General features: G+C 47.4%; 50 protein-coding genes, 2 tRNA genes and 2 pseudogenes (1 of these 54 running past the window's edge). 32 read left to right on the top strand and 22 right to left on the bottom strand.

From position 1 onward, the window contains the following. Positions 1-1,002: the 5' portion of a CpaE/TadZ family protein gene (locus ACIDITHRIX25_RS76120; RefSeq protein WP_052606363.1), read on the bottom strand. The gene continues 582 nt to the left of window position 1, outside the view; the window shows 1,002 of its 1,584 coding nt (coding positions 1-1,002); the start codon lies at positions 1,000-1,002; its stop codon lies off the left edge, out of view. Between the two features lie 50 nt (positions 1,003-1,052). Further along, positions 1,053-1,778 (bottom strand): CpaB family protein, encoded by a 726-nt coding sequence (locus ACIDITHRIX25_RS76115; RefSeq protein ID WP_052606364.1) that lies wholly within the window; start codon positions 1,776-1,778, stop codon positions 1,053-1,055. Between the two features lie 306 nt (positions 1,779-2,084). Here ACIDITHRIX25_RS76115 and ACIDITHRIX25_RS76110 point away from each other — a divergent pair, with 306 nt between their 5' ends. Beyond that, entirely contained in the window at positions 2,085-2,318 is a 234-nt protein-coding gene (locus tag ACIDITHRIX25_RS76110) for a helix-turn-helix domain-containing protein (protein WP_052606365.1), read from the top strand. Positions 2,319-2,640: 322 nt separating this feature from the next. Here ACIDITHRIX25_RS76110 and ACIDITHRIX25_RS76105 read toward each other — a convergent pair whose 3' ends face one another. Beyond that, positions 2,641-3,222, bottom strand: a complete 582-nt coding sequence (locus tag ACIDITHRIX25_RS76105) for a hypothetical protein (protein ID WP_052606366.1) — start codon at positions 3,220-3,222, stop codon at positions 2,641-2,643. Between the two features lie 408 nt (positions 3,223-3,630). Here ACIDITHRIX25_RS76105 and ACIDITHRIX25_RS76100 point away from each other — a divergent pair, with 408 nt between their 5' ends. The 9 genes from ACIDITHRIX25_RS76100 to ppdK all read left to right on the top strand — a co-directional run bounded on the left by ACIDITHRIX25_RS76100 (position 3,631) and on the right by ppdK (position 14,295). Further along, the gene (locus ACIDITHRIX25_RS76100) at positions 3,631-4,587 is read left to right on the top strand and encodes a PhoH family protein (protein WP_052606367.1); all 957 of its coding nucleotides are present in this window, start codon (positions 3,631-3,633) and stop codon (positions 4,585-4,587) included. Between the two features lie 199 nt (positions 4,588-4,786). Then, positions 4,787-5,266, top strand: coding sequence for an rRNA maturation RNase YbeY (gene ybeY, locus ACIDITHRIX25_RS76095; RefSeq protein WP_052606368.1), 480 nt, complete (start codon positions 4,787-4,789; stop codon positions 5,264-5,266). 107 nt (positions 5,267-5,373) lie between these two features. Next, complete coding sequence (locus ACIDITHRIX25_RS76090; RefSeq protein WP_052606369.1) at positions 5,374-6,675, top strand: hemolysin family protein; 1,302 nt, start codon at positions 5,374-5,376, stop codon at positions 6,673-6,675. A 2-nt stretch (positions 6,676-6,677) separates the two neighbouring features. Then, complete coding sequence (gene era / locus ACIDITHRIX25_RS76085; protein WP_201733000.1) at positions 6,678-7,529, top strand: GTPase Era; 852 nt, start codon at positions 6,678-6,680, stop codon at positions 7,527-7,529. A 270-nt stretch (positions 7,530-7,799) separates the two neighbouring features. Beyond that, on the top strand, positions 7,800-8,279 hold the full coding sequence (locus ACIDITHRIX25_RS76080) for a heme-binding beta-barrel domain-containing protein (protein ID WP_201732999.1): 480 nt from the start codon (positions 7,800-7,802) through the stop codon (positions 8,277-8,279). Next, a complete protein-coding gene (gene uppS, locus ACIDITHRIX25_RS76075; RefSeq protein ID WP_249685715.1) occupies positions 8,276-9,028 on the top strand; it encodes a polyprenyl diphosphate synthase in 753 nt (250 codons plus the stop codon). Before ACIDITHRIX25_RS76080 ends, uppS begins: the two co-directional genes overlap by 4 nt. Positions 9,029-9,189: 161 nt before the next feature. Beyond that, complete coding sequence (gene recO, locus ACIDITHRIX25_RS76070) at positions 9,190-9,906, top strand: DNA repair protein RecO (RefSeq protein ID WP_052606372.1); 717 nt, start codon at positions 9,190-9,192, stop codon at positions 9,904-9,906. A gap of 38 nt (positions 9,907-9,944) precedes the next feature. Further along, a complete protein-coding gene (locus tag ACIDITHRIX25_RS76065) occupies positions 9,945-11,258 on the top strand; it encodes a glycine--tRNA ligase (RefSeq protein WP_152626083.1) in 1,314 nt (437 codons plus the stop codon). A gap of 403 nt (positions 11,259-11,661) precedes the next feature. Next, positions 11,662-14,295, top strand: coding sequence for a pyruvate, phosphate dikinase (ppdK, locus tag ACIDITHRIX25_RS76060; protein WP_052606373.1), 2,634 nt, complete (start codon positions 11,662-11,664; stop codon positions 14,293-14,295). Positions 14,296-14,586: 291 nt separating this feature from the next. Here the strand turns inward: ppdK and ACIDITHRIX25_RS76055 are convergent, their stop codons facing one another. Continuing rightward, positions 14,587-15,384 (bottom strand): helix-turn-helix domain-containing protein, encoded by a 798-nt coding sequence (locus tag ACIDITHRIX25_RS76055; protein WP_052606374.1) that lies wholly within the window; start codon positions 15,382-15,384, stop codon positions 14,587-14,589. A 755-nt stretch (positions 15,385-16,139) separates the two neighbouring features. Between ACIDITHRIX25_RS76055 and dnaG the strand changes: the two genes are divergently transcribed. The 4 genes from dnaG to ACIDITHRIX25_RS76035 all read left to right on the top strand — a co-directional run bounded on the left by dnaG (position 16,140) and on the right by ACIDITHRIX25_RS76035 (position 20,275). After that, complete coding sequence (dnaG, locus tag ACIDITHRIX25_RS76050) at positions 16,140-18,083, top strand: DNA primase (protein ID WP_052606375.1); 1,944 nt, start codon at positions 16,140-16,142, stop codon at positions 18,081-18,083. Between the two features lie 55 nt (positions 18,084-18,138). Then, the gene (locus tag ACIDITHRIX25_RS76045) at positions 18,139-19,080 is read left to right on the top strand and encodes a sigma-70 family RNA polymerase sigma factor (RefSeq protein ID WP_160291857.1); all 942 of its coding nucleotides are present in this window, start codon (positions 18,139-18,141) and stop codon (positions 19,078-19,080) included. A gap of 126 nt (positions 19,081-19,206) precedes the next feature. Next, positions 19,207-19,279, top strand: a tRNA-Asn gene (locus tag ACIDITHRIX25_RS76040). 270 nt (positions 19,280-19,549) lie between these two features. Continuing rightward, positions 19,550-20,275 carry a low molecular weight protein-tyrosine-phosphatase gene (locus ACIDITHRIX25_RS76035; protein ID WP_201732998.1) on the top strand — a complete coding sequence of 242 codons (726 nt, stop codon included), beginning with the start codon at positions 19,550-19,552 and terminating at the stop codon, positions 20,273-20,275. A 115-nt stretch (positions 20,276-20,390) separates the two neighbouring features. On the opposite strand, the gene ACIDITHRIX25_RS76030 is transcribed toward ACIDITHRIX25_RS76035, so the two are convergent. Next, positions 20,391-20,750: a hypothetical protein gene (locus tag ACIDITHRIX25_RS76030; RefSeq protein ID WP_201732997.1), complete on the bottom strand. Its 360-nt coding sequence runs from the start codon at positions 20,748-20,750 to the stop codon at positions 20,391-20,393. Between the two features lie 234 nt (positions 20,751-20,984). After that, positions 20,985-21,887 carry a transposase gene (locus tag ACIDITHRIX25_RS76025; protein WP_201732996.1) on the bottom strand — a complete coding sequence of 301 codons (903 nt, stop codon included), beginning with the start codon at positions 21,885-21,887 and terminating at the stop codon, positions 20,985-20,987. 454 nt (positions 21,888-22,341) lie between these two features. On the opposite strand from ACIDITHRIX25_RS76025, the gene ACIDITHRIX25_RS76020 reads away from it, so the two are divergent. Then, positions 22,342-23,367 carry an LLM class F420-dependent oxidoreductase gene (locus ACIDITHRIX25_RS76020; protein WP_201732995.1) on the top strand — a complete coding sequence of 342 codons (1,026 nt, stop codon included), beginning with the start codon at positions 22,342-22,344 and terminating at the stop codon, positions 23,365-23,367. A 190-nt stretch (positions 23,368-23,557) separates the two neighbouring features. Here ACIDITHRIX25_RS76020 and ACIDITHRIX25_RS76015 read toward each other — a convergent pair whose 3' ends face one another. The 4 genes and pseudogenes from ACIDITHRIX25_RS76015 to ACIDITHRIX25_RS76000 form a co-directional block, all read right to left on the bottom strand. Beyond that, complete coding sequence (locus ACIDITHRIX25_RS76015; protein WP_201732994.1) at positions 23,558-25,219, bottom strand: 5-oxoprolinase subunit B/C family protein; 1,662 nt, start codon at positions 25,217-25,219, stop codon at positions 23,558-23,560. Then, positions 25,213-25,962, bottom strand: coding sequence for a 5-oxoprolinase subunit PxpA (gene pxpA, locus ACIDITHRIX25_RS76010; protein WP_052605324.1), 750 nt, complete (start codon positions 25,960-25,962; stop codon positions 25,213-25,215). The genes ACIDITHRIX25_RS76015 and pxpA overlap by 7 nt, the downstream gene beginning before the upstream one ends. A 123-nt stretch (positions 25,963-26,085) precedes the next feature. After that, positions 26,086-27,099 carry a HAMP domain-containing sensor histidine kinase gene (locus ACIDITHRIX25_RS76005; protein WP_052605323.1) on the bottom strand — a complete coding sequence of 338 codons (1,014 nt, stop codon included), beginning with the start codon at positions 27,097-27,099 and terminating at the stop codon, positions 26,086-26,088. Between the two features lie 420 nt (positions 27,100-27,519). Next, a pseudogene (locus ACIDITHRIX25_RS76000) lies at positions 27,520-28,198 on the bottom strand (response regulator transcription factor). A gap of 586 nt (positions 28,199-28,784) precedes the next feature. Here ACIDITHRIX25_RS76000 and ACIDITHRIX25_RS75995 point away from each other — a divergent pair. Then, a tRNA-Ile gene (locus ACIDITHRIX25_RS75995) sits at positions 28,785-28,861 on the top strand. A gap of 238 nt (positions 28,862-29,099) precedes the next feature. On the opposite strand, the gene ACIDITHRIX25_RS75990 is transcribed toward ACIDITHRIX25_RS75995, so the two are convergent. Then, positions 29,100-29,330, bottom strand: a complete 231-nt coding sequence (locus ACIDITHRIX25_RS75990) for a hypothetical protein (RefSeq protein ID WP_201732993.1) — start codon at positions 29,328-29,330, stop codon at positions 29,100-29,102. Between the two features lie 886 nt (positions 29,331-30,216). Between ACIDITHRIX25_RS75990 and ACIDITHRIX25_RS75985 the strand changes: the two genes are divergently transcribed. The 5 genes from ACIDITHRIX25_RS75985 to ACIDITHRIX25_RS75965 all read left to right on the top strand — a co-directional run bounded on the left by ACIDITHRIX25_RS75985 (position 30,217) and on the right by ACIDITHRIX25_RS75965 (position 34,351). Further along, on the top strand, positions 30,217-30,474 hold the full coding sequence (locus ACIDITHRIX25_RS75985) for a helix-turn-helix domain-containing protein (RefSeq protein ID WP_052605321.1): 258 nt from the start codon (positions 30,217-30,219) through the stop codon (positions 30,472-30,474). Further along, positions 30,464-31,720, top strand: coding sequence for a HipA domain-containing protein (locus tag ACIDITHRIX25_RS75980; RefSeq protein ID WP_201732992.1), 1,257 nt, complete (start codon positions 30,464-30,466; stop codon positions 31,718-31,720). Before ACIDITHRIX25_RS75985 ends, ACIDITHRIX25_RS75980 begins: the two co-directional genes overlap by 11 nt. Positions 31,721-32,078: 358 nt before the next feature. Next, positions 32,079-32,273, top strand: a complete 195-nt coding sequence (locus ACIDITHRIX25_RS75975; protein ID WP_201732991.1) for a hypothetical protein — start codon at positions 32,079-32,081, stop codon at positions 32,271-32,273. Between the two features lie 721 nt (positions 32,274-32,994). Next, positions 32,995-33,618 carry a type IV toxin-antitoxin system AbiEi family antitoxin domain-containing protein gene (locus tag ACIDITHRIX25_RS75970; protein ID WP_052605318.1) on the top strand — a complete coding sequence of 208 codons (624 nt, stop codon included), beginning with the start codon at positions 32,995-32,997 and terminating at the stop codon, positions 33,616-33,618. Then, on the top strand, positions 33,605-34,351 hold the full coding sequence (locus tag ACIDITHRIX25_RS75965) for a nucleotidyl transferase AbiEii/AbiGii toxin family protein (protein WP_201732990.1): 747 nt from the start codon (positions 33,605-33,607) through the stop codon (positions 34,349-34,351). The genes ACIDITHRIX25_RS75970 and ACIDITHRIX25_RS75965 overlap by 14 nt, the downstream gene beginning before the upstream one ends. Positions 34,352-34,916: 565 nt before the next feature. On the opposite strand, the gene ACIDITHRIX25_RS000000104380 is transcribed toward ACIDITHRIX25_RS75965, so the two are convergent. The 4 genes from ACIDITHRIX25_RS000000104380 to ACIDITHRIX25_RS75950 all read right to left on the bottom strand — a co-directional run bounded on the left by ACIDITHRIX25_RS000000104380 (position 34,917) and on the right by ACIDITHRIX25_RS75950 (position 38,055). Next, positions 34,917-35,129: an exonuclease domain-containing protein gene (locus ACIDITHRIX25_RS000000104380; RefSeq protein WP_160291774.1), complete on the bottom strand. Its 213-nt coding sequence runs from the start codon at positions 35,127-35,129 to the stop codon at positions 34,917-34,919. 253 nt (positions 35,130-35,382) lie between these two features. Next, positions 35,383-35,664, bottom strand: coding sequence for a transposase (locus tag ACIDITHRIX25_RS75960; protein ID WP_082058568.1), 282 nt, complete (start codon positions 35,662-35,664; stop codon positions 35,383-35,385). 814 nt (positions 35,665-36,478) lie between these two features. Beyond that, positions 36,479-37,753: a type II toxin-antitoxin system HipA family toxin gene (locus ACIDITHRIX25_RS75955; protein ID WP_201732988.1), complete on the bottom strand. Its 1,275-nt coding sequence runs from the start codon at positions 37,751-37,753 to the stop codon at positions 36,479-36,481. Continuing rightward, positions 37,750-38,055, bottom strand: a complete 306-nt coding sequence (locus ACIDITHRIX25_RS75950) for a helix-turn-helix domain-containing protein (RefSeq protein WP_052605315.1) — start codon at positions 38,053-38,055, stop codon at positions 37,750-37,752. The genes ACIDITHRIX25_RS75955 and ACIDITHRIX25_RS75950 overlap by 4 nt, the downstream gene beginning before the upstream one ends. A gap of 981 nt (positions 38,056-39,036) precedes the next feature. Between ACIDITHRIX25_RS75950 and ACIDITHRIX25_RS75945 the strand changes: the two genes are divergently transcribed. The 5 genes and pseudogenes from ACIDITHRIX25_RS75945 (at position 39,037) to ACIDITHRIX25_RS75925 (ending at position 44,747) form a co-directional block, all read left to right on the top strand. Then, positions 39,037-40,476, top strand: a complete 1,440-nt coding sequence (locus ACIDITHRIX25_RS75945) for an ATP-binding protein (RefSeq protein ID WP_201732987.1) — start codon at positions 39,037-39,039, stop codon at positions 40,474-40,476. Positions 40,477-40,981: 505 nt separating this feature from the next. Next, a complete protein-coding gene (locus ACIDITHRIX25_RS75940) occupies positions 40,982-41,488 on the top strand; it encodes an AAA family ATPase (protein ID WP_213333434.1) in 507 nt (168 codons plus the stop codon). Positions 41,489-41,517: 29 nt separating this feature from the next. Continuing rightward, positions 41,518-42,228 (top strand): ATP-binding protein, encoded by a 711-nt coding sequence (locus ACIDITHRIX25_RS75935; protein ID WP_201732985.1) that lies wholly within the window; start codon positions 41,518-41,520, stop codon positions 42,226-42,228. Positions 42,229-42,470: 242 nt separating this feature from the next. Further along, positions 42,471-43,485 (top strand): annotated as a pseudogene (locus tag ACIDITHRIX25_RS75930) (IS1595 family transposase). 524 nt (positions 43,486-44,009) lie between these two features. Next, positions 44,010-44,747 carry a nuclease-related domain-containing protein gene (locus ACIDITHRIX25_RS75925; RefSeq protein WP_201732984.1) on the top strand — a complete coding sequence of 246 codons (738 nt, stop codon included), beginning with the start codon at positions 44,010-44,012 and terminating at the stop codon, positions 44,745-44,747. Here the strand turns inward: ACIDITHRIX25_RS75925 and ACIDITHRIX25_RS75920 are convergent. Both ACIDITHRIX25_RS75920 and ACIDITHRIX25_RS75915 read right to left on the bottom strand, forming a co-directional pair. After that, positions 44,721-44,993: a hypothetical protein gene (locus ACIDITHRIX25_RS75920; RefSeq protein ID WP_201732983.1), complete on the bottom strand. Its 273-nt coding sequence runs from the start codon at positions 44,991-44,993 to the stop codon at positions 44,721-44,723. The genes ACIDITHRIX25_RS75925 and ACIDITHRIX25_RS75920 overlap by 27 nt on opposite strands. Before the next feature lie 6 nt (positions 44,994-44,999). Beyond that, positions 45,000-45,128 (bottom strand): hypothetical protein, encoded by a 129-nt coding sequence (locus ACIDITHRIX25_RS75915; RefSeq protein WP_283770420.1) that lies wholly within the window; start codon positions 45,126-45,128, stop codon positions 45,000-45,002. Positions 45,129-45,150: 22 nt separating this feature from the next. On the opposite strand from ACIDITHRIX25_RS75915, the gene ACIDITHRIX25_RS75910 reads away from it, so the two are divergent. Further along, complete coding sequence (locus ACIDITHRIX25_RS75910; RefSeq protein ID WP_201732982.1) at positions 45,151-45,882, top strand: IS1634 family transposase; 732 nt, start codon at positions 45,151-45,153, stop codon at positions 45,880-45,882. 112 nt (positions 45,883-45,994) lie between these two features. Next, positions 45,995-46,216 carry a hypothetical protein gene (locus ACIDITHRIX25_RS75905; protein WP_152626202.1) on the top strand — a complete coding sequence of 74 codons (222 nt, stop codon included), beginning with the start codon at positions 45,995-45,997 and terminating at the stop codon, positions 46,214-46,216. Between the two features lie 829 nt (positions 46,217-47,045). On the opposite strand, the gene ACIDITHRIX25_RS75900 is transcribed toward ACIDITHRIX25_RS75905, so the two are convergent. From ACIDITHRIX25_RS75900 to ACIDITHRIX25_RS75885, 4 genes are all read right to left on the bottom strand, one after another. After that, positions 47,046-47,477, bottom strand: a complete 432-nt coding sequence (locus tag ACIDITHRIX25_RS75900; protein WP_201732981.1) for a hypothetical protein — start codon at positions 47,475-47,477, stop codon at positions 47,046-47,048. Positions 47,478-47,947: 470 nt separating this feature from the next. Continuing rightward, positions 47,948-48,646, bottom strand: a complete 699-nt coding sequence (locus tag ACIDITHRIX25_RS75895) for a class F sortase (RefSeq protein WP_201732980.1) — start codon at positions 48,644-48,646, stop codon at positions 47,948-47,950. Next, positions 48,615-49,706 carry an ice-binding family protein gene (locus ACIDITHRIX25_RS75890; protein ID WP_201732979.1) on the bottom strand — a complete coding sequence of 364 codons (1,092 nt, stop codon included), beginning with the start codon at positions 49,704-49,706 and terminating at the stop codon, positions 48,615-48,617. Before ACIDITHRIX25_RS75890 ends, ACIDITHRIX25_RS75895 begins: the two co-directional genes overlap by 32 nt. A 689-nt stretch (positions 49,707-50,395) precedes the next feature. Further along, positions 50,396-50,956 (bottom strand): hypothetical protein, encoded by a 561-nt coding sequence (locus ACIDITHRIX25_RS75885; RefSeq protein ID WP_201732978.1) that lies wholly within the window; start codon positions 50,954-50,956, stop codon positions 50,396-50,398. 1,220 nt (positions 50,957-52,176) lie between these two features. Here ACIDITHRIX25_RS75885 and ACIDITHRIX25_RS75880 point away from each other — a divergent pair. The 3 genes from ACIDITHRIX25_RS75880 to ACIDITHRIX25_RS75870 all read left to right on the top strand — a co-directional run bounded on the left by ACIDITHRIX25_RS75880 (position 52,177) and on the right by ACIDITHRIX25_RS75870 (position 55,789). Then, on the top strand, positions 52,177-52,347 hold the full coding sequence (locus ACIDITHRIX25_RS75880) for a hypothetical protein (RefSeq protein ID WP_201732015.1): 171 nt from the start codon (positions 52,177-52,179) through the stop codon (positions 52,345-52,347). Between the two features lie 947 nt (positions 52,348-53,294). Beyond that, complete coding sequence (locus ACIDITHRIX25_RS75875) at positions 53,295-53,480, top strand: hypothetical protein (protein WP_201732977.1); 186 nt, start codon at positions 53,295-53,297, stop codon at positions 53,478-53,480. Between the two features lie 749 nt (positions 53,481-54,229). Beyond that, the gene (locus ACIDITHRIX25_RS75870; protein WP_201732976.1) at positions 54,230-55,789 is read left to right on the top strand and encodes an LCP family protein; all 1,560 of its coding nucleotides are present in this window, start codon (positions 54,230-54,232) and stop codon (positions 55,787-55,789) included. 383 nt (positions 55,790-56,172) lie between these two features. Here ACIDITHRIX25_RS75870 and ACIDITHRIX25_RS75865 read toward each other — a convergent pair whose 3' ends face one another. Then, a complete protein-coding gene (locus ACIDITHRIX25_RS75865; RefSeq protein WP_201732975.1) occupies positions 56,173-56,895 on the bottom strand; it encodes a hypothetical protein in 723 nt (240 codons plus the stop codon). 473 nt (positions 56,896-57,368) lie between these two features. On the opposite strand from ACIDITHRIX25_RS75865, the gene ACIDITHRIX25_RS75860 reads away from it, so the two are divergent. Next, positions 57,369-57,671, top strand: a 303-nt coding sequence (locus ACIDITHRIX25_RS75860; protein WP_213333432.1) for an alpha/beta hydrolase, incomplete at its 3' end; no start/stop codon positions are given.

The following is a 57,671-nucleotide window of genomic DNA, read 5'->3' as shown; positions in this document are numbered from 1 at the left end:
CTCTGTAACTTTATCGATCAAACTCCTTAGGTCGTTCTCTCGTGCTGCCAAGGTATCTTCTTGCCGCTTGGTTCCAACGATCATTACATAGCGCCGTTCTAGACACTGGATATAAAAGTTTCGCAGATAGGTAGCAGTGAGCTCAGACTTTCGCGCGCCAACCATTAGTTCGCCGAGGCCAGGGTGGGCGCGATCGACGTCGTGGTACATTCCGATGTCACCATCGGCTTTCATATCGATCAAGAGCGTCGAATCCATTTGGGCTAACGCTTGAGCGATCGCCATTGAAGTCGTAGATGCCCCAGACCCGCCTACGCCAAGGACCGCAAACGTTCTTGATTGGGGTTGTGGCTTTTGCTCTATTGGATTTGTGGTATTTGCGAAGTTGTATAGCTCTCCTTCGTAGTCAAAGCTATCTATTTCTGTTGGATTGAAGTTGGATTCATGTAAGATCGGATTGAATTGTTCCTGGTTGATTGTTTGACTCTCCAGCCCCTCTAAGAAGCTCTGCTCGTCAAATCCTAGGTGAAGATCGCTCAAGTCAATAAAAGGATCGCTATCTGGGGTCTCGGGTGGTTCTGGAGTTTTTGGCGCTTCTGTTTTTGGCGAGTTTTTTTTAGAGATAGGTTCTATCGCGCCATTGAACTCCTCGACACTAAAGGGGTAGCAAAGGTAGTTACTAGATCCTTCGATCACTTTTTGGGGATTTGGGGTCGTTCCGATCTTGATTGCCTTGATATTGTGTGCCTTGGCAATTTCGTAGATTGAGATCAATTGTTCGCTGGCATTTGAATCGACCAGGATTGCCACGACCAAGGCTTTGGCTTGAAGGTACTCTATGACCTCCTGCGTTGACATTGCTACCGCAAGGTCAACGTCTACGACCGATCCATTACACCATCGACTTAACTCTCTTAGCCAAGCGTGGGTTCCACTTAAGATAGCGATTACTGTTGGTCGGTTGTTAGGGGACGTTATGGATGGTGAATGTCCGTCTTCCATTATTCCTTCTTTGGGGTATAAGCGTCTTTGTTCTTTTGATTGCTAAAGTCTTATCCTGCGAAGTTGACCGCATAGGTTCCTGGGTCATTTGGAGGATTGACTTGGTTCGCGAGATCAATTGAAACTGTCTGAGATGCGGTTCCATTTGCAATTGCTAATGCCGTCATTGAATCTGGGACAGCAACGGTGATGGTAATAGGTGCGTTGGTTGGGGCAGATACGCCTGTTTGAATGGCTGAAAGCGCTTCTACCACGAGGTTTCGCCCCAACACGGTCGTCACCGCAGAGGTGCCTTGCCCAGCGGTGCCATAGATGTCTATGCGATCGCCAGTAACGATTTCGCCATTTAATGCTCTCGATATGGGGATGGCAAATGAGATTAGCCTCTTTTGATTCCCCGACTTGGAGGCGACTACTTCGCCCGGTGACACTGTTTGGCCCGATTCTATAGAATAAAGAGTCCGTCGGCCAATAATTCCGGCTTCGGCAAGGGTTGGTGTCGGCGCACCAACAGTATTTGCTGATGTCACCCGAGCAACAGAAAGGTCACCAGCTGATACGATCTGGCCAGGTAGGATTTGGCGATTAGCAATTGTGATATATCCAACGGTGGTACCAGCTGTTGAGGTGGAGGTAATGGCTTTCAGCGCGAGGCCGACGCCTAGGATCGAGAGAAGAATGCCAACATTTCGATAGATATTGCGAGGTTTCCAACTGGCCTTGTTTGGGCTGGAGCTCAGACCGAGTCTTATATTTCGCTTCGGAAGTGTTTTCAAAGGGGTTTTTCCTTGAGTAAGCGCTCGATTTGAGCGTACGTCTCAATGAGGCCTAGTAGGCAATTTGAAAAATGAAGCAAAATCGTTATATTGACGTCAATATTTACGATATCATAAAATTAGCATAGTTGTTTGATATCTTTCAAAATAACATGATAAATTGTAAGAGCAGAGAAATTGATGTTTCCGCCCGATTTGTTACGAATTGCTTAGCGCCACCCACAAAACTTGCGTAGATCAAAGTGGAACCGAATTCTCCAATAACGAGTTGGTAACTAGATCACCACTTACGAGGAGGTAATTATAATGGCAGTTCACCGAAAAGCTTATGAGGCTATCGACTGGATGTCCTCAAAGGAGGCCTCTGAGTATTTAGGGGTCAGTCTTCAAACTTTGTATAGATTTATTGATTCGGGGTCGCTCACCGCCTACTTTATGGGTCGTGTCATTCGACTTAAATACAAGGACGTTGTGGAGTTCTTGGAGGGCCAAAGAATTGGCAGGGGTACGCTACATTCCATCCTCGAGGAGTCTCAGTAGTTAGTCTCAGTAGTCAGTAGTCAAGAGTCTCGGTAACGAAGAGTCTCGGTAATATCGCCCAAGTCACAGCCTTAGCTCCCTAGAAAATTTTCTTATGGTCAATGTGATCGCTAAGTTTATTTTGCCAATTTTGTGGTAGTCGAAGCGCCAATCAAACTCTCACTCTGATTCGAGCAACAAGTATTGCTGTCTATTAGGGAAATATTTATCTTTGGCTATTTTCTTTTCGAAAGATCTGTTCGCTTAAAATTGAGTTCAAAGTGCTGGGTAAACTCCAATTTGTCCCAGCAATCTTCTCCAAGCAGACATAGCCTCATTTTGACTATGGCCTTCTTATTGAGATCGTTCCAAGTGCTGCCAATGGGAAGATCGTCCTAAATATGGCGATTTCATTTAGTTTTTCTAGAAAGATCAGATCCTCGCCGACTCCGGCGAAGTTGTATAGAGCTTTATGGTTGTTATGCAGTAGCGTAATTTCGAGCTTTGAACCAAGAGGAAGATGCCTATCCAAATAGGCGAGGATTGAAAATTGGGCCTGAACATCAGGACTCTTACTTTTTTTTAGCGCGAGATCAAAACGCTCCTTGAAGGTTACCTCTGAGATCGCACCGAAGGTTATGAGCACTACATCCCTTTGGCCAGTAGAAACATCTTTCTCAATTATCACGGCGTCGCTGAGAACTTTGGCGACTATTCCGGTAATCCGTATGCCCGAAATGGACTGAATGTATATCTCAGTTTGACTACGGGATAAGTTTTCTAAAGCTTTTTTCGTGTCAAGAGGAGCTCTAGCGACCTCCGAAAACGGTGTCTTTTGTGCGCCATAGAGGTTCCGCTCTGCTAGGACTTCATTCATTGCCCATCGATCCAGGGCCGACGTGGGGTTGTCTAGAAAATCTTCCAACTGAATCGATCTACTTTCTCTCCAAGAAATTCATACGGGATGCAGGGGGTTTATCGCAAGTTTTGCGATGTGAGATTTGGAGGCGATTTTGGTCGCAATTAGTTGGCGATGAAGCCTAGGCAGGCTTCTTGGTTTAACAACTCGTCTCGTTCTCGTAACGAACCAAGACTTTGCTTTCAAGTTAACCACAATATAATAACTTAATCTCGGATCCGAGAGGGGGCCGTTGGCCGCTTATTTTTGGAATTACATTGTTAGTGAAGTTACCTGGTCTATCATCCCAGCCAACTCTGACTTGTGACCATAGTGTGAAGATGGTCCTTCCTCGTGATAGCATAAGTAGGTGTAGATCATTTAGGAAGGCGATCTTTTCTTGAAATTTGTTAGCGTGGAGTCTCACCTTTGTCAATGACCGACGCAGTGGTGGTCTTCGTCCCGAGCAATAATCTAATGGCGGGGCTATTGGGACAGGGCGATAAGTTCCTTAGGATGTTGGAAGCGGCATTTCCGAACTCTCTGGTGCACGTCAGAGGGAATCAAATTACGATCGATGGCCCGGATGCAGGTTTATTATCCAAGCTATTTCGCGAATGGGTGGTTCTTTTGGAAGCCGGAGAGGTTCTTGATGAGAATGCCGTGTTGCGTACAATCGATATGATAAGCGCCGATGTCAATCCATCTGAGGTGTTGACGACCAAGATAGTAAAGTCTTCGCGAGGAAAATACGTAAAGCCCAAGACTGCTGGCCAAAAGAGATACTCAGATGCTATAGCGGCAAATACCATAACTTTTGGTGTTGGACCAGCTGGAACTGGCAAAAGTTATTTGGCCGTGGCGCAGGCCGTTCAAGCTTTGCAAGAGAAGTCGGTCAATCGAATTATCCTAACTCGACCTGCGGTTGAGGCGGGGGAACGCCTTGGATTTCTGCCGGGTGACCTCATGGCAAAGGTGGATCCCTACCTCCGCCCTCTCTATGATGCACTCTATGATATGTTGGACACAGAAACCGTTCTGAGGCTTATTGAGCGTTCAACAATAGAGATCGCTCCGCTTGCCTTCATGCGAGGTAGAACTCTAAATTCCAGTTTTATAATCCTAGATGAAGCTCAAAACACCACGCCAGAGCAGATGAAGATGTTCCTAACTCGAATCGGTTTTGGCTCCAAGGCGGTAATCACTGGTGATGTTACTCAGGTTGATATTGCGGGAGGACGTTCTGGGCTACTCGGCCTGGAGAGCTTATTGAGCGGGATCGAAGGAATTGCGTTCGTACATTTAGGTCGCCAAGATGTGGTTCGGCATAAGATAGTTTCTGATATCGTAGCTGCCTATGAAAAGGCTACTCCTCCACCGAATCTAAGGTAGAATTATAATTCTTTTAAGAGACCTTACACCTCTTGGCCTACATGGACGTTTTATCCAAAGAGTAGGCTGTCTGGATAGGTTTGTGGTTGCCTTCCGAGCTATTTGTGCTGAGCATTTCTAATTTGCTCTTGACGAAATGTTGTTATCGTGGCTCCTGCAAAGTTTAGTGGAAGCCTTTCGATACATAGGGTTAGTTAGAGTGACGATTATTGTATATTCGGTCGATGCGCAGCAAGATTCGTCGCTGGACCCTACTGTTTGGGGAGAGCTGACAAGAGAGGTCTTGCTCGCAAGCGGTGTTAGCGGAAATGCCGAGTGTTACCTATCATTTGTAAGTCCACAAGAGATCGCCAAGTTGAATATGGAGTATATGGGAAAACAGGGTCCCACTGATGTTCTTTCGTTTCCAGTAAGTTTTGAAGTGGAGATATCGGCTGAGATTCCTCGTATTCTAGGTGAGATATATATCTGTTGCGATGTGGCACGTGAAAATTCTCAAGAACACCAAGATGATCTTCATGATGGTAGTCTTGAAGATGAATTGGCTCTTTTAGTGGTACATGGCGTATTGCATCTTTCTGGAATGGATCATGAGATAGAAGAAGAGGCAGAGGTCATGGAAGCTCGTGAACGTGACCTACTTAATGACTTTTATTATTCCAAGAAGTTGAAACATTGAGCAGATCGATAGACCTAGTTGAAGACCTAGATAAAAGGGGCGGAAGTCATCCTTTGCGCCTCAGTTTGGGCGTCGGTGGAGACGTATCGGACCGAACGGTATAGACGATGAATATCATTATTGCGGCTGTTGCATGGCGAGCGAGCGATACGCTCACCGTTTTTGCTGTAGTCGTTCTTATAGCTGCGTCCGGCTTTGTTGCTCTGGCTGAGACCTCGTTGACTCGCATAACAAAGGTTAAAGCCTCCGTTCTCGCGGAGCAGAATCGACGTGGAGCCAAGGATCTTTCAAAGTTGATTGAAGAGCCCGGCAAATTTTTGAATGCGATTTTGTTGACCGGATTGGTTTTTCAACTTGTAGCTGCCACGCTGGTCGGAGTTATAGCCGCTCGTCTTTTTGGTGCCCTAGGTGTGAGCGTAGCCATAGTCTTTGAAGTTATTGTAATTTTTATTGTCGCAGAGGCTATCCCAAAAAATTACGCTGTTCACCATGGAGAACGTGCCGCACTGTTTTCCGCCCCTATCGTCTCTTTGTTGGTGCGGTTTCCACTTGTTAGAGGGGCTTCGATGGTCGTCTCTGGTATTACGAATGCACTTTTGAAGGGGCAGCCATATTCTACAATGGGAAATGTCTCAGAGCAGGAGTTGCTTGCTATGGCAGATGCGGCTGCCGAAGATGAGGCAATCGAGGATCAAGAGCGAGAAATTATTGCGTCGGTTATTGAATTTGGCGATACCGTTGCACGTGAAATTATGGTGCCTCGCGTAGATATAGTGGCGGCTGATCAAACTTCCACTATTGACTTCGTATTGTCGCTGGCGTTAGAAAAAGGAGTCTCGAGACTTCCAATTTACGATCACAACTTAGACAATATCACTGGAATAGTTATGATTAAAGATCTGGTTCGCGCTAGTAGGAGCGGACAGCGTTTGGCTTTGGTGGCTACAATAACACGAGGCGCTCGATTTGTCCCAGAGACCAAACCAGTCCTTGCACTTTTACGCGAGATGCAAGCCGGTAAGTATCACCTAGTTTTGGTGGTCGATGAATATGGCGGTACCGCGGGTCTAGTGGCAATGGAAGATCTGATTGAAGAACTCGTCGGAGATATTGTTGATGAATTCGATCTCGAAGAGGATGAAGTTGTTGAAATTCGTCCTGGTTGTTATCGAGTGAAGGCTACTAAAAGTGTTGATGAATTGAATGAAGAGTACTCTCTTTCTCTTCCTACAGGTGATTGGGATACGGTAGGCGGCCTCTTTTTGCAGCTTCTCGAACACCTCCCGAAGGTTGGAGAGGAAGCTACCAGTGGAAAGTACGCCTTGATCGCAGAAAATGTAATAAGAAATCGTGTTGTCACCATTCGTCTTGAGATCCGTGATGGCCCATCTGGCGATTCGGGGATTTGAATATGACTTTTGATGATTACAGATCTGGTTTTGTAGCGATAATCGGTCGACCCAATGTGGGTAAGTCCACCTTGATCAATTCTCTTGTCGGCAAGAAGATCTCTATCGTTTCGACCAAGCCGAACACGACTCGAACAGCGATTCGTGGAATTATAAGTGGGGACGGCTATCAAGTCGTCTTAGTCGATACGCCGGGAATCCATAAGCCGAGATCTCGTCTTGGTGCTCGATTGAATAACACAGCAACAGATGCTATGAGCGATGTGGATTTGGCAGTTGTGGTGGTGGATGCGTCGGCTTCGATGGGTCCTGGCGACGAGAGAGTTTTGGCAAGTGCCCCTCCGGGTAGCTTTATCGTCTTGAATAAGGTGGATCGGGCTTCCAAGAGTGCAATTATGGATCGCCTTTTAAGGTTGAGCTCCTACAACATGGAAGAATATTTTCCCATTTCCGCCAAGACCTTAGAGGGTGTAGACGAACTTCGTGAGGCGATAGTTGCCAAGATGCCAAGCGGACCACCATACTATCCACCAGGTGTGGTCTCAGATACGACTGAGACAGAGTGGATTGCAGAACTTGTTCGAGAGGCTTTGCTGGAGATATTGCGAGAGGAACTGCCACACTCGCTCGCCACAATGGTGACCGAGGTTGAGGAGTCCTATATTCGCTGTGAGATATTTGTAGAGAGGGACTCTCAAAAGGGTATTGTGGTCGGACACAGGGGTTCCAACTTGAAAGAGGTGGGCATTCTGGTCAGAAAGAGCTTGGCTCCAAAGATGTACCTGGAGCTTGTGGTGAAGGTTGCCAAGGATTGGCAATCTCAAAATCGCTATCTTGATGAGTTTGGCCTTTAGCACTTCTAATTGGATTGCAAAGAAAACTTATGGAGTCCAATCAATAAAAATCTATTTTTCAATGAGATACGCTCCTTGGCCAACTTTCATCTTTTAGTGTTATATTTCCAGAGAGATCGCGGTCGTTGTTTGGATTGAAATCGCGGATGTGTTTTAGACTCTCTCCTTGAGTGGGTATCTGAATTTTCAAAAAGTTTAAAGCTGTTTTTGATTTAGAATCAACAGTCGCGATCTATTTGGATCATCCCGTTGGATTGTTTAGGAGCTCGAATGGAAAACGGAGCGGTTATCGAGGCTGTCTGCGGGCGATTTGTAGGTCGTGGAAGTGGAACGTATCCAACGATCGCTGATTTTGAATACAATGAAATAACGATCTTTTCGCTATCTAAAAAGGGATTTATCAAATACTCCCAAGAGACTACATCGATTGGAGACGATACTCCAATGCATCAAGAGATGGGGTACCTTCGATTGGGAGCAGATCAATCCGTTGAATTTCTAGTCGTTCAGCCGACGGGATTGACCGAAGTTTCGGTTGGGTCCGTCGCTATTTTAGGCGATGGAAGCGTTGAGATCTCAAGTGGTTGCGTTCCGATGTCATCACCAAGTGCTAAGGCGGTGCGACGAATTGAGAGGAAATTTACCTTCGACTCGCTGGGCCTGGCCTATTGGATCTCGATGGCGACGAATGACGTCTTTCTCTCTCATCATCTATCTGGGGTTCTTACCCGAAAGGTGAGTGTCAATTGACCTTCGATCCTAATTGTGATTCGGATTCAGATGTGACGCTCTCTTGGCTGGATAAAGGCAGAATTCCACGGCACGTGGGTTGTGTAATGGATGGCAATGGTCGATGGGCCCAGCGGCGAGGTTTACCACGAACCGATGGCCATTCTGCTGGCGAGTCTGCGTTGATGGATACCGTATATGGATGTCTCGAAGTCGGTGTGAGCTGGTTAACCGTTTATGCATTTTCTACCGAGAATTGGAGGCGACCCGCTGACGAGGTTCGATATCTGATGAACTTCAACGAATCCTTGTTGATGCGGCGTAAGGACGAACTTGATGAAAATGGTGTTCGTATAAACTTTGCAGGCAGACGAGATTGGCGTGTGCCCAAGAAGGTTCTTCGCCAGATGGATGAGAGCGCAGATCAAACCAGGGATAACGTCAAGTTAGTTCTCACTATTGCTTTTAATTACGGAGGAAGGGCAGAGATTATTGACGCCGTTCGATCGTTGCTGGATAGTGGAGCTAAAAGTTCAGACATCACCGAGAAGGCTATCTCTAAACACCTATATAACCCAGATGCACCTGAATTGGACCTTGTGATTAGAACGTCGGGAGAATATAGGATTTCAAACTTTCTTCTCTGGGAGATTGCTTATTCAGAGCTGGTCTTCACCGATGTTCTGTGGCCAGATTTTCGTAGAGAAGATCTATATAAGGCGATCTACGAATATCAGGGGCGAAATAGGCGCTTCGGCAAGATTGGATAGAGATGAAGACCATAGCAGCCCTTGGAATCTTTGGAATTTTTGCTTTTTTACTCTTTGCCGCTATTGGTGGGTTTAGACCGGCTTGGATCGTGTTGGTGGTCGTGATAGTCTTTTCCCTCCTATTTAATATCGGACCAAATAGTAAGCGCAAGACAAAATAGATGCCCCTTTATAACGACCAAGCAGTTGTCTTGCGCAATTGGAAACTTGGCGAGGCCGATAAGATCATCTCCTTATACGGTGTGGAGCACGGCAAAATCAGGGCTGTTGCCAAAGGCGTTAGAAAGACAAAGACCAAGTTTGGCGCTCGACTTGAACCGATCAGCTACCTGAAGATTCAGTGTTGGGAGGGTAGTTCTGAACTGCATATCGTCAGCCAAGTTGAGTCAATTGAACTCTTTCCTAGGATAAAATCCGACCTCGAGCTTTTGCGTAAAGGGCTTGCAATAGTAGAAGTCATTGAGGAGTTGATCGGAGATTCAACGGGTGATATTGAGATCTTCAAACTTCTCGTGCGCGCCCTTGATACTCTGGAGCGGCGTGATTCGCCATATTTGCTGAGTGGATTTTTATGGCGGCTTCTACAGGTAGAGGGTGTCTCTCCTGAGCTCTCGTGTTGTGTTGAATGCGGAGAGCCAGAAGGGCTCGAATTTTTCTCTAACTCTGGGTCGGGACTGGTGTGTTCTAGCCACGGTAGCGCTAAGCGGATTTCAAAGGGTGCCATAGAGGTGATCTCCTATATCAGCCAAGGTGAAGTAGCCCGCGCCCTTGCCCTTGGTGATTCGCCAGTGCGATTAGAAGTTGAAGAGTTGGCGATTTCCCAAGTGGAGAATTTGATATCGCATAAGGTTAAGGCCCTTCATCTCGGTTCTTATTAGAAGAGTTCTATTGTTTTGGCATTAGGATCAATTGGATCATGGCTAATGCTGAATTAATGGAAAAGATTGTAAGCCTCTGCAAGAGACGCGGGTTTATATACCCGTCAGCGGAGATATATGGTGGATTTCGTTCCACCTACGACTATGGCCCCCTCGGGGTCGCGATGTTGCGTAATGTCAAGAACCAATGGTGGCATGCCATGGTGGAGCGCAGACGAGATGTGGTTGGCCTTGACGCCTCTATCTTGTCCACGCCAAAGATTTGGGAGGCTTCGGGTCACCTTGCGAATTTTACCGATCCTTTGGTGGATTGTCGTAAATGTAAGGAGAGATGGCGCGCCGATCATATAGATGGCGTCTGTCCCAACTGTGGATCTAGCGACTTGACCCCATCACGCGAATTCAATATGATGTTCAAGACTCATGCGGGTCCGGTCGAGTCAGATGGATCGGTCGCATACCTGCGCCCTGAGACGGCCCAAGGGATGTTCATAAACTTTGCGAATGTTCTCACAACCTCTCGAAAGCGGCCTCCTTTTGGTATAGCTCAGGTGGGGAAGAGCTTTCGCAATGAGATAACGCCTGGGAATTTTGTCTTTCGAACTCGTGAATTTGAACAGATGGAGATGGAGTTTTTCGTTCCGCCTAACGAGGCTCAAACCTGGTTTGAATATTGGTATCAAGAGCGCTTTGCATGGTATCAAGAAAATGGCATACCGAGCGAAATGTTACGCCTACGCCATCACGAAAAAGAGGAACTGTCTCACTACAGCGCTGGAACCGTAGATATTGAGTTTGATTTTCCTTGGGGATGGGGTGAGCTAGAGGGCATCGCCAACCGTACCGACTTTGACCTCAAATCACACCAAAGCGCTTCGGGGGAGAAACTGGAATATTTCGACCAGGTAACAAACAGTCGTTATACTCCCTATGTCATCGAACCTGCTGCTGGTGCGACCCGGGCTATGATGGCCTTTTTGATTGCTTCATACCGAGAAGATGAAGTCGAAGGCGAAGTCCGCGTGGTACTTGGTCTTCACCCTAAAATTGCTCCTATTCAGGTTGCAATCCTGCCGTTGATGAGAAAGGCGCCCTTGATGGAGAAGGCGGGGTCGATCTTCTCAGCTCTTTCGGATAGATTTCTCTGCGACTATGACGACACTCAATCAATAGGAAAACGATATCGACGCCAGGACGAAGTTGGAACACCAGTCTGTCTAACTGTCGATTTTGATTCACTCGAGGATGATACAGTTACATTGAGAGATCGTGATTCGACTAGCCAAATTAGAGCCAAGGTGTCGGATTTGCCGAGTGAGATCGATAAGTTATTTAGCGCTTTTGAGAGATGATTCTTTGAATGCGTATCGTTTTGGCGTCTTTTATTTTGATGGCGCTTTAGCTTCGTAATACCTTATTTTGGAGCTTACGAGATGATATTTATCGTTGACCATAAATCGTTGACCATAAATCGTTGACCACAATGAATCGCACAACTGAAGCTTTATATGGATTTTGTAATCTCCGGTGATCTTTGATCTCCGGAGATTCCTCATTAGGGTGGTAAATTGGCTGATTGAAACGCTTTTTATGAAAATCAATTCGCACTTTCAGCCAAGGTAGAAGTTGTGTCATCGCATATTTTAAAGCAGTATGGATATATATAGTAGTCAAATTGTATACATTGAAAAATCACCCTTATGGGTGATGATTTTTTACTATCTATTTGACAAAGTTAGTTAGCATAGAGTTGCTATGAATTTTGTTTTTGACTTTGATTTTCACCATGCTAAAGCGCCTAGGGATATGCGAGATCTTTTGGGTGGCAAGGGCGCCAATCTCGCCGAGATGACTTCGGTACTCAAGCTTCCAGTGCCCCCAGGCTTTACGATATCGACACAGGCTTGTCGTGAATATATGCACTCTGGATGGATCCCACAATTTGACCTTGAGATAGATGCAGCGCTTGGTCGTCTCGAGGACAAGATGAAAAAGCGAATCGGAGATCCAACAAATCCACTACTGGTCTCGGTGCGTTCTGGAGCAAAGTTTTCAATGCCTGGGATGATGGATACAGTCTTGAACCTAGGGCTTAACGATATAAGTGTCGGTGGTCTGCACGATCAAACACAAGACGAACGCTTTGCCTACGACTCCTATCGACGGTTTATTCAGATGTATGGTCGAATCGTCTTGGGTGTCAAAGGCGAGGTCTTTGATGATCTTTTCGATGCGGCAAAGGATTTGGCGAGTGCGCGTTCGGATTCGCAGGTACCAACAGTTTTGTTATCCTACTTGGTGAACTCATATAAAGAAATCGTACTTCGATATGTAGGAGCTGCCTTCCCTCAGGATCCCAAAGAGCAATTGCGGGGGGCAATTGAGGCGGTATTTCGTTCATGGAACGGCGAGCGTGCGATCGCCTATCGACAACGGGAGGGAATTCCCGACGACTTGGGTACTGCGGTGAACGTCCAGACGATGGTATTTGGAAATCGTGACGATAACTCAGGGACTGGTGTTGGCTTCACGCGTAATCCATCGACCGGTGAGGCCCTCGCGTATGGTGATTTCTTAGTCAATGCACAGGGTGAAGATGTCGTTGCTGGTGTAAGAAACACGGAGCCTCTTTCGGCCATTGCACAGCGTTTCCCGGTTATAGATAAGGAGCTGCGCGAGATCTTTGGTCGGCTAGAACGTCACTATCGAGATATGTGTGATACAGAGTTTACGATCGAGCAGGGCAAATTATGGATGCTTCAGACTCGCGTGGGAAAGAGAACTGGCTTAGCCGCCCTGAAGATGGCTGTCGATATGACCAATGAACCCGATATCGGCCTATCTCGCGAGGAGGCAGTCCTTCGTATTACCTCGGAACATTTAGACCAGGTATTGCATCCGCAATTTACGACAACTGAGGTCGAGGTTATCGCCAGAGGGCTAGGGGCATCTCCAGGAGCCGCCGTTGGAAAGGCCTACTTTAGTAGTGAAGATGTTATAGCAGCTACTCAAAGGGGTGAACGGGCAATTTTGGTCCGCAAGGAGACCTCGCCTGAGGATGTGAGTGGCATGCTGGCCGCAGAGGGTATAGTCACATCTCGGGGAGGACTTGTCTCTCACGCTGCCGTAGTGGCTAGAGGGTGGGGCAAGCCAGCCATTGTTGGTGTGGATTCGATTCACATTATCGGTCGCTCCTTCGTAGCAAACGGCTTTAGTGTGGTTGAAGGTGACGAGATATCACTAAATGGAACGACCGGCGAGGTGATTCTCGGAGCCGTAGAGGTATCAGTCTCTGAGCCTTCTTTTGAATTTGAGATGATTCTTGGTTGGGCGGATGATATTCGTAAGGGTAAGGTTGCGGTTAGAACTAATGCCGATACCGCTCAAGATGCCGCTAACGCTCGTAAATTTGGAGCTGAAGGTATTGGCCTATGTCGTACTGAGCATATGTTTTTAGCTGAGGATAGGCTTCCGATCGTCCGAAGGATGATTTTGGCCGAGACCGAAGCGGATGAGGCAGATGCACTCGAGGAGCTTCGGATTGCGCAAAGGATCGATTTTCGGGAGATCCTGCTCGCCATGGATACTTTGCCAGTTACGGTTCGCCTTCTCGATCCTCCCCTTCATGAGTTTTTGCCTGACACAGAGTTTTTGGCGATCAAAGAGGCTTCGATTGGTCTAACCGAAGAAGAAGGGCGGCTCTACAAGGCAGCTCGCGCTTGGAGAGAGGTCAATCCAATGCTGGGCACGAGAGGCGTTCGCCTAGGGGTTATGAAGCCGGGACTCTATAGCATGCAGGTTAGAGCTTTGATTGAGGCGGCTCGAGATTTGGCCGACAATGGATTTCACCCCAATGTCGAGATAATGATCCCTCTGACAGTCGCTAGGGCAGAGCTTGAGCTAGCTCGTTCGTGGGTTGAAGATGCAATCTCTTCCGAAGGTGACTTTGGAGATGTGGCTATTTCTATTGGGACTATGATTGAGACTCCAAGAGCAGCCATTTGTGCCAACGAAATAGCACAGGTCGCTGAGTTTTTCTCTTTTGGTACGAACGACCTAACGCAGATGACTTTTGGCTTTTCTCGTGATGACGTCGAAGGCAAAATGATGGCGACTTACATAGATCAGGGCTTGCTTCCGTCCAACCCCTTCAAAAGTCTAGACGGTGATGGAGTTGGGGAATTAGTGAGAATTGGTATCGCCAAAGGAAGGCAGGGCCGTCCGTCTCTAAAGGTGGGGATATGCGGAGAACACGGTGGTGATCCCGCATCAATCGATATCCTCGTAGATGCTGGCGTGGATTACGTCTCATGTTCACCATTTAGGGTGCCAATTGCACGTTTGGCAGCCGCACAAGCCGTCCTTCGCCATGGCGTGAGCGATAAATAGTATTATTTTCGCGGAATCGATTCAATGATTTGGTGATAGTAATCCCGCTTGAGTGTTTGTGGGATTGACTCTAGAGCATAAAGCCCAAATTAATGTCTTTTATATCACCTCCAAAGATCCCAAGGCGGGATCTTTGGAGTATTTTTAGGAGACCTCTCATCTATTCTTAAACGTCATTTCGCGTATATCATGAGATTTGAGGCGTAAATTGGAATCGCTCGGACATCCTTTTGAGCGTTGAACGAATAGCTATCTTGTAATTTGAGGGTTCAATTTGTGCCAGTGGATCTGTTACTGTGCGATGGAGTCAATATCGACTTCGCCATGTGCGCTTTGAATAGTTTGGATGAGTTCCGATACGCTTGATCCCATCCCTCCTACTATCGTCCGGAAGCCGTTTTCCTCGAGGAGTTCTTTTGTAATTAGGGCCGATGGTCTTGCTTTTGGATTTGTTACAGACAGTACAACAAAGTCCGGCTTGTCGGTTTTGGCAAAATCGACTAAATCTTGCATTGGTACCTGTGAACCAAGGTGTTGAACGAGCCAGTGGTGAAAACGGAGAGAGGCGGTCGCCATCATAGAGGGTAATTCATGTTCGTCTCCCACGGGTGTGGTTACTACTACTTTACCGTGCGGTCGTCCTCGTCGTTGATATGATGCGGTCTCTAGAATATGGCAGCAAATCCTACTTGCCCTGTGCTCTACGGCGACTGAAAGGCAGCCCGTAGTCCATTCTTGGCCAATTTCATATAGAGCAGGAGCCATCATCTTTTCGATTGCCTCTACGATATCGAGCCCTCCAACCAACAGTCTCTCAAACTGATCTTTGGCATTTGAAGCGCTACCTGTGATCAGGTTGGTGTAGAAGTGTTGAGATAGGACTTCCCAATCTCGAACTTTTGTAACCTCGGGCGGTGGGATTGGAGAATATCGAGCGTCTCTGAATGCCGCTAGGTCGCTTTTGTGAACTCGATAGCGAGTCCCTACCTTCTCCGCCTTGAGGACGCCTTCTCGAATCCAACGGTAAGCCGTCTGGTAATGCACACCTAATATCTCTGCTGCATCCGCCAATTCAACGTATTGCGTCATCACATTCAATTCTACTTTTCAAATGAGTTTTCGCCATGACCTCAAAGTTCATTTGCAGCCATACGACTTTTGATCTTCAGGATGAATACATCAAAATAAAGATCCATTTTTTGTACTGGGTCCTCATCAATGATCGCCCTTATTGTCCTAGTCGTCGGCAGTAAAGTTCGATCTAGGTAGGTTAACTTTTGCTGCTGTTTCAAACTATGGAGTTAATTTTACAAAATTATAACTATAAAAATAGCCAGATTACAGCGTTAGTTGTGACGCAAAGTGAAATTTCTGAATTTTATCTGAATTCGATGGGGTCCGTTTCCAATCTCTTGCTTTGATCGGATTTGAACGCTGCGTCGGCTTCGAAGTTGAAGAGGTCTTATTCTTGGTTTTTGGATTTATAAAACAGTTTTATTTCCTTGGCGTAGACCTCCAATCGATAGCCGAGTGTTCTTTGTAGTCCAAGTTGCTTGCCTACTATTTTGTGCGGTATCTGGAATTGATAGATGCGACAATGGGGTCGAATGTCACAGCTATTTTATGAGTGATGATAACTTCAATGCCTTTCGCATAGACTCATCGGTGTGAGCTAGATTTTGTTTATAAGGTACAAAAGTGTGCCAAGTCACATGGCTTGTGCTCGTATCGTGTCGTATTCATCTTTGTGTGGACCTTTAAAATAGAGTTGCTCCCCTTGTCTGCGGTAGGTGATTTTCTTTGTGCGACTGGGCGTCAACCTGATCTCTTGAAAGCGGTTTTTAGTGTCAATTCCATCCTCTGAAGTGACTGCTGTGTTAGAACGCGTCGACCTGATTGGTTTGGTCTCCGAACACGTGCCTTTGCGTAGAGTCGGGAACCGTTTCGTCGGACTGTGTCCCTTTCACTCTGAGTCCACGCCGTCGTTTTCAGTAAATCCAAAATTAGGCGTTTATTACTGTTTTGGTTGCCAGGTTTCTGGCGATGCAATCTCGTTCGTGCGCTCGATAGAGAAGCTCGATTTCGCAGACGCAGTGGAATATCTCGCTAATCGTGTTGGTATCTCGATAAGTCGTGATTCGGGGGAGGACTCTAAGGCCAAAGGTCGCCTAAAGGTGTTGCGTGAGACGATAAGTAGAGCCAAGGAGTTTTTCGTCGCAAATTTGAATGACGGACCTAACTCTAAGATTGCTATTGACTATTTGGAGAGCCGAGGCATCTCTGCCAAGCTCAGAGATAGATTTCAAATCGGATTGTCCCCAGGTGATTCTCTTGCACTTTCTAGATTCCTAGGAGTCTCTAATGGCCTCTTTAGTGCCAGTGGCTTAGGGTTTGTTGACTCTTATGGCCATCAAAGAGATATGTTTTCGGGAAGGATAGTCTTCCCGATCTTTGATCAATCGAATAATCCTGTGGCCTTTGGAGGAAGGGTTATCCCTGGAGTTGAATACCGTGGAGAATCCGAGCCTGCTAAATATAAAAACTCACCTGAAACCGATCACTATGCCAAAAGGCGTACCTTGTATGGCCTGAATCTATCAAAATCTGAGATAGTACATAAGGATATGGCGATTATATGTGAGGGGTATACAGATGTCGTTGCATTCTTCAAGGTAGGTCTTGAAGTGGCTGTGGCTACGTGTGGTACTGCCTTGACGGAGGAGCACCTCGATCGCCTTAAGAACTTCTCTAAAAATATTGTTTTAGCCTTTGATGGTGATAAGGCTGGGGCGAGTGCAACCGAGCGGATATACGAATGGGAACGTAGATTTGGTTTAAATGTAAGGGTGGCTAGCTTTCCCGACGGGGAAGACCCAGCATCACTTTCGCTCTCATCGCCGGATCTCCTGAGAAAGGCGATCGAAGAGGCTCAGCCATTTTTATCCTTTAGACTCAGGCGATTCTTTAAAGATAGTGATTTAAAGTCAATCGAGGGGCGGGTGAGTACGAGTAATGGCGCCATCAATATTATCTCTGAGCATCCCAATCCTCTTATTCGAGGGCAGTATCTGATGATGATAGCTGACGCTTGTCGGCTAGAGGTTAAAGATTTAGAGCGGCGACTCGAGAGAACTGTGCGTGCTCGCCGTTCACATAGCGAACCAAGTCAGGAACTTGTCAAAGGTGTAAATCAACCAATGGTTTCCCCAGTTCAGCCTCAAGACGACGCCAATGTTGATCTGGCCCCTTTGTCTGAGGATGATTTTGATCAACTTTCTTCGACACTGCCGCCGCGTTATTCTTTGAGCGAACTCCTAGATGGTGAATTTAGACCATACAATGAAGCGATTAGAGCATTGATCGCAAATCCCACAGATTTGGGCGACTATATGCCTCCATTTTTATTTACCCATCCGATACACCTGGAGTTGCGTGAATATTTGACTACATCGAATGGCCTGGAACTACGCCACCAGAGCGATCTTCCCCTAAGCGAAACCGCACGTAGCCTAATGGCTCGACTTTCAGTTGTTCCCTCGGAGATGGATGAGGTCGGTGTGATAGCTCAACTACTCGAACTCCACTGTGATCGCACGGTCGAGGGACTCCTTCGTCGGATCAGAAGAATGGCTCAATCGGGGAACGAGGATGATTTGGTCCTGTTGGAGATCTCTTCGACTATGGCTTTTATTAGGTCAGAGCGAGCGAAATTGCGGGACTCGCTCACTCTTGATGAGGCAGTTGGGACTTTACTGCGATATTTTTGGGAGAATGAGGTGCCAGAGTGAACTCCTTGGCAACCAATTGCAACTCAAGCAATCTTGGGCGAGTCGGGACTTTCAAATGACCGATATGAATACTACCTCAAAGTCCTCCCTTGAATCGGATATCTCCTTGCGTGACTATTTGAAAGAGATATCGAAATATCCACTTTTGAATTCTGAAGAGGAGCTGGAACTGGCCAGTCGGATCGATGCTCGGACTCTAGCGCTGGTTCGCCTTGAAGCCAATGAGCCCCTCGAAGGTGATCAAGAGCTTATAAAACTTGGTGATTTGGCTAAGTTGAAACTTACCAACTCCAATCTTCGATTGGTGGTGTCGATAGCTAAACGTTATCGCTATCGAGGTCTCTCGTTCTTAGACCTTATCCAAGAGGGCAATATTGGGTTGATGCGGGCTGCTGAGAAGTTCGATTACCGAAAGGGCTTTAGGTTTTCGACTTACGCCACTTGGTGGATCAAACAAGCTATTGTTCGATCCATAGGTGAGCAGAAGGGTAATATCCGGATCCCACAGCATATCCTCGACGATCTAAATTTGATTACAAGAATTAAAGGCACTCTAAAGCAGGAGTTGGCTCGGGATCCAACGATGCCGGAGCTGGCGCGTGCTTGTCAGATGCCCCTCGAACATATCGTCGATCTCCTAAACATCAAGTCGGACTCCATCTCGTTGGATCAGAATTTAAAGTCAGACTCCGAAGGGGAAGTCACCTTGATGGACATGATTGAAGATGAGTCATCGGCGAGTCGCTATCTTGGTGTTGAGCAGGAGGATATTAGGGGGCGCTTACGTCATGCCTTGGATGAATTGGGCGATAAAGAGAGGGAAGTTCTTTCGCTTAAGTATGGTCTTGGCTCTGCAGCAGTTCCCATTCGTGACGACGAGATTGCTCGACTAATGGGTGTGTCGAAGGAACGGATTCATCAAATTGAGTCACGTGCTATGCGTAGGGTGAAATTTGGAAATTCCGCGGAAGAACTTCGAGGTCTGATAGACCTTTAACCCTCGAGCTACGATGACTGACCGTTGGTGGATGGTTGGTAACTCGGAGCCCAGGCGAAATTATCTCATAATGTATTTTGAGTGTATTGAAGTTGGGTTCAGCGTGCTAAATTGTAAAGGTACCTTTCCGGGGTAGCTCAATTGGCAGAGCACGCGGCTGTTAACCGCGGTGTTGAGAGTTCGAGTCTCTCCCCCGGAGCTTTTTATTTTTCGAGGTCGTAGATACTTTTTTTGAGCTTGGCAATTGCCAAGCTCAACTTTTATTGCGATTCTTCTTCGGGTTGACGCAAAGCCAACTTTTTCCTCAGGGTTATAGATCCAAGGTATTGACCAATTGGGGCGTTTGTTTGTTTTAAGTGCAATTATCGCTAAAGCCAATGCGAAAGATTTGTCTCGCTCGTGGATTTAATGGCTCTTGGATAAAATAGCAATCGGTTCAAGTGATAATTGCGAAATGGGTATGTGAAGTATGTTTGACGTCTCTTCGATCTTGTCGGTCATGCCAGACAGGAAAGCTCCAAGGATATGTTTTGTCTGCGCTGGAAATATCTGTCGGTCACCTATGGCGGAGTTTGTAGCAGTTAATGTCGCTCTCGACCATGGCATGAGTGCTCAAATCTCTAGTGCTGGGACTGGATCCTGGCATATCGGTCAAGATGCAGATCCTAGGGCACATGAAGCACTTTCACGAAAGGGCTACAGCTCGCATCGCCATAGCGCATCTAAGTTCGAACCTAATAAGTCAAGGGACCTGGATCTAATTGTGGCCCTGGATAACGAGAATTACGACTTTTTGCGTCGGCTAAGTTCCAAGAGATCTTGGAAGGCTGAACTTGTCATGTTACGTTACTTTGATCCGATGCTAAGCGGCCTTCATTGGGAGCCTTCGCATGAGTTCGATGTGCCAGATCCTTATTTAGGCGATAGCTCAAGTTTCGACGAAAGCCTTGCTATGATTGAACGTTCGATCATCTCTTTATTCGAAAAGCTTGCTAGCCGCTTAAGCCAATTAATAATAAGTGCAACTCTTTTGATAGGCCATTACCCTAAGCCTGAATCCACAGAAATGGACCAGCTTGAGCCCTTCGGTGTGACTCTGAGTCGGTTTTTTGGAACTGATTTAGGTTTGACGGAGGGTCTATGGCTTAAATCTGGTTTCAGAGTGCCAAATATGACCTATTCGCTTTGTGATTGAGCCTTTTTGGTCATTTTTGAGATTCTGAAATCTCATTTTGGGTATAGTGACCTAATCCCTTGTCTTCTAGAGCAGTTCCTTCAAGTAATATTCAGTGTGTTAGGTAACCAGATGTTCAGGTGATGGCGATCTCAAACTTTCTGATCCGATCAAGAGCCTCTAAGAACTTATCCTTATAGTGCCAGTGTTCTTCAAGATGGAGTATTACTTTTCTAGCTGAACGAGTGATATGTCCTGCGATCTGAAAGTAACACCGTCGAAGCTTTGGTGTGGTGATAACAGTTTCTGTAATAGCACCTATTCGCGCCAGGTTGTGCAGTTGCACCGTGCCAGGTTGTGTGCAGTTGCACCGTGCCAGGTTGTGTGCACTTGCACCGTGCCAGGTTGTGTGCACTTGCACCGTGCCAGGTTGTGTGCACTTGCACCGTGCCAGGTTGTGTGCAGTTGCACCGTGCCAGGTTGTGTGCAGTTGCACCAATGGCTAATTAGACCAGAACTAACCAAACGGCATTAGCGTTCATGTATCTGGATGGAACATGATTCCATCTAGAACCTCCTTTGAGATCCTTGATGACTAGTTCGATCTGGGCATGTGCTCGGTGATCAGCCTCAAGGAAAAGCGTTTCGCCTTGTCGATCGGTAATAAATGCGTGATAGTCATAGTCACTAAATAGTGCCAGCTGAGACCCTGGAGTAGGCTTTGTTCTTCCTACGATAAGACGAACGTCTTGTCTATCTCTTGCAAATGCGCGATATTTCCCTGTATTTCCCTGTATTCAACTTCGGCTACATCAGCTCCACCTTCAAGCCAGTAGGGAATTGAAGTCCAGGCATCCTCTTGGATATCGGAGATGATACCTTTTAGTCTCTTGGACATCCGTGTTGTAATGCAAATGCGAACATCACCCGCACTAGCTGCGTCTCTAACGGCTCTTGAGTAGAACCCAGAGTCAAAACGCATGGTTATTTCACCAGTTGCTCCAGCGGCTCTGGCATTGTTGATTACCTGGGTTACAAACTCCCCGGCACCACGAGCGGTATTGGCGTTGCCTTCACGTGTCACTATTCCAAGAATGTCACCTGTTTTACCAACAGCTGCTAGGTGTGGGTGATACCCCCTTAGGTTGGTATAACCAAAGTAAGCTCCTTCTTTTTTGTTTCCATATACCTGACATATCGTGGAATCAACATCAATGGTGAGTGACTCATCACCTGGACCTACTCCAGCTAGCCAGGCTCGTTCTAGCAACAAAGCTGCAACTCGTTCAACATCTGCGATGTCACTGGTCTCAAAACTACGCAAGAAGACACCGAACCTAGATGGTGCTGGCATTATCTGACCAAGAATCACTTGCGCATTTGGGCTTTCAAGGATTGCAGTGTCATCAATGCAATCACCACCGGCCAAGATAGATGCGACGATAGCCATAGCTTTTCTGCCAACATTTGCTCGTCCAGGACGATCCTCTAGGTCAATGTGTAAATCAAAGAGATCCCTAAGGCCAAGTCTCTCAGCAAGGGTGATAGGGAGTATTAACCCACTGTTGGAAACTGCGTTCGAATCGTCAAAGGTGACTATCAAACACTCTAAAGCACTAGCAGATGCTCGCATCTAAAAGGTGCTCCTTGAACTGATAGATTTGAAGTGTCTTCAAACATCATTCTACCAGTTCAGAGCACCTTTTCTATGCCAAAATCAAAGTTGAGCGGCTAAATTTTCGGTGGATCCAGGCTAAGTGTGACATTGGCTCACCTTTGCTAACTTCAAGAAACTCAAATTCTAAAAGAGGTTGAAGTTCTAAAATGGCTACCAGCCGCTTCTAAGAGACCTTTCTTGTGAATATTTTCATGGGCCATCGGCTCTAAATTGGTTATTTCTGAGCTGGTAGTGCGAATCTGGGCATTTGGAAGACCTCTGCATTCGTACTGGCTTGTCGTTGTCTATTTTTACACAGCGCCAAATTGTTAAATGGCAAATAATTCCTTTGTAATTGGGCTATGGTGAGACTTAGGAGAGCTTTCATTCTCAGGATGATGAGCTGAATTATTTTTTTAGAAGGTGCTCTATGAAGCTTGGTTTACAAATGGGATATTGGGGATCAAAGGCGCCAAGTGGCGCTCTTGAATTAGTGAAAGAAGCAGAGGCACTGGGGTACGATTCTGTCTGGACTGCTGAGGCTTATGGCTCTGATGCGCTGACCCCTCTCGCCTGGTGGGGTTCACATACCTCAAAGATCAAGCTGGGTACGGCGATTATGCAACTGAGTGCTCGGACTCCAACGGCTGCGGCTATGGCGGCAATAACTCTGGACTACCTCTCTGATGGTCGGTTCATTATGGGAGTTGGCGCTAGTGGCCCGCAAGTCGTTGAAGGTTGGTATGGAGCTCCATATCCCAAACCGTTGGCACGCACTAAAGAATATGTAGAGATCGTACGATCGGTTTTGAGGCGCGAAGGACCGGTCTCCTATGATGGTGAGTTCTATCAACTTCCATATGGAGGCGGAGAAGGTCTTGGAAAGGCTTTGAAGTCCACGGTTCATCCGCTGCGTGGCGATCTTCCTATCTTTTTAGCAGCGGAGGGCCCCAAGAATGTTTCACTGGCGGCACAAATTGCTGATGGTTGGTTTCCTTTTTGGTTTTCCCCAAAGAGCAATGATTTTTACTCATTGGCTCTTCAGGATGGATTTAAAGCTCGTGGCGAGGCATATGACTCTAGCAAGTTTGAAGTTATTTGTCCTATGCCCATTGTGATCAACGACGATATCGAAAAAGCCGCCGATGCCATTAGGCCCATGATTGCACTTTACATAGGTGGAATGGGCGCCAAGGCGAAGAACTTCCACGCTGATGTCTTCGTGAGGATGGGATACGAAGCTGAGTGTGCTCGTATTCAGGACCTATTTTTAGCTGGAGCTAAAGGTGAGGCTATGGCATCGATTCCTATGACGATGATCGAAGATGTGGCATTGATTGGTCCTAAGGATAAGATTCGACATGATCTCGAACGATGGAAGGAGACGGTAATAACTACCGTGGTCACAGGCGGCGATATTGACTCGCTCCGGACTCTAGCCGAGCTTATCCTTTAGCGCGATCAATCAATCAATTTCTTGAGATACCTCTATCGCACCTCTTTATCGAGGTTAGATAGAGGTATCAGTCGCTCATATTGTAAATGTTTAGCTACCTATCGATCTTTGGCCATCAGGCGTTTTGTTGGTTTGTTGTAATGATTATTTTGTGGTTTCATTTTTCCTATGGCGCCTTTTTAGGCGCCTTTTATTGCTTATAGTCCATTGAAATGAGTTCATCGTAAGGGCGGTGTCCCCTAAGGCATTTTGATAAGGGCGGCGATTGCCTTTGCAGAAGGGATGATCTGTAGTGTTCTAGCCCCATTATCATAAATGTAATTGAAGCGCCGGGCAAGAGTGAAGCGATCTTTGAGATCCAGGGTTCGCAGGTGACCCCAATGACTGGATATCCGCCCGTAGTGGGGGAGTCTCTCATCATGATGATCATCTCTCCAGAGGGCGTCACTTGAATGGCTCCGCAAGCCATAGGTTTCGATCGATCCAAATTGCTAATTGGCCTAAGTGCTAGATCTGGCATGAGGCGGATTCCTACTCGTGATATCTTCGATGAGATGGTAAATCGATTGTTGAGAAAACGCTCCGTAGTTTCGTCCGAGAAATATTTAATATCTGGACCTAGCATCACCGGAACTGATAACTCTTTTGATGTTGCCGTTTGGTTCATCTCAATATGGTCAAAGATGGTATTTTTTTTATTAATCTTTATATACAAAAGGTCATTTGAGCTAAGGGTCGGACCTATTTCACTAAGCGAATCAAATGAGGTAGATCCAAGCGTCCTATCACAGGCAAAGCCACCGGCAATGGAGAGGTAGACGTAGGCACTGTCTCCGCGATTTGAAATATGGAATACGTTGTTTTCATTAAGAGCCAATGTCGTATTGATAGGAACTTCATGGTTGTCGATTCTAAGGGTAGCTCCCTGTCCCACGACTGCCACATAGGCGCTTTTGGTGACCTTTACTTGAAGTGTTGATCCTATAGGAATCTCGATCGACGTTGCTTTGACCGGGTCATTGCCCAAAATCAAGTTTGACAAGCTAAAGGCTGATCGATCCATAGCCCCTGAGTTGGATATACCCAGATGGTTGAGGCCGAATCTCCCTAGATCCTGGAAGGATGGGTTACCAATGCTCTGTGTTACTACTCCAAATCGAAGGAGATTTTTGCCCGACGGAACTAGCTGGATATCGTCAGTATCAATTGGAGAGCTGTTTACGGTTATGGGTTTTGACTCGACCTCCTTGAAGGTGACTGTGTCACCTCGATGTAGTGCCATTGGAGGGTTATTTCGGATATCGAAGAATGAACTGGTCGCAGATCCGATTACGTTCCATCCGCCTGGGGTGGCAAGTGGATATATCCCCAGATATTTGCCGCCAATCGCCAGAGATCCTTTTGGCAGCTTTGTTCTCGGACTCTCGCGACGTTGAATATGAAATTTAGAACCTAGGCCATCTAGATAGACAAAGCCTGGGGCGAATCCAAGGTGAGCCACCTTGAAAGTGCTACTTGATAGTTCATCTCTAAGCTCGACAATGCTTGATTTAGAGCGTTCAAGGACCTCTTTTAGATCAAAGCCAGTGAGCTCGAATTCGATCTCGTGACTTTGCCCAACTTTAGAGATCTGCCAAACCTTATCGGTCACCTCAGAGAGTCCATGCAGATATTCGACTACCTTATTAGGGCAAGTTGATATGGTATCGAATTTTACAAGTACCTCGTAGCTCGTTGCGATTACATCGATCAACCAAGGGGGACGATCATGTAGAAGCCGCTCTTCAAAGTTAAAGGCTCTGTCGCTCGTTACGAGGAATGCGGCGTTTCCATAGGGCTCAACTCCTAACAAAAGGACTCGATAGGTATTTTGGCTTCGCGCAAGCGATCGCGTAAGTTTCGAGCCGCATCTATTGAAGCCGGGTTATCTCCATGGATACAGATCGAGTCGACCTCCAAGGAGATCTGATCGCCACTATCACTTGTAACTTGTCTCTTTGATGCCATCAGATATCCCTGAGTTGCTATCTCGAGCGGTTTCTCTAAGACCGCGTTTTCGTGACTTCTTGGCTTCAATGAACCATCTATCTGGTATCTTCGATCACTGAAGCCTTCTTGGAAGTACCTAACGCCGCGATCGTTTGCTCTTTTAGCTAGTGCACCCCTTGGCTGACCTAAGATTGCAAGGTTGGGATCGAAGTTTTCAATTGCCTCTAAAAACCAGTCAGCTATCTCGCTCTCGTTAAACATGTCGTTATAAAGCGCCCCGTGTGCTTTGACGTATGAGATCTTGACCTCCAACTGGTCGCAAAGCTTCTTCAAATAATGGAGCTGATCGGTGATCGTTTCTCTTAGTTCATTTTGTTTCAAATCAATCGTTCTCCGTCCGAAGTTCAATCGATCAGGGTATGAAGGGTGTGCTCCAACTGTTACGTTGTTATGCTTTGCAAGCGCCAACGCGCTCGAGAGTGATTCTAAATTTCCACCGTGGCCTCCGCATGCGATGTTGACGCTGGTCATAAGAGGAATTAAGATCGCATCGTTACTACAGGGTATATCATTTATGGTCTCACCGACGTCTGCGTTTAAATCCACATGGGTGAGTCTATCGGGAGTAATCTATTGATTTTTAGATTAACGACCCTGCTATGGCCGCTAATGAATGAATTGTTGTATTATGCGTCTCTTTTCTCTGATATCTTGCCCTGTCGAAGCAAACTAGAGGTCAAGACTTTGAGACAGAGGATTTGAACCAAGTCGAATAGTTATCTTGGCGGAATCAAATTTGATTCCAATCTCGACACCAATTTTGTCGTTTGTGTCGAGTATGTTCTTGGCAAATACTCTTTCATTATTGGTCCGGGCGGCCTCTTTGACGATTGCAAGTCCAAGGCCAGAGCCGGTTATGGGCCATGAAGTTTTAGCTCTATAAAATCTCTCAAAGATATTTGGTGGATCCTCAATTGGAATCGAGCTTCCGAAGTTTCTTAGGGCTACCGTGAAATTTGAGAGGTCGATAGTTATGGTTTCTTCACTGTCTCTGAATTTTATCGCATTCTCTAAAAGGTTCGAAATGGCCCGTTCGATAGTTCGAGGCTGAATGACCCAGACTTGTGGCGAGTTCCCTCGTACTTTAATATTGACATTGAAACGTGAACTTATTCGGCTGGCCACAGCCTCGCACGAGTTCATGATATCGACAGCTGATTTCTCTTCGTCTTCATAGCTAAGGCCAGCTAAGGCCAGTAGCTCCTTGACTAGCATGAATAGTTCGTTTGTCTCACCTAGTAGATCTCTTAGTATGCGCTCTCGATCGACATCTAGGATATTTCTATATCGGCTAAGCAATTTAATGTTGGTTCTAAGTGATGTCAAGGGTGTTCGAAGTTCGTGAGATGCGTTCTGCGCGAGGCGTGCTTGGGCAAGTCGAGAACGATACAGGGAGTCTAACAGTTGGTTGATTGAACGCGCGAGTCGACCGGTTTCATCTCTCCTATTTATATCAACTTGGATGCTCGAGTCACCTGTGATAGCGACTTCTTCTGATGTGCGGGTAAGTTCGTCGATTGGCTTGGTGATTGCCGATGCAACAAAATAGCGAGCAATTGCAAAGAGAGATGAGATCAACAAGCCAAACTCAAAGAGTCGCAGCTTCACATTCGAGAGGGAACCTAAGGTGGCGCTTGAGTTTAGCCCTATCTCGATCGCGCCTCCTGGAGTACTTTGTGTCAAAAGGCTGCAGATACACCACCCGATAGTGAAACAGTGCGAATCCACCGCTGATTAGTGGTGTTGGAGATATGAATGTCTCTCGCGGATACAGGAAGGCTAATCGATCCGGATATTTGACGAGTGATGCCAGCAGGGTTGATGAATTGGGCGCTCGCTAGGTTGAAGAGCCCTCCCCTGGGCCAAATGGATTGTTTGGCTGTGGTCCGCTTGGACGCGTCGAGGGGGATAGTGGTGAGCCCTGGGAAGAATTGATAAAAGTGCGAGATGCACGACGTGAGAGGGTCGTAAAGGTATGCATCAGTGATTGGTCTATGGACGCACTGAGGTGGCGCGATGTGGCGCTGTATGAATAGAGAGCGACAATCGTGGAAGCTAAAATTTTAAAGCTGGCAAAAAGGAGGAGAAGTTTTATTCTAAGCTTCATATTGATTCCAGGACATATCCGACCTCCCCCGCACGGTCTGTAGGAGCTGACTTTCGTTAGGTTGTTCGATTTTTCGACGAAGGTAGCCAATGTAGACCGCTAGATTTTTTGATTGTGGTTCAAAGCCTGAGCCCCATATCTCAGGGTAGATAATTGAATGATCCAACACATCTCCGGTGTGTTTGGCCATTAGACATAGGATCTCAAATTCTGTCTTGGAGAGGTTGATCTCTCTGTCTGCGCGCCATACACGACTTGAAGTTTGGTCTATCGTCAAATCTCCAATGGAAATCATCGGTGATGTATTCACGAGCTGCGAGCGTCTTAGAAGTGCTCCGAACCTTGCGATTAGTTCATCAAGCGCGAAGGGTTTTGTTAGGTAGTCATCTGCTCCAGCGTCAAGGCCAGCGACTTGTTCACTGACCTGGGAGATGGTAGTTAAAATTAAGAGGGGGTTTTGTAGCCCCGTCTTCGAATTTCTCGGGTCGCAGATAGTCCGTCTAATTTTGGCATCATTATGTCAAGGATGATGGCATCTGGTGGTTCGTTTTCGATCGCCAAAAGGGCATCTTCTCCATCTTTGCACGGTTCTATTACGTACTCCTTTAGTCGGAGAACGGTAGCAATTGAGTCGCGAACGGCACGATCATCTTTGACTATCACTATCCTTTGGATTTGTTGAGATGCGATGCGATTTGTCACCTTTGATCTTTCATCTTTGAATTTGATCCTTGCAACTAGGGTTCTATCGCGTTTTTTTGATTGATAAAGCCACCATCGGATTGTCCTTGGTCTCTTGTTGAAATTTTCCGAAGTCCTATTCTGACTCTGGTTCCTCTACGACACGTCAGATAGCACCCGCTCGGCGTTTTAGAGATTATCGTTCAAATCATAAGGTGATATCAGCGTTGGTTAAGTGCTAGATAAAAAATGCGTGAACGATTGGTTAGCTCGTTTTTTATCACTTGACCAAAGAGATGGAAAGCTTGGCTGACTTGGTGGTTGCCGTTGTGCGGTCGACTTGCGCTCTATTGCAAAATGTAATCTTTTTCAGATAGAGCTGCCATCGGGCCTAGAACCGTCCGCTTGGTTGAAACCGCTGAAACTGTAACTTCCAGCAAGTTTGGCTAAAAGTTAATTTTCATCAGCAAGGTTGTCTTTGAATGATTGATTTTCCGTGAGCTAGCCCTTGATTTCCTGCTTGGATTACTTGGTCTGTTAATTTGGCAGTGTCTGGTTGATGTCCTATTAGTATCTATTCGGGCCTGTAGCTCAGTCGGTTAGAGCAGGGGACTCATAATCCCTTGGTCCCGGGTTCGAGTCCCGGTGGGCCCACCAGTTCATAAGCTATTTAGCTTTTCAGTGGCTCTTCCGTTTCTAGCGGGGTGACCTTTCGACATTTCCGGCTCATCGTACTTTAGCATGTTTGACGCTTTCGCTAAGTGACTGGCAGTAGGTTCAAGTGGTCCAAAGATTGCGTAAAAGTCACAGCTTCTTTGATTTTGAGCGAAATGATGGTGAAGGCGGCGCCAAGATGAAATTTTGTGAACAAAACACATAGCGCCGCCTTCACCCTCTATGAGTCAAACGAACACTCGCGTGAGCGATTACCAAGGTCTCCTCCAAGACGTTGCGCAGGGTGGCAACAGCATCGCACGTCGGCCTGGTCGGGCCGGGCATCGGGGATTGGCCGAAGCGCCGATGTCGGATCTGGGAGAATGAATCCTTCGTTGGCGACGTCCTCAAGATACGTAATGCTCCAATAGTGATGCTTTTGAGGGGCGACATACGGGGCGGATTTGCTCATGGGGTACGCAACAGCTTGTCCGATGCTTGTAGGGGCGATGCCGACTAGGACTGATGCAGTCGCTGGCGTCCCTCCATCAGGTTTCTAACTTTATCCACGTCAAACCGGTATTTTGACCCACGATTTTAGCCCCGAAAATGCAAGGATTAGATGCTGCTCGGTCAGGCCAAACCCCCCATTGATATTCACATGCATAGTTCACACTGCCATTATTTCGGCCGTGCATACCTAAGGCACGATTTACTGAATCCAGTTGTCGCCGATCGACCTAAGTATTGGCACCGGGCGCCCTCCCCTCGTCTCCTAGATTTATAGTGATGTTCCCGAAGACAGGTTCGCTCATCACTGAACATACCGTCATGTATTTACACGAACTTCCGCCGCGGTCATAAAACGGGTAAATCGAGTGTTGGCTAGAGCTTTGGGAAACATGTATCACTGAGTCACCAAATTCAAAGAATTAATCTAAGCCAAGAAATTCTGAAGATGCCATGGTGAATTTGTGTATAACGTGGGACATAGTCTACGAAAGGGTAATTGGTTCTGCATTCGGAAGGCTCTATGCTCGCTCCAGATTGGTCACACCACGGCAGGTATTTGTAGCTATACGCTGATCGGCGACGTACGTAATGGGTAGGTGCTTTCAGGTTTGCCAGCGCGCGAGCATGGTGTTTAGGTGGGCCACATAATTACGAAGCATCCGTTACCATGGTGTGTGAAGCGAGGGCGAGTGACGTTGGAGGCATAACTTCGGTTCACGTGGTTGTCTTTCTCGGTCTGGAGACTTGATGCGGCCTCGGCCTGGAGTGGTGAACCCCATGTGTCCACCATCAACCCTGCACCAATCGATGCCCGCAGATGTAGACAAGTGAGCTAAACTATTCCTATGTCTGAAAATGTAGACAGGGAGTACGTGATTCGGGGCGCCCAGTCCTTCGGGATGGCACTGCGTGAATTTCGCCTTCGTCGTGGAGTGACTCAGGCTGAACTAGCAAAGACTTCAGGGTTACATCGGAGTTATCTTTCAGAACTTGAGCGCGGTTCCACCACTGAAGCCGTGCGCTATCTTGTCTTGGCCTGCCGTGCACTCGATTTGGAGATCGTCGTTCGACCACGGGAAGGAACTCGTAAGGATGGAGCTTGAGGTATGGCTTAATGGGACACACGTTGCCATGCTCAGCGAGAATCGTAGGCAGATGACGATGGCCTACACTGGTGAGGCTCATCCTGTCGGCGCTCCTCTTGTATCGGTGGCAATGCCGGTGGGTGCTGGACGATACTCAGATCCCAAGGTGCGGGCGTTCTTCCGTGGTCTGCTACCCGAAGGGGAGGCTAGAAGGATGCTGGCCTACGATTTTGGTCTCGATGAGTCTGATGACATGGGCCTCCTCGCTGTATTGGGAAAAGATTGCGCCGGTGCGCTCATGGTGCAACCAAAAGGGGACGGAGCAGCATTAGTGGCAGGAGCTTCAACGAAGGATACTGTCGATGATGCTGAGATAGAGCGACGGTTGCGGGCGTTGCCATTGCATCCGCTTGGAGTGGATGGACATATACGGGTCTCGCTCGCCGGAGTCCAATCCAAGCTGTTGCTATCCAGGCTTGAAGATGGACGCTGGGTGCTACCTGCTGATGGTGTCGTGTCCACCCATATTCTCAAACCGGCACATCGCGATCTACCGAACTCGGTGGTGAACGAGGCGTTCTGTATGAACCTGGCGGCAAGGTCGGGACTAAAAGCGGCTCGCACTACCATTTTGTCTTTTGCTGGGACTAAAGTACTCGTGTCTGAGCGCTATGACCGACGACGGGAAGTAGGCGGTATCCGGCGGATGCACCAAGAAGATGCCTGTCAGACCCTGTCAGTACTCACGATTGTCCCTGAGCACAAATACGAAGAGTTTGGCGGGCCAACTCTGGTCGGGATTGCCAGGTTGCTTGAGCAGTGGGGGGATGCCCAGTCAAAAGAGGAGCTGTTGCGCCAGATTGCTATTCATGTGATTGTCGGCAATGCCGACGCTCACGGCAAGAACGTCTCATTTTTTCACCAAGAAGATGGGACGGTATGTCTGGCTCCGGTCTATGACATCATGAGTACCGAGTACTATAGAACAGCCTACGCACGTTCAATGAGTCGCACGCTTGGCCTTTTCGTGAATGCGAAGCGCAATATCAACGAAGTCACTGTCGAGGACCTCGTGTCCGAGGCGGAGCGTTGGGGAATGAGATATAGGACTGCACAGTCGGTGTTGACCCAACTCCTAGAGAGACTCCCTAATGCTTTGGATCAGGCTGCTAGAGATGTCCCCGAGGTGCCGCAAGCGCTTATTGAACTGGTGCAGGAGAGGATAACCAGTGCACGGGCCGAAGCTGCTCGGCTTGGTCAATGACTGCCTTGACGGAGCGAAATCTTCGATGGTGTTGCCAAGGGGTCGAAATCTCTCCACTGATTATCGGATCGTGCAAGCGAGGCAGAGGTTCTTAGAAGGGGCAGTTACTGGGCTGCGATCAACATCGAGGTACGGTGTGTACGGATGCGTCCATTTGTCGATTCACGCAGGGGTTGGATCACCAACAGGGGACTGTGCAGACGGAATTCTCACCCAAAAATGTCGTTCACGTTCCAATGGTTCATAGATATAGAGCAGATACCAACAGGAGAATCTAATCCATGTTTTTGTGTGTGGCGGTAGAGACTACGTGGACGCAGATGCAATCCGCGAAAGCCTTAAGTAGTTAGAAGTAGTAGTGCCTAACGAAATAATAATTTACGGTGCCGATGCATTGGTGGGCTATCTTGCTGGAACGCTGGGATCGCATGTTGAGGTGGGTCTTGCCGACTGCGTTCGGCACGGAAAGGCTGCGGGTCTCGTATGGAATCAGGAGATGCTCGACAGTGGAACAGATCTCGCGATTCCCTTCCAAGGTGAACGAGGGACGTAGGACCTGATGAATAGAGTTGAAAGCGCGGATGTCCCGATTGTTGTTGCCTCGTCAGGATCGCACTTTAACCCGGTCGGACTAGGCCGTTCTGGCAATTGGCTGTTCGGAAAACCCCGGATGACTTCTACAACTGGCTGTTCGAAGGCAGGACAGCAGTGGTCATGCGATCCATTTAAACCGAAAAGCAAGTGGATGGTGTTCGGGTACGAACAATAATTTAAACACGGTTGATCAATGCTTAAGAGGATTTACACGTCAACTTTACCCAAGTGCGCACCCAACAATTTTGTCCGAGAATGTCCAGCCCAGTCCGAGGTTGTCTCAGCACCCTAGCCCAAACCCCTCAATGAGATGCAAAAATGAGACGTACTCGGGCAAATTGGCCACCAGCTCGGACACTTTGTGAACGCCTCATTATCCCTTGGTCCCGGGTTCGAGTCCCACCGGACCTACTACATATATGCCATGCAGAGCCAATTAAGTTGTAGGGTTTGGTCAGCTGTGACCATGGCGGACCCAGCTTTTCGAGTGTACTAGGGATGCATGTGGGATCCAACCACCCTCTGGTTCCTGAGCCATGATTTTCAGTTATTTCCGAAATTTGGTCACCAGTGTCGAGTTCAAAGGTCAAGTCAGTGCCTGGAGTCATTTGTTGGCTCACTTACTCTGAGTTATACGCACTTGAGATGGACAATTGATCCGTTCGTTAAAATGAACGGATATGGCAATAATTGCAATAAATGTGGTAAAAGAGTTCGTTATTCGGTACACTATTGTCATGACGACGCTTGATGTACTTTTGGAGATTGCTATTCAGCAACACGGATATGTGACAGTAGCGGATGCTCGAAGAGTCGGAGTTGACCCTCAGCGCCTTCGGGCGCTTGCATTGCGAGGTCGTGCTGAACAACGAGAACGAGGTCTGTACCGTATTTCCTTAGTACCGCATCGCCCTCACGACAACTACGCTGAGGCGGTTCTTCTAGGTGGAGATCATGGTGCTCTCGCTGGCGAAGCCGCTCTTGACCTTTGGGACCTTGCTGACGTTAATCCACGTCGGATCGAAGTCATAGTACCCCCGGGTCTGCGGATACGACGAATTCGAAAGGACATCGTTTTCTTGAGGAGAGATGTTCCAAGAGACCAAATTGACGAAGTAGATGATATCCGGGTCGTCTCTCCCTCTCTTGCCATTGAGATTGCCATGGACGAGGGTGTTGACGGCAGCCTTATAGATCAGGCCATTACAAATGCCAGTCGGCGTGAACTAATAGGGACCCGTCGTGCGGCAAGACTTTTGGCAGCTCTTGATGATAAGGAGAGGGGGCTAAGTGAGCGAAAGTGATCGGATTCCAGGCAATAGACAGCATTTGGAACGATTAATTGATGTGTGGGCGCGAGAAGGATTCGAACTCGGACAGAGTCGCTTGCGACGTCTTTTGGGATTTACGGCTATCGCGGCAATGCTTGACGGACTACCTGGAGAAGATGGCAGGGCAAGACTCGTCATTAAGGGTGGCGCAGCACTGCAGTTACGTCTTGGCGATCGGGCGCGTACGACCAGCGATCTTGATACCGCATTTCGCGGAGATATCATTGAAGCGCGTGGTCTTCTTCGGTCCGCGCTTAAGAGAGGTTGGTCTGGGTTTGAGGGCGTGCGCTCTGACGAAGTAGAGATCACTCGCGCTGGAATAACTCCTCCACCACGGAGGGCAAGGATAAAGTTGGCGTACAAATCCAAACCCTTTTCGACTGTAGCATTCGAGATGTCGGCAGCAGAAGGCGCTAGCCTGGATTCCCCGGAATATCACAGGGTGGCGATTTCCCTAGCTCCGGTTCAGTTGCCTGATCCTGGGAAGATTGCATTTCTGCCAGCAAGGTACCAGATTGCTCAAAAATTGCATGCATGCACCGAGCCACCTACAGATGATCATCCGAACATTAGAGTCAGGGACCTTTTTGACATTCTCTTGATAGCGGAATTAGTTGAACTGGAGGAGTATCCAGCTCTCTCGGCTGCTTGTAGGGAGATTTTTGAACTCCGGGGTAGGCACTCCTGGCCACCGGTACTTTCATAGCAGCCGTCGTGGCGAGAAACCTGGCGACGTCTTGCAGAGGACGGGCAGGTCGGGTTGACATTTGAACAGGCATTTGCTGCTGTCGTTGATTTGATCGGGAGAATCGAGACGGCCTAGGCTTACCCAACTTGCCGGTGCGAAACCACAACTACAACTATAAATATGACGAGGACGGCATTTCCGACTTGTTCTTAGCTGAATGTGGGTCAAGAAGTTTCGATTGAGAGGTTGTTGACTTCCCGAGTTTTCGTCTACTCAGGTGGCTGAAAAGGCAAGCCTGTCCACCTAACAATTCACCTAACAAATGTGTCTGAGAGCGTAACATTCAGTTTCACGGAGTCCCAATGGTCTTTAGATTGTAAAGCTGTTAACTGCAATTGTGGGACATTATGCGACACTATGACTACTAGCTCGGACACTTAAACTGGATTGAAGGTTGTCCAAAGTCCGTTGATACGTTCCGAGCGTCCGGAAGTGTCCTATGGCGTTTTTCGTAAGGGATGCTGTAGTGAGTGCAGCACTGTGCAAGAGTGAACCCTTCCTCGCCCTTAACGATGTTTCTCGCCTAGGAAAGCGTGTTGGCACTAGCGGCAGGTTGAAAATAATCTACTTTCGCCAATCTCATCTCGTTAGTTATGAAGCGAAGATCGAACGGTAAATTGTGGCCGACGAGAACATTGGTCATTGCCAGGGCAGAGATCCAGTTTGCCGTAGCAGCGAAGGAGTGGGCTCTAGTTAGCACCTCGTTGGTTATGCCGTGAACGTGCGCCGCTCGCACCAGAGTGTGTCAATCTGGTAGAGACTGGCGTACTCGGCTGTGGTCCTGAAAGTGCTGTCGAGCCAAACCGTTTCGATGAGACGGTCTTTCTAGCGCTGAAGCCGGTTGTCTCCGTGTCCAGAATGAGGTACCCGAGAGATCCAGCGTGATTGACCGGTGTCTCCGGCTTTGGTGCATGCCGGGTAAGGAGGCTCGTTGACAAAGGGTTAACCCGTGACGGCAGTTGTGTCACTGGCAAGTGCCAAATGGCGCGTTAGCTGTTCTGTGCCAGCCCCAAGTCCGATTGGGCGAGCCCGACCTCAGCAGCACTCAGCGGCTCATCACCGGTACTTGCTGCAGCTTCCATGCGCCTGCGTTCGTCGCGGACCCACGGGTACAGTGAATCTTCGGCGATAGAGAACTCTTTGGCGACCTCTGCCACGCTTCTCCCTGAGTCAATTACTCGATGTGCAGCCTCAGTTTTGAACTCCAGCGTGAATTTCCGCCTCGTTGCTCCCATTGTGACATCCTCTCCACCAACATCGTAGGTTGGCATAAAAGGTGTCTACAGAAACTGGGGAACCTCAATGGTTGCTAAATGTGCAGCTGACATCAGTGAGGACAACAGCCTGATCGTTTCTATCTGGGAAAGATCGTATTTTCCCTACCAAAGTTAGGGGGAGTACTTCGATGAGCACACCAGACAGAGAGCGAAAGTCAATGTTTCAGTAATTTACACCCACGTACGCAGAATTAGCGAACTGATGTGTGTTTGGTTAGTAGTCATTCCACTCAACATTCCACCCAACAAATGTGTCCGAGAGCGTCCCATTCAGTCTCATTGTGTTTCAAAAACCATATGAATGCAAAGCCGGGAGCTGCAATTATGGGACGAGCTGCGACAATTTGACTACTAGTTAGGACACATTCAAGCCATCTCATAATCCCTTTGTCGTGGGTTCGAATCCCACCGGGCCCACCATTTCTGGTTCTTCGGATATTAGCCTGTTGGACGTTTTTGTCAAGTGATCGGCAGTAGGTTCAAGTATCCGGATTCAAGTAGTCCAAAGATTGTGGAAAAATCACAGCTTCTTTGATTTGGTCGAAATGATGATGAAGGCGGCGACAAAATGAAGGTTTGTGAACAAATCAAATAGCGCCGCCATTGAGATGCCAGAATCTTCGGCTACCTGCATTATAAGCGAGTTGCTACTCTAGAAAAGTCTGACTGCGTCTTTTTTGAATTCGCCGTCAAATTGTCGACGAGTCTTCTCTTTCCTAGTCTTCTGTTATTCCTTTCCCCCGATACCTGTATTCTCCTTGTATAAAGGGAGAACTGTGTCACGTATCGTGAGAAGGTTCACCTCGCATCATTTGAGAATTGTCATACAACGTTTCGATCGTTCGTTGATTTTCTCTAAAAGCCGCGAAGGTAACGTACTGGCTAGGTCAGCAACCTCTGACCTTCGCGAAACTTCTTCGAAGGAATTGGTGATACGGTCGCCGATCTCTTGCGCCCTTGAGACAATCAAGTCATTGCCGAGATCTAATTCTTTTGCGACGGAAGGCCATGGATTTCGATCTATCCAAACACCATACGACCCTCCGAGCTTCATTGCAAAGCGGAGTTTTTTCTCATGGTCGTCGTATGGAAGTGCGGAAGCCACATCATAGAGTGGTGCAAACCTAACTTCTTGTCCCAGGATTAAGATCGAGTAGTTCTTAGCATGTGCATCTGTTCCTCCAATGAACCAATTCCATATCAGAGCGTCGACGAAGTTCAATATCGCAACTTCAGCTGCGGTTGGTGCGAGTGCTCTGCGAAGGAGTTTTACAATATCTAGGGGAGAGGGACCACCTTCGTTTTGGTACTTTTTTGCTGGAATAATTCCAAGAGCTTGACATAGATCTTCCTGGTGAATCCTCTTGACAATTCCATCTTCGACATAGCGGTCGTAACGATCTGATACTACGCTAGCAACTCCGCTAATGCATTCCAAAGAAGTCTTGGCGGTTCGTAGCCCCAAAAGACGGGCTGCGTTCAGACAAAGATATTCATTTATTTCATGATCGTGGTAGTCAGAAATTCCAGGCTTGAGGATGTGCGTTGTAGCCATGGAACCTACCGGTAAGGCCCATCCATTTTCCGTTCTAACTAGAGCGGTCTTTGCCTGTGCGCCCGCAAGACTAAACCTTCCAGTGTATGACTCACCGAGCCACGTAGCTGAATCTTTTAAAAGGTCGCGAAGTCGTTTCCCTACCTCCTCGTCGCTTAGTGGTAATAGTTCCGAAGGTGCGTTTACGATACTTTTTACGCGATCTGGAGACACAAAGCGAACGGCCCCAGGACAATCTTCGCCTATTGGCGTTTTGAGAAGTTCAAATGGTGACGATGATGAAACTTGAAATTTCCGAGCCCAACGATCAAGCACAATTTGATTCTCTGGAAGAAGCCCCCAAAGCCACGGCGATATGACCGAATGAGGGTGAGTCTTTATAGATGTCGGCATTGCGACCGAAAGCGGGGTAGAGTTCGATTGATATCGATAGTCTTCCTCGTATTCAAATCGAATGGTACTGTTGCTGGAACGAATAATCGTTCCAGCAATTTGATTGTTCAAAATTACTGACAATGCATCACTCATCTAGCACCGTATCTTTGTAGTAATTCATCGAGTGATGTACTTGTCGAAGATGTACTTGTCGACGTTGCACTGTCCTTTGCAACGGCGTTAGTGTTGACCGAGACGGAAAGGGAAAGGTCTAGGGCTTCAATAACTCGAAGTAACTGGATGGTTTGGGCTGAAATCTTTCCGCCTTCGAATTGCACGATCCATTCACGTGAGACTTGTGCCTTTTGTGCAAGTGCATTCTGGCTGAGTCCGAGTTCAAGACGTCGTCCTTTGACGATAGCCGCTAGATCATTCATGGAAAGAATCTTCTTCAAAGGTGCCTCCTAAGGAAATAAATGCTGTCTTAAGTGGATGATCGTACACACTATAGCAAAGTGGATGATCGTACACACTATAGCAAAGTGGATGATCGTACACACTATAGCAAAGTGGATGATCGTACACACTATAGCAAAGTGGATGATCGTACACGCGACTTTTATCGCACAATCGTCCAATGAAGGAAGTAAGAAGCGGTTGCGACACTGATTGCTATATGTCTGGCGACGTTTGACCTTGCCACAATCTTTGGACCACTTCGCTGAAATCTTTGGGGCTGATAAAGCAAGCCTGTCCACGTAACAATTCACCCAACAAATGTGTCCGAGAGCGTAACATTCAGTTTCACGGAGTCTCAATGGTCTTTAGATTGTAAAGCTAGTAACTGCAATTATGCGACACTATGACTCCCTGCTCGGACACTTCCAGTCCATCTCATAATTCCTTGGTCCCGGGTTCGAGTCCCGGTGGGCCTACGGCAAGTTGCTATTCAGTAATGAGTTATCAGTGGATAGTTAGTAATACGGGCGTTGAAAACGCAACATCGGCGTGTTCCTAGGCATCACTCGTAGCAAGCATCCCATGGAAGTTTCAAAAAACCTCGCAAAACCGATCCAAGGTTCGATGAACCATCGGATGTCTTGCAGTACCAATCACAGAATGCTCACCAAAGGCCCGGTAGTGCGAAGGATTAACTTGGAAGGACGAGCCGGTACTCTTCTCCTTCTAAAGCGCAACGCTTAAAGATACAGCGCACGCTTGTTTGCAATTATGGGGTTCCCCCAATACCGCGTCGAACAATCCAGAGGCGGCTCGCTTCGGAGTTCGATTGGCTGAAGGTTATATAGAACTTCGCTTTACCGTGGACGATTGTGCCTACAACGCCCTGGGGTTTTTGTAGGCACTCTTTACAAAAACCCTGGGGTTTTTATAGACGCTCTTTACAAAAACGCTGGGGTTTAAGCTATAGTTTTTTTATGGTTGTAAATGAGGGACAGGTTGCTGAGGCGGTACGTCGAGATAGTCCCTGGTGGCGAAGTCCTCATTGGGCAGCGACTGACCGAGATATGCTCGAGGCCGCCGGATCTCAGATTGACTACTATCCCTTGTCTTTGGCGAACATACGGTCCGGAGGCCTCTATATGCTCTACGGTCCCCGACGAGTTGGCAAAACTGTGCTAGTAAAGCGATCTATTCAGGCGCTTCTTGCCCAGGGGGTAAATCCGCTGCAGATCATACGTGTGACCGTGGATGGGTGGCAGGCCAATCGGCTCGGGACGCTGTACGAATATGTGGTGAGAGTTTTAACGAGTTCTGTGGGTGATGGGCCGAGGTACTGGTTTATCGATGAGGTCACGGCCTGCCGCGGGCAGTGGTGGTCGGTGGTGAAGAACCTCAGAGATAACACCCATTTCGGTGATGATTGTGTCGTACTCACCGGTTCAACGAACCAAGATCTCGACGAGGCAATTAAAGCTTTTGCAGGTCGCAGAGGTCCCGTAGACGACCCCGACAGGTGCCTACTGCCAATGAATTTTGGGGAGTTCTGTCATAGCTTGTCAATTGACTTGCCATCCGTTGCGGGACTTCGTGCAGATGGGTTGATGTCTGCTCGGGCTCGTGAAACTTGGATGGCGCTCGCTCCGTATACCGATGACTTGGTAGCCGCTTGGCAGACATACCTTGAGGTTGGTGGGTACCCCAAGGCTGTCGGTGAATGGCGTCGGACTAATCAGGTGGCGGTGCCAACGTGGCAGGCCTTGTGGGATGTAGTGAGAGGTGACGCAATCACCAGTGGAATGAACGAGGTCATCCTAGGTGCGGTGATCAATGGTATCGGGGTCCGATTGTCGAGTCCCACTGCCATAAGTGGCTTCGCCGAAGAGGTCGGGGTGGCTCGAGAGACTCTAATGAAGCGTATCGATGCTCTCGCGAGTGCATTTCTCGTCTGGAGAAACCCGAGAGCTGATAACAGCGGTAACGCGGATCTTCGCAAGCAGGGAAAGCTCTATTTTCTTGATCCGCTCGTAGCCAAACTGCCACAGCTCGTCAACGGTCGAAGCCAAGTCGACGTCACCCGCTTGAACGAGCAACAGCTTGGCGTCGCCCTTCTGCAGTGGAATGAGAGAGTGCGCCCTGGCTCGGTTCGTTCCGGGGACTGGATCACTCATTATCGAAACGCTAGCAGTGAGGTTGATTTTGTAGGTAAGTGTGCGGATTTGGGGACACGTATGACACCGATCGAGGGCAAATACGTCTCAGATTCGTGGAGACAGGAGGCCCTCGGCTTGCGCAATTCGGCTATTGGTACCGGAATCCTAGCGACTAGGGATATTCTCGACGCAACAGAGGGAGAAGCTGTTTGGGCGGTACCTTCATCTTTTCTGGCGTTTGCGCTTTCCTTCTCCGGGAAATAACCGAATTGTCCACTCAACAATCCACCCAAAAATGTGTCAGAGAACATCCCATTCAGTTCCACTGGGTTTCGATGTCCTTACTTCCCACGAGACTTTACCTCTTTTGAATGCAATTGAAAGCTCTGCATTCTCCTTCGGAATAGGGAGCGTCGTGTCGCGTATCGTGAGAAGGTTCACATCGTCTTTCAAGACGTAAATCTAATAATCACGTAGGGGTTACTTGCCAGTTATGGAGTCTTGGTGAACCACATGAGTGTTAGGAGAGCGCTATTACTCCTACGTTATAGATTTAACGTGCGCTAGGTTCCAAAGGTCAAGCGCAGATTCCCCAGAAATAACTTCTAATCCGTTAGACCCCGAAACGGCTTTTTGGTATTCACCCCGTTCTGGGATGGGAACGGCTGCTAGTCGGTAAAGCCCCCAACCTCGATGTTCGAGACGACCGACGACGGTAAGTTGACGAAGTAAGTACAGCAAATCGGGGAGTATTTTCTAAAATCAAAACATGGTGCGAATCGCTAGAAATGCCAAGAGTCGGGTATTAGAGGCCCTTGGCGATACCAGAGTTGTTGTTATACAGGGCGCCAGGAAGGTGGGCAAGACGATATTCATTAGAGAGATTGTCGATTCTAAGGACGGACGGTTAGTTTCATTTGACGATCCAGTTGCGGCGAACGGCGTCCGTGAGGATCCAGTTGGGTGCCTCAACTCCGACCCAGGTCGTCTTTTGGCTATTGATGAAGTACAACGTGTCCCTGAATTAGTTTTAGCGCTAAAGTTCGTAGTCGATGGCGATAATCGTCTGGGTAGCTTTCTTTTGACTGGATCGGCCAATCTCCTCACATTACCCACTATCGAAGATAGTCTTGCTGGTTGGACTGAGATTATCGAGTTGTTCGGCCTAAGTCAGGGTGAGCTCATAGGGCATAGGGAGAAGTTCATCGATCGGGCTTTGTCCGGTGAAAGATTCATAAACCATACAAGTGATCTGAGCCGAAATGACTATCTCTAACTAGCTGTTGCGGGGGACATCCCGAGGTCTTGAATCGTGCTCCGGGAAGGCGTCGTGACCTTTGGTTTTATAACTATGCTAATGCAATACTTCGCAGGGAGGCTGAGGATATCTCGAACCTTCAACGTATCACGGAGCTGCCAGTGATCCCGAGAATGTTGACTGCAAGAAGTAGCGGAGAGTTGAACGTTGCCGACTTGGCTCGCGACACCAACATTCCTCAACGTACCCTGACTCCTTATCTAGAGTTGCTACAGACCTTATATCTGACGCAGAACATACCGGCGTGGACAACCAACCTTTCAAAGCGCGTTGTATCTCGTCCAAAGGTTTCACTTCTCGATGCAGGCTTGGCTGCGCGACTTATGAATGTTTCATCTAAGGGTGCCTCTTTAGATGCCAATCCGAATCTAGCCGGCGGCTTGCTTGAGACCTTTGTCGCCGGTGAAATCAGACGTCAATCGACTTGGAGCAATGAGACGGCTAGGTTGACACACTTCCGAGACCAATACGTCGGTGAGGTCGATCTTGTACTAGAGACACCTGACGGACGGGTGGTAGGAGTAGAAGTTAAGTCCAATTCAAACCCAACGGTCAAGGATGCAAAGGGCCTTAGCTTCCTGCGTGAAAAACTCGGAAGTAGGTTTGTTGCAGGTTCCATCCTTCACACAGGCTCTAATTCAGCTTTTTTTGGTGATCGCGTTGCCGCGGTGCCAATGGACATACTTTGGAGGGCGTGAAAATTGAAAGTTATTTAGTATCTAGGGGTCGCGGATTAGCTGTTCTATAGTCCTTAAGACACGTCTAGTAAATGCAGCCGTTATCCAAAACCCCTCGGTTTACAGACGATTTGCCCTTTGCGTCCAAATCTACAATCGAAGGCAATTCTTTACATACTTATCAAGTTTCGTAAGTTTCGCCTTCACCGAGACCAGATTGGAGCTAATCCTTAGTAGAACAGATGTTCTACTAAGGTGGCATGGTGGATATCTCAGGCTTTATGGTACGCTTCGCTTCAGAGGAAGCATGTGAAGATCATTTGATCAAATTGCTATTGCTATGAGGGATTTAGATGCTCAAAGTGTAACTTCGATCAATTTACTTTAGTAAGGCCAAATCATTTCAAGAAATGCAGCATCTCGAGCTCCACTTTTTCAATGTAAATCTTTTCACCGTCAAACTAGCGTTACCTCCAGAACCATCTTCCATCGAAGCCATATCTCTTTATCCAAGTGGTTCTCCGCTATCTATCTATTGTCCAACGACAAGCGTGGTCTTTCGGCTACTACCCCCTAGCCATCAGAGCCCCTGCTAAATTCGTTCAAGTATCTTATTCGACTGGCTGGTTGATGCTAAATAAGCTACCTAAGGCAATGGCTGAGCGTAATAGCTGAGCGTAATGGCTGAGCGTAATGGCTGAGCGTAATGGCTGACCGAGATGGTTTATACAAACTTGGAGAAAACGCCTGAGTAGATGAGTTCTTTTTAGATGGTGAGAGCCATGGCGAAGGCAGAAGAGGAAAGGGAACAAAACAAACCAATGTTCTAATTGGAGTGTCGATTAGCAATGGTGCTCCTACTCATTGCTTCATGGAAGTAATCAAAGATACCACTGCTAAATCACCCAAAGATGTTTTTGTGAGACGTTGAGATTCTAATACCAAGCTGATAAGTAATGGTAACCCAAGTTACGGGGTATGTGCTGAAAGACCTTGGACTAGCGCACTGGTTCACTCTATCCAAAGACGAACAAGCACATGTAACATTCAAATGGCTCAACATCCTGATAGGGAACTGCAAGAAATTTATCGACGGAACATACCACGGACGTGAGGAACATAAGCAACTTATGCCTCGAGGAATTTGCATACCGATTCAACCCAAGGCACTTTGAAATGTCCTCGGTAGAGCGACTTCTCAATACATGTGTGTTTGCGTCTCCACATCCGCTACTCCGCGAATCTGACTCCAAAATGGCTCTTGCTTACGAAACTTGATAAGTATGATTCTTTACTTCTTATTTCATCCAGCTACTGCACTTCGATATCGATTTGATCAGCTGCTCAGATTTGGGTACCCTGATAGTAAACGATTGAAAACACGTTTTCAACTGGGTCATAACGACGCAGCCTAATCAGCGCTTTAGAGAGCAGTGTAGCTGGGTGGCAAAGCCCTTCAGTGGCGAAGTGGTAAGGCATTTACAGCTTCGACGGTATGAGCGCTGCCAACTTTTGAATTGATATTTGGGCTCTAATCAACCCTTAATTAATTGAAAGGTTTTACCGATGACTTATAACGTAAATATTAACTCGGAGTCTTTTTTGTAATTTGTCTTTTGCTACCAGATACTCTGGAGCGACATCTGCAAATTGTGACAGTAGTTCATCCGATCGAATGATTGGAGCAATTGGCCTTGAAACAGCTATCGCTTCGTCGCGCCGATTGTTGCGCGCTTTGTGGAGTTCAGCTCGCTGTTGGCGATAGAGCTTGGTGGGATGTGGAGGCGCGCAAGGTGTTGTGCGTGAGATGCTTCGAGGGTGGGATTGCGAGCCCTCCCGTCGAGAAGCTTTATGAGAGCAGTGGCATTTCTATCGCACCAGCACTACCTTTTATCGAAACTGGTGTGGCCGGGAAGTCTGCAATGGAAGAGTACCAAAGGCGTCACGAAAGACGCGAAGCTCAAATTGAGGCGAAATTTGGGATGTTTGCTGGAATCGTTAAGTTCTTGAGCGATGACCCCCAGTCCACGATCGCTTGGAAAAAGGGTTCGATAGGTGAGCAAAAATTAGCGTCTGTCTTGGTTGAAAACCTTGGAGATAGGGTCATCCTACTAAATGACCGCAAGGTTCCAAAGAGTCGGGCCAATATCGACCATATCGCGATTGCACCGTCTGGAGTGTGGGTCATCGATGCAAAAAACTACTCGGGTTTGGTCCAACAACGTGACGTAGGAGGATTTTTTAGTACCTATATTCACCTATTCGTTGATGGCCGGGATAAGACCAAGCTTGCAGATGGTCTTGAATGGCAGTTGAAAGCGGTCAGGTCTGCGCTTGACTCTGATGAAATAGCTGTTAATGGGGCTCTTTGCTTTACGGACGCTGAATGGGGATGGTTCGCCAAGCCTTTTTCAGTCAGGGGCGCCTTCGTGTCTGGACCGAATGCGTTGTCTCGGAAGATGGCCGAAATTGAAGCGCTCTCGAAAGATAGGATCTGGCAAATAGCTGAACGGCTAGCGAAAGCATTGCCGCCAAAGTAGATGAGTAGATTTACCTCTAAAGTTTGCTCGACTCATTGAAGACACCGGCACTGACGACAATAACAGTAATGGTGCCACCAGCAAGAATACCGGCAGCAATATCAGCAACAGCACCGGCACTGACGACAATAGCAGTAATGGTGCCACCAGCAAGAATACCGGCGACAGCAGCAACGGCGACAGCAGCAGCAAGGGCGACAGCAGCACCGACACCAAAATCATCAAGAGCGACAGCAGCACCGACACTGACGACTATATCCGTAATGGTGCCACCGGCAACAATATCAGCGACAGCACCGACACTGATACTAACGCCACCTCCATCTCCTCCACCTCCATCTCCTCCTCCATCTCCTCCTCCATCTCCTCCTCTTCCACCAACAACAACACCACAACCGTGGTGTTGTGTCGTTCTTTGGGGAGATCCAAGAAGGAATCAGCGATCTCTAGTCAAGCTAACGAGAGATTCTTAGTAGATATCACTTCGTTGAATACCTCAATCACAAAGGGTTCTATATCTAAGACCACAGTTGTCTCAGAGCGTATCGGACGCATCAAGGCCAAGTACCCAAGTATTGCTTCCAAATACGAGATATCCCTTGAATATCATCAAGACCATGGCAAGATCATCAAAAAGAGACGCTTTGACAAAGTAATCAATCTTACTATTACAGAAAAACCCACTAAAGCCAAAGATGATAATCTCCAAGGAGCCTACGTCATAGACACCAGCCATAGCGAGCTAGATGCAGGTGAGATCTGGAATATCTATACGACTCTCACTAAAGTAGAAGATGCCTTTAGATCCCTCAAGAGTGATCTTGGACTTCGACCGGTCTATCATCAACTAGCTAGCCGAACTGCTGCTCACCTCTTCATCTCAGTACTTGCCTATCACCTCCTTAGTGCCATTGAGCTGACCTTGAGGCAAAATAACGATAAGAGAAGATGGTCAACCATCCAAGAGCAACTTAACAGTCACCGCCGAGCCACCATAGTTCTTACATCAGATAAAGGCGTCGTCTATCACATCCGCACTAGTGGTGTTCCTGAGCCGGTTCACAAAGAGATCTACCGTCTCTTAGGAGTTAGTGATCCCCTTAAACGGATAAAGACCATTGCGACGCATTTGTAGTGTCCCAACGTAAGACCACATACTCAACTAGCTGGGAGAATAGGTTGATTTTCGGAAAGATGGGCTAGCGCTTTGATGTAACGGTGACGCCAGCTGGTGGCTATATCGGGGAGTGAGCCGTAGGTATACCCATTTCGTTTGCGAGGCCGCCCCGATAAACCAACCCGAAGGAGCGCCAGCTGGCCTTTCGGGAAAGCCGTTGGCACGAAGAGCTGTATTGCTTGCAGTGAGTGAGTCAAAGTTAGGTGAGGGTGGAGTAGGTGTTACCAGAACCCTCCCTAACTGGAGCGAAGATGGCCTAAGGATTCGAACTAGAAGCTACAGTCGCCGGTGACGCAAGAGCAGTGCCGCTCCCGGCGAACGCTACTAATAGCCCCCGGATAATGGCAAACTTCATTGATGACCCCCGCTGATAGCATCTACGAGAAGTCTCGTCGGGTATTGAGATAGATGTTAACGCTTGAGAGTGCGGTCTGTCTGGATAGTGAAAAGATCCAGTAGGTTGCCTTACTCTACCAAGGGACCCGATGCGGCTTCTGTCCCCAGGTAATGTTGGCACTTAGCGAAACCGATTGTCGTTACCCCGTCAGAACCGCACTTTAATCTTGGTGTTTTGCTCTTCGCAACCAGGACAGCAATGGTCAGGCGATCCATTGGCACCGAAGAACACGTTGGTAGTGTTCGGGTACGAACAATGAGATCAACACGGTCAGCCAATGCTTAGGGGGATCTCTATGTACGCTTCACCCAACTTTTCACCCAACAATTGTGTCCGAGAACGTCCGACCCAGTCCGAGGTTGTCTCACCGCCCTTGCCGAAACGCCTCGATGAGCTGCAAAAATGAGACGTACTCGGACATATTGACTTCCAGTTCGGACACTTTGTGAACACCTCATAATCCCTTGGTTGTGGGTTCGCATCCCACCGGGCCTACCAGGTCAGGGCATGTTTTAACCCTGCGGACTAGCTGGAAAACCCGACAAGCCACACAAAGTGGCTATGGTGTCAGCGAAATGGGGGCTCCTTGCGACCCTGGGACCTTTGCAATGATTTGGTTCTCCATACGTGCCACTTTCGGATTATGAACGCTTGTCTCATTTCCACTCCGCTCGATCTTCTCGCACTTCAGGTGGATCACATGGCGTTCATGACTCTATACGAGTTATAGGTTACCCGCCCGTAGTGGCAGGGTCGGAGTCATCAAGCTTGACGGGGACCCATCCATGCTGAGCGCATCTGAACTGGAAAGTCCGAACAGGAAAGTATTTGCGGTGACCAAGTGAGGCTCCCGAACCACTTCAACCGTTGGCCCGGTTCTTACCCACTTCACTATTTCGGTGTCCGGCGCTGGGAGTCGTGGCGCGGTTGCAAGACTCCATGTGGCCAATGAAAGAACATCGATCAAGGAGTTATGGAGAACCTTCCGGAGCTCCTCAGGGCGAGGGGAAGATCTTCCTGTCAATTGATGAGCGCGTTTGGAGTCTGTCAGTCGGACCAAGGCGTCAGTGTGACTATCGCTAATAGCTTCGATTATCCGAGTTACGGCACTGTGTGGATTGGAACTATCAAAGGAAGCAGTTGCATTTGCGTACATTTTCGGATACTGTCCAATACCCAGGGTGGAGCCAATCAAGATACCGGCCAAAGGTGCGCGTCGTTCTACCCGGCGAAAGACATCGCTCTCTTGGATCTTCGGCGTCTTAATTCTTGGTTATGCACTTTTTGATAATGGAGGCTACCCGACTAGGGTTACCCCTTCAGCAACACAGCCTTACCAACACGGCCGGTACATCTGCCGTTGTCTCTGTGGTCAATATCATCCGGGAGCACTTCCTAAAAGTATTAATCATTGGAAGCACCAGATTTAATCGGCCCTGATGAGTTTGATCAGGTGGCGGTAGTCTTGTGTCTCAAGTCTCTTATTGTGGACAATCTCAAGCAAATCGACAATTTTGATCAAATGGCATTTGATTGGCTTTACCTAGTTTTTGTCAGTTATTTTGTCGAGATCCGATTCGTGACCTTGCTTTGTGGCAATTCATTCGAGTTGAATATTGTAGTTTCCTACAGCTTTGGCAAAGAAGCACTCACGAGTTGACTGAATACTACGATGTTGGATTCGTAACTTCCCGTAGCATGATCGAAGGTTCCACCGCAGGTAACTAGCTGAAGTGAGCGCGTGCCGTTTGAACCATAGACCAATTGATCGGGGAATGACGCTTTTGCATACTGGACGACTTTGGTAACTTCAAAGTTTGTTACAGTACCATCGGCTAGCACCAGTGTGATTGTGTCTCCGGCAACAAGAGATTTCAAATTGAAAAAAATACCAGGTCCGAGGTAGGAGTCTACATGGCCAAGAATAACTGATGACCCAATCTGCCCTGGTGTAGGACCGTAAATAAACCACCCTACCGTATGGGAGTTTGTAGGCACCATGACTTGGTGATTGGCCTGTAGTCCTAGCGTCCCGACATAGGTGTTAATGCCAATTGCCGGGATTGTGAGTTGGACCGGTCGAGCGCTCGGAATGGTCGCAAATTTAGAGGCCACTCTTTGCGGTCGTGGTGCGACCGCCTTGGCAATTACCACTTTGATTGGATCCCTCGTAGGCAAAGTGCCAACGAGGGAAACGACACCAATTGTCATGGCAACTGTGGCAATGCCCCACCAGATCCATTGACGAAATGAGTTTTTGTTTTGAGATATCCGATGGGCCGATCTACTTTGTTTAGCCATGTTGATGACGGGACCGCAAGGCAAACCCCGCCGCACCTAGGGCGATGATGATTGCGCCGAAGCCGATGATTCCCAATTGCATAGGACTGTTACCTGCAGTTCCACCTTTTCCGGTAGCAGGTGCACCTACAGGAATAACCCCGGATGCGTGCGCGGCAATTGGAGTAATTGTTGTAGCGGTAGCGGGTGTAGTTGTTGTAACGGTAGCGGGTGTAGTTGTAGTACTAGCAGCAACTGTAGAGGTGGTGCTCGAAGTTGTGGTGCTCGAAGTTGTGGTCGTCGTAGGAGCCGTGGAGCAAGTCGGTATCGTGATTGAATTGGATTCGAGGGTTACCCCTCCGGTTTGGGCGAAAATGCGCCCGTTGACGGTTGCCCCGGTATTTAGGGTCACTGAAGTCAGTGCCAATATGGTTCCTGCGAAATTCGTAGTTGTACCGAGGGTCGCGGAACTACCAACTTGCCAAAAGACGTTACATGCCTGTGCTCCATTTTCTAACACTACATTACTGGATGAAGCTGTCGTAAGGGTTGAGCCACTTTGAAAGATAAATACGGCGTTGGGGTTATTGCCAGCGTTTAGGGTTATTGTCCCTGTTAGGTTCAGAGTCGAGTTGTTATATGCCCCTGGCGTAAATGTCACTCCACCTAAAGTTCCGGCTGCTACGGTTGTCGCGCTTTGGCTTGCTGCAATGCCGTATGCGGCTGTCGCAGCAGTCTGTGCAGCTAGCGATGCTGAGTTATTGGCGTTGGTTGTACCTGTGTCGGTACCGGGTGGAAAACCGGTTATTGATGTGCCTGGAGATAGTCCAATATCTCCACTTATGACCGATGACCCGGTATTGGTAATCGTCGAACCCGCCACGACCGCATACGACGTAGCCGAGCCAAGGTTGAGAGCGGTCGCAGCAAATGCGGGGCTACTAGTTGAGGCCGTGAAGACTGCGAAACCCAAGATGCTCACACCCAGTGCGGTGAGTTTGGCGTGACGGTGTGGTAATCGTCTTGTTTGTCTGTTTAATCCTCGAACCTTCCAAAAATTAACAGGAGAAGAAGAGCCATTAGGGGCTAAGGGGGAAGTACTCATAGGATGCATCGCCTTCGGATCGAATTAAGTTCAACATCGACGATGTTGAAAATCGATTTCATTGACTCTAATAGTACATCAATTTAGGATCAATTACTTGAAATTGATAAAAGAGTTTCTAATTGTTCGAAATATCATAATTCGTAGGCCATTGTTTCGCAAGGCTGCAAATTCATAATCTTTTCAAACAAAGAATCGCCTACAACCTAAGGTACCTTCGAATTGAACGGGAGCATATATCGCAACAGCCGAAACTTGGAAGTTGGCAGATTGGTGACGTCAATATGCCAACAAATAGAAGGCGGAAGATGCCCATTTAAAAATGAGCCATATCGTCAAGGTGCGAACATATAACTTGTTGTTTATTTTGAATATCGTTAATATTTTATTGAAATTCCTTTGGCGATAGGCCAGGGGTAGATCAAAACCATCGTTTATATCGTGTTGATAATAAGTATTTTCTCATAAATGTTTAACTTTTATGCGATTGACGTGCCGTGTGAATTCGAGCGATATTTTTCGAATATTTTGGCTTGGTTGCCTGGCCTAAATGATCGAATGCTATTTTGTTGGAGGTCTAAAGTTTCAGAGCTTAGCTATAGCGATTTATTTATTTTCTGTCAGATCCTAAAACGATATCGCTTTGAGTCCAATGCTAAGCGACAGATTGGGCCTTTTGGCATTGGTTGTTAGAGGCTCTCCTTGAAAGCCGGCGTATCTAGTGGCCGTTTGAAGTATTGCCATGGATATGTTGTTCCAATCCACGTCCATCCATGGGCCTCCAGTCGCTTTCGATTTCCTGGAATTGGGAATCCGTCACGATGGTGCTCCCATTGCTGGTCGGATTTTTCAAGAAGGTGATATAGCCAACCGTAGCTAATCGAGTGCCACCCGTGAGCGCCAGCATCGGCTAATTTGGCCATCTCATTTAAGGCGGTAACTGGCTTTAGTAGTCGTTGGGTTGCACCTACTACCGGTGTCTTCGTAACCCTATAACGTTGCTGAGCAGCCTGTTTGGTGACGCCTAGCTGATCTCCAATCTCACTCCAGCTAACGCCTGCGTGGCGAGCTGCCAATACCGCTTGGGATAGAAGTTCTTGAGAGTGGTCTAAGCCGACCTGAGTTGCTGCGATTACTAACTCCGAAATAACTTCATCCTCTCTAGTTTTGTCTCGAATTGCGCTGTTTATGGCTTCTGTGATTGATTCACGTATCTGCTCGGCTACATGGTCGTCGATTTTTTTCATCATACCGTCAATTATAGATTGACAGATTCTATTTGTCAATCTATAATTGACGAACCATTTGGAACCCTTGACTCTGCTCTGATAGGTGATGTTGTGTTGTGTGGCGCTGATTTTACGGTCTTTGATTTCGGTTGGAGGTCAACAACTTTTCGGGCAGTATGACATTGTTATTGAGTGCCTGGATTTTCTGAGGAAGAATTGATAGGTACCCCAGCAGGGTCTATGAGCCAACGATCTATTCGAGTGATATGGATTCGGGTGGGTCGTATTTAGATAGTCGAAAGGGTAAAAAGTAAAAAGCTTTTCGTTTAGCGAATTGGGAGGCTGGTTATCTGGAATTAATGTTACGTGAGGCAATTGGTAAGTTATTTTTATTCATTACAATAAATGAATTGCGAAATTATCGTAAAATCATAGGTTCTTTCAAATGTCTCTTGGGCTACACATTCCTTGGTGGTCGATGCAAATTGTAATTGACCTTCATGGTAACGAGGTAACGAGTGTGAGTGTTTGACTTTCGTCAGAGGTGAACGCTTCAAAGTATTCTTATTAATTTTGATTTAGATTTCTGCGGCTGAAATATTTAGCAGGGTTAGGTTGAGGAATTTGAGCACCGCTTTTGGCCCATGGTGCCATGTTATCTTGACGCTAACACCAATAAAATGGTCGAAGTATCCTGATTTTTAAGTGGTAACTTTATCCTTAGTGAGCTGGAGATACTGATTGTTTTCAGGCGTATATTTGCGCATTTAGATTCGCAGCTTTGATGTTGCATGTTTGGCATTGCATTTGATCGAAGCCCCCGTGTTTGATAACCCAACTTGTACGTTCGTATCGCCTAGATCTGGAAGTTTTCAGCATCTTTGCTTCATAAAGGTTGGCATCCTAGTTCGGAGCTCTAGTTGTCTAGCCCTTGCTGCAGAGCGCAAGATTTTGATTAAATGACTTTGACGATAGTGATGTAAGAACCGGGGGATTGCTTGGTAGCCCGCCGAGGTTTTTCGGTATTTACCAGAATGTGGCATTTGGCGGAATGCCCCTGGTTTTAGCCCTGGGGATATAGCGTCCCACCGGGGCGAAGCGCCTACAACTGTGCTCAAACATTGCGCTGATTAGCCACCTACTGCTTGATGATTTCTAGCGGGGTGACGAAGACTCCTAGTGACGAAGACTAAGTCTTAGCTACAGGTCTAGCGAGGCTGTGGCCAAGACTTAGCAACTCAATGCGCAGCCTCAGAGACGACCAAGCTTTGATCTACTTTGACGAGAGGATCGATGCCATAGTGAATATTCCACAACTGGGGATCGACACTAACGAGGAGATGGAGTTGATTGGCCATGGTCTAAAGTCCACTTTGGCCCCTTCTTTGGCCCCTTCTTTGGCCCCTTCGTGATGCAAAGCTGAGTAATGATTTCCTCGAGCTAAGGCTCGATGAGTGCCTTACTTTAGATCATCGTCGGTAATTGATCTGTCGTACTTAGAACATGATAAATACAGCGCTAGACAATTTTTTGTTATTGGGTTGTTATTGGGTTTGATCTCCATATGAGCAAGCTATACACCGAAGTGTTATCACGCAAACTTGGCTCTTCCGCCATCTGGTACAACTACCGATTGCCTATTTCTAAAGATGCTGGGTCAAGACTGCAAGCCTAACGAGACAGTGCTGAATGAGAAAGTGCCTAACGAGACAGTGCTGAATGAGACAGTGCCCGATGGGTCTGGAGCCGCTGTGTTCAAGAGTCCAAAGCAGCCTTTAGCACATCTACTCCTGAGAACAAGATTAGTGTGGGCCGGCAAAATTGTGTAAAGACCCCACCCATTGGCGATGCGAAAATGAGTGTTTGCCAAATGCTTCCTCAGTTACCCGGCAACAGACCATTTGAGACTTCGGACAAGCCAGGTCAAAGGCTTTCAACCGCACAAGGAGTGGATACCCCTCAAAGAACAGAACAAAAGGAACAGGACAAACCCGATCACCAGATCAACAACAAATAGGCATAACCTCTTACAGTTACATCTGGCTGGAGGCAATATCGTCCACCCGGTCTGGTCGCGTCCTTTTTTATCTGAGCCGTCTTTTCTAAGGAACTTTTCAAGACGGAGTTGGTGATTGGTGAGTGAGCTTCGTCATCTAAGTGAAACACGAGCCACTCCCCAAGAACGGAGCGATCATAGGGATTGATTGGGTAGTAAATGAGATTGCTACCATAACAGATGACACCTACGACTTTCCTCATCCTGAAAGACCAAAAACCTCCCAGATCCCTCTTTCTCGCTATCAACGCAAGATGGCTCGACGTAAACCCAGAGTGGACGATCAACTTCTAAGGGCCACCGATGCGCCAAGAAAAATATGCCGCCAAGACTTATCGCAGCGTCGCACAAAAACGACAAGTTGAATCATGTAACTACGCCAAGTTATTTGTGATGAACCACGACCAGGCCGCCATGGAAGAGTTAGAACCAAAATCTCTCACTAAGACAACCATGGCTAAGAAGAAAGATGATGCTGTCATAGCGTAGCCAAGAGCAGACCGGATAGCGTAGCCAAGAGCAGACCGGATAGCGTAGCCAAGAGCAGACCGGATAGCGTAGCCAAGAGCAGACCGGATAGCGTAGCCAAGAGCAGACCGGTGTTTATATGAATTAGAAGCACGCTTCAGGCCCACAACCCCTCCATCCAAGGTAGACGACTATCGGTTGCTTCAGCTGCACTGCGAGAACCAAGCACTCGCTTAGCATTGTCCCAACGAACCTATTCCTGTTATGTTTGTGGGTTAGGAAATTCAAGGGACAAGAATTCTGCGGCCATGACAGTCGTCTGGGCTGGTTTGAATGCGGCTGGTATTGATGGCATAAGAGCTGAGTGTCCGCTGGGCATTCAAGCAGCCTGAGCCAGGAATCACCCGTATATCCGTGGGGTGGTTCAATGTTGCTCCAAGGTTCATTTGATTATCGTTTGTTTGAGGACTTTTAGGGATAATTCCTTTGCGTTAGATAACCATGGAAGATGAGGGTCAAGATCGTCTAGATCTTTGGATTTTATAGTTTTGTCCACAAACCTATAATTGGCTGCTGACAATTAGATAGCAAAACGTGCGATCTGAATATTGTCCGCAGGCGACACCCCCTACAAATATACCGCTCATCAGGGATTATCTCGTACGAGAGTTATGTCCGCCATTATTTATTCCACAGTCGGTTATGATTGTTTGAATTGTTAGAGTTCATCGGTACCCTTTGTTGGTGAGCGTCTTAGGAGGAGCACGTAGTTGGCGGATCTAGGTGGCGCTAATAGGCGTGTCTACCCTTCCAGCTCTAAGAAGATAAGAACCACGAGAGCCAAACGGCTTCGAAGATCTGCGTTCATTGTTGGATTTTTGGTCTTGGTGATTTTGCTTGGTGCGCTGGGCTCGTTTGTATACGGGCAGTATCTTTTCTCGAAAGTCAAGAAGGTTAGTGTTTCGTCAGAGCATGTTCAAGTTGCGGGACAACCGTTAAATATCCTGCTCATCGGTAACAACACTAGAACTGGCTTGAGTCCATCTGAGGTCGCTGCTTTTGGCTCTTCGTCTCAGGTTGGCGGTGGTCGTGCGGATGTGACCATGATTGCACATTTTGATCCGAAAACCAAGAACGTCACTCTGGTCTCGATACCTAGAGATCTTTTTATGCCAATCCCAGGGACGAAGAAGCTGCAGCGTGTTGATGCTGCGCTAAATCCCACTAAAGCTACCGGCACCGCTGAGAACCCGAACCAATTGGTTAAGACAATCGAATACGACTTAGGTATTCCGATCCAGCACTATGTTGAGTTGAATTTTGATTCCTTTCAAGGAATAGTCAATGCCCTTGGCGGAATCAAGATGTATTTTCCTATGCCGGTCAAGGATGCGTATTCGGGTTTGAACATAACAAAGCCCGGATGCATTACCTTGAATGGCTTTCAAGCACTTGAGGTAGTGCGTGCACGCCATTTACAATATCAATTGCCCAATGGGACTTGGGGATACGATGGATTGGGAGATCTGTCTAGGACTCGACGGGATCATATATTTCTTCAGGTTCTGGCTTCTCAGGTGAAGGCTTCGGGGATTACTAATCCAGTTAAAGATCTATCACTTTTGAAAAATGTGCTTCCATATTTAACTATAGATAGCCAATTTACTGAATCAGAGATGCTTTCGCTGATACTTACTTATCGTCACGCGAACCCAGCCGCAACGCCAACAGGCACTCTTCCGGTTGCCTTTGGTCCGGCCTCTGGATATGTCTTTGATGGCACCAATTACGCATCGATCGTCCTGCCACAGGAGCCAGCAGACACAACTATGTTGAAGAATTTGATCGGTTTAGCTCAGCCGAAGATTACTCTATCGACTGTTAATGTTACGGTGGTAAATGGATCCAACTCTGCGGGCGTTGGTTCGACTATTTCAAGTGGCCTTGCCGGATTGGGCTTCAACGTATCTAAGGCGCGGGCAATCCCTCCTAATGCAAATCCCGTTGAATCGGTGATTTACTATACGCCTGGCAATTTGGCAAAGGCGGAAGCTCTCAAGGCAACTTTGACAGGCGAGGTCATAATGGGCCAAGTTCCATCGACCGGATATTCGACTCCGCTGGAACTGTTGGCTGGAGACCAGATCGCAGTTGCGGTTGCTCCTGTAACACCGTCTTCCACAAAGAACCAGCCATCGAGTAGTACAACTGCTACTTCATCAACTTCCGCATCGTCGCCTTCAACGACGATAGCTAGCATTACTGGTGCAACTCAAGTTAATGTATCCCAAAAGCCCCAGCCCTGGGATCCCAGGGCATGTCCGGCCTGATTTCGCTCCATAAAGACTTTGGATTTTTACTTCAATAATTCAGGTTTTCTCGTGGGCTTTTAGGATGCACTTTGATTTGGAGCTAGGCCATGGAGATATTGTGCTCTCAGCGTCGGTGAACGTTGTTAGAACCTGTGACTTTGAACTGTCAAAGGTCACGATCGTTAGTGGGCGGATTTGGAGCACAATCGGCTCCTGATCTTATTGAGGTGAGTGATTCCGAAACGTGTAGGGTATTTGGCTTTTGTGGCAAGTTGCCAAAGAGCCTTACTGCTGTCCCGGTTTTTTGGAACCTCTGGGCTCTCTAGGGAAGCTTCACATAAAACGGGTTTCTCGGATTGTTAGTTCTTTTGAATTTGCAAAATCTGATTTTAAGGTCACGGCTAAGGAGTCACAAATTTAGAAACATTGTTGACTCCTGTAACTTCAAAGAAGTACTTTTGTCCGCCTCCTCCTGGAGCTGCGGAACCAGAGTCGCCCTGGTTGAAGCTCAAGAGGGCTCCGCCAGAATTCGCAACGCAACCTACTTGGGCGATTTTGAAGATACCCGCATTGGACGGAGTTGTCTCTTTGTAGAGCGTGCCTTTTAAACCGGCGATAGTGCAACTTCCTGATGGTTCAACCTTCACCCCGGACGCCTTTGTGAGGTCGAAGAATGTGTTAGCTGCAGCAATTATCCCTTGTTGTTGAAAATACGTCGGATTTAGGGTGATTTTTTGTGATGCGAGATTGCCGAGCACTTCATAGGCCTGGCTATTGATTAGGTATGTGTGAGTTGTCCCTAAAGATATTTCAAAATTACTTTGACTGTGGATTTGGCCCGTCATTGTCAAGGATGCACTCCCAGTCCCTACGGTCATGGTATAGCTGTAATTTGTGAGACTGGTTAGACGATTTAGAGACGGTAGTGTCGTGCTTGTAGCGGCTGAAGTCGAACCGCTTTGATTGGCGTTGGTAGTCTCTGAGGTTTTAGGCGTTTGGCTAGATGTGGAAGTAGAAGTTGATGAAGCTTGGGCACATCCCGTAAGAATGACTGTTGATGCTATTGCAAAGCTCAGACCGGAGAATATTTTTTTTAGATTAAATGGGTACGTAAATGGGTACATTAAAATTTATTTTATCATTTTGTTTTGAAGATAGATACGAATTATCGAAATTAATTGCCAACAGATAGAAAATTTTACTTAAGTAGTAATCCGTTGGAGAAGTATCATCGGTTACCTTTGGGGCTTATTTTTTTAATTATTTTTTTTATGGATGTTTAGTTTATTTCGCGATCAAAAAGATGTTGCTTGGCTGAGGTTTTTTTTTCTCAATATTGTTGTAGCTGGGGTATTGTTTTTTTTGTAATTTCGAATCGTTAGGTTCAAAATAGTTGTTTGAACTTTAAACATCAAGGCGGTAAATAAAATTAGTTTATTCCTATTGATTTGTATGTCTTTTGATCCTTTCAATAAGGGTGTTAGATTTTTTTACGCTGGTGGGTTTGAAATTCTTGGAATAGACCAGCGCAATTGTCATGTTGGTGATTTGAGAAATTGTTTTTGTTGATGTACTAATTTGAAAGAAGAGGGTCAATATGGAAAGTTTTGAGGTGCCAACTATTGTTTCAGCTGGCTCTGATGATCCTAAGGCACCGTTAGTCATTTTATTACATGGACGGGGATCGACCGAGACCGAGATCATCACCTTGGCTAGCTATCTTCCCAAAGGGGTTCGCTATGTGGCTCTGCGCGCTCCGATCGCTGAAGGCGCTGGATATGCATGGTTTGCCAATAAAGGAATAGGGCGTCCGCTTCCAGAATCGATTTCGAAGACGATGGGCTGGTTCTATGACTGGTTGGATGGATTTGCTGATCATTTATCGAAGATAGTTTTGATC

Source organism: Acidithrix sp. C25 (genome assembly GCF_904848545.2).
This window is presented reverse-complemented; position numbering and strand designations above follow the sequence as displayed.

What these genes read in the sequence shown, in the direction of transcription:
- ACIDITHRIX25_RS76110 (WP_052606365.1), top strand. Translation starts at nt 2,085, where the DNA reads ATGGCAGTTCACCGAAAAGCTTATGAGGCTATCGACTGGATGTCCTCA.
- ACIDITHRIX25_RS76100 (WP_052606367.1), top strand. Translation starts at nt 3,631, where the DNA reads ATGACCGACGCAGTGGTGGTCTTCGTCCCGAGCAATAATCTAATGGCG.
- ACIDITHRIX25_RS76090 (WP_052606369.1), top strand. Translation starts at nt 5,374, where the DNA reads ATGAATATCATTATTGCGGCTGTTGCATGGCGAGCGAGCGATACGCTC.
- era (WP_201733000.1), top strand. Translation starts at nt 6,678, where the DNA reads ATGACTTTTGATGATTACAGATCTGGTTTTGTAGCGATAATCGGTCGA.
- ACIDITHRIX25_RS76080 (WP_201732999.1), top strand. Translation starts at nt 7,800, where the DNA reads ATGGAAAACGGAGCGGTTATCGAGGCTGTCTGCGGGCGATTTGTAGGT.
- recO (WP_052606372.1), top strand. Translation starts at nt 9,190, where the DNA reads ATGCCCCTTTATAACGACCAAGCAGTTGTCTTGCGCAATTGGAAACTT.
- ACIDITHRIX25_RS76065 (WP_152626083.1), top strand. Translation starts at nt 9,945, where the DNA reads ATGGCTAATGCTGAATTAATGGAAAAGATTGTAAGCCTCTGCAAGAGA.
- ppdK (WP_052606373.1), top strand. Translation starts at nt 11,662, where the DNA reads ATGAATTTTGTTTTTGACTTTGATTTTCACCATGCTAAAGCGCCTAGG.
- ACIDITHRIX25_RS76055 (WP_052606374.1), bottom strand. Translation starts at nt 15,384, where the DNA reads ATGACGCAATACGTTGAATTGGCGGATGCAGCAGAGATATTAGGTGTG.
- ACIDITHRIX25_RS76045 (WP_160291857.1), top strand. Translation starts at nt 18,139, where the DNA reads ATGACCGATATGAATACTACCTCAAAGTCCTCCCTTGAATCGGATATC.
- ACIDITHRIX25_RS76035 (WP_201732998.1), top strand. Translation starts at nt 19,550, where the DNA reads ATGTTTGACGTCTCTTCGATCTTGTCGGTCATGCCAGACAGGAAAGCT.
- ACIDITHRIX25_RS76025 (WP_201732996.1), bottom strand. Translation starts at nt 21,887, where the DNA reads ATGCGAGCATCTGCTAGTGCTTTAGAGTGTTTGATAGTCACCTTTGAC.
- ACIDITHRIX25_RS76020 (WP_201732995.1), top strand. Translation starts at nt 22,342, where the DNA reads ATGAAGCTTGGTTTACAAATGGGATATTGGGGATCAAAGGCGCCAAGT.
- ACIDITHRIX25_RS75990 (WP_201732993.1), bottom strand. Translation starts at nt 29,330, where the DNA reads ATGAGCAAATCCGCCCCGTATGTCGCCCCTCAAAAGCATCACTATTGG.
- ACIDITHRIX25_RS75985 (WP_052605321.1), top strand. Translation starts at nt 30,217, where the DNA reads ATGTCTGAAAATGTAGACAGGGAGTACGTGATTCGGGGCGCCCAGTCC.
- ACIDITHRIX25_RS75980 (WP_201732992.1), top strand. Translation starts at nt 30,464, where the DNA reads ATGGAGCTTGAGGTATGGCTTAATGGGACACACGTTGCCATGCTCAGC.
- ACIDITHRIX25_RS75970 (WP_052605318.1), top strand. Translation starts at nt 32,995, where the DNA reads ATGGCAATAATTGCAATAAATGTGGTAAAAGAGTTCGTTATTCGGTAC.
- ACIDITHRIX25_RS75960 (WP_082058568.1), bottom strand. Translation starts at nt 35,664, where the DNA reads ATGCCAACCTACGATGTTGGTGGAGAGGATGTCACAATGGGAGCAACG.
- ACIDITHRIX25_RS75955 (WP_201732988.1), bottom strand. Translation starts at nt 37,753, where the DNA reads ATGAGTGATGCATTGTCAGTAATTTTGAACAATCAAATTGCTGGAACG.
- ACIDITHRIX25_RS75945 (WP_201732987.1), top strand. Translation starts at nt 39,037, where the DNA reads ATGGTTGTAAATGAGGGACAGGTTGCTGAGGCGGTACGTCGAGATAGT.
- ACIDITHRIX25_RS75940 (WP_213333434.1), top strand. Translation starts at nt 40,982, where the DNA reads ATGGTGCGAATCGCTAGAAATGCCAAGAGTCGGGTATTAGAGGCCCTT.
- ACIDITHRIX25_RS75900 (WP_201732981.1), bottom strand. Translation starts at nt 47,477, where the DNA reads ATGTACGCAAATGCAACTGCTTCCTTTGATAGTTCCAATCCACACAGT.
- ACIDITHRIX25_RS75890 (WP_201732979.1), bottom strand. Translation starts at nt 49,706, where the DNA reads ATGAGTACTTCCCCCTTAGCCCCTAATGGCTCTTCTTCTCCTGTTAAT.
- ACIDITHRIX25_RS75885 (WP_201732978.1), bottom strand. Translation starts at nt 50,956, where the DNA reads ATGATGAAAAAAATCGACGACCATGTAGCCGAGCAGATACGTGAATCA.
- ACIDITHRIX25_RS75880 (WP_201732015.1), top strand. Translation starts at nt 52,177, where the DNA reads ATGCGCAGCCTCAGAGACGACCAAGCTTTGATCTACTTTGACGAGAGG.
- ACIDITHRIX25_RS75875 (WP_201732977.1), top strand. Translation starts at nt 53,295, where the DNA reads ATGCGCCAAGAAAAATATGCCGCCAAGACTTATCGCAGCGTCGCACAA.
- ACIDITHRIX25_RS75865 (WP_201732975.1), bottom strand. Translation starts at nt 56,895, where the DNA reads ATGTACCCATTTACGTACCCATTTAATCTAAAAAAAATATTCTCCGGT.